44 protein-coding genes and 5 pseudogenes (1 of these 49 running past the window's edge) are annotated in these 57,671 nt (G+C 59.7%); 23 read left to right on the top strand and 26 right to left on the bottom strand.

Translation table 11 applies throughout. From position 1 onward, the window contains the following. The 5 genes in view from AACY31_RS19185 to AACY31_RS19165 are tightly spaced (at most 8 nt apart) and all read right to left on the bottom strand, a layout consistent with a single transcriptional unit that may run on beyond the window. Positions 1-720, bottom strand: the 5' portion of a protein-coding gene (locus AACY31_RS19185) for a DMT family transporter (RefSeq protein ID WP_339482099.1). It extends 186 nt beyond the left edge of the window; 720 of the gene's 906 nt are visible here — the first part of the coding sequence; the start codon lies at positions 718-720; its stop codon lies off the left edge, out of view. Between the two features lie 5 nt (positions 721-725). After that, positions 726-1,337, bottom strand: coding sequence for a flavodoxin family protein (locus tag AACY31_RS19180; protein ID WP_003200650.1), 612 nt, complete (start codon positions 1,335-1,337; stop codon positions 726-728). A gap of 3 nt (positions 1,338-1,340) precedes the next feature. Next, positions 1,341-2,024 (bottom strand): iron-containing redox enzyme family protein, encoded by a 684-nt coding sequence (locus AACY31_RS19175; RefSeq protein ID WP_339482107.1) that lies wholly within the window; start codon positions 2,022-2,024, stop codon positions 1,341-1,343. A gap of 1 nt (position 2,025) precedes the next feature. Next, on the bottom strand, positions 2,026-2,571 hold the full coding sequence (locus AACY31_RS19170) for an acetyltransferase (protein WP_339482108.1): 546 nt from the start codon (positions 2,569-2,571) through the stop codon (positions 2,026-2,028). 8 nt (positions 2,572-2,579) lie between these two features. Then, a complete protein-coding gene (locus tag AACY31_RS19165) occupies positions 2,580-3,932 on the bottom strand; it encodes a phenylacetate--CoA ligase family protein (protein ID WP_339482109.1) in 1,353 nt (450 codons plus the stop codon). A gap of 657 nt (positions 3,933-4,589) precedes the next feature. On the opposite strand from AACY31_RS19165, the gene AACY31_RS19160 reads away from it, so the two are divergent. The 3 genes from AACY31_RS19160 to AACY31_RS19150 all read left to right on the top strand — a co-directional run bounded on the left by AACY31_RS19160 (position 4,590) and on the right by AACY31_RS19150 (position 7,520). Continuing rightward, entirely contained in the window at positions 4,590-6,059 is a 1,470-nt protein-coding gene (locus tag AACY31_RS19160; RefSeq protein ID WP_339492113.1) for an anthranilate synthase component I family protein, read from the top strand. Continuing rightward, positions 6,056-6,640 (top strand): anthranilate synthase component II, encoded by a 585-nt coding sequence (locus AACY31_RS19155; RefSeq protein ID WP_339482110.1) that lies wholly within the window; start codon positions 6,056-6,058, stop codon positions 6,638-6,640. Before AACY31_RS19160 ends, AACY31_RS19155 begins: the two co-directional genes overlap by 4 nt. A 79-nt stretch (positions 6,641-6,719) precedes the next feature. Beyond that, positions 6,720-7,520, top strand: a complete 801-nt coding sequence (locus tag AACY31_RS19150; protein WP_339482111.1) for a helix-turn-helix transcriptional regulator — start codon at positions 6,720-6,722, stop codon at positions 7,518-7,520. Positions 7,521-7,907: 387 nt separating this feature from the next. Here the strand turns inward: AACY31_RS19150 and AACY31_RS19145 are convergent, their stop codons facing one another. Further along, positions 7,908-10,928, bottom strand: a complete 3,021-nt coding sequence (locus AACY31_RS19145) for an EAL domain-containing protein (protein ID WP_339504974.1) — start codon at positions 10,926-10,928, stop codon at positions 7,908-7,910. After that, positions 10,916-11,935 (bottom strand): substrate-binding domain-containing protein, encoded by a 1,020-nt coding sequence (locus AACY31_RS19140; protein WP_339492136.1) that lies wholly within the window; start codon positions 11,933-11,935, stop codon positions 10,916-10,918. Before AACY31_RS19140 ends, AACY31_RS19145 begins: the two co-directional genes overlap by 13 nt. 461 nt (positions 11,936-12,396) lie before the next feature. On the opposite strand from AACY31_RS19140, the gene AACY31_RS19135 reads away from it, so the two are divergent. Next, positions 12,397-13,371 carry a quinone oxidoreductase family protein gene (locus AACY31_RS19135; protein WP_339482114.1) on the top strand — a complete coding sequence of 325 codons (975 nt, stop codon included), beginning with the start codon at positions 12,397-12,399 and terminating at the stop codon, positions 13,369-13,371. Positions 13,372-13,444: 73 nt separating this feature from the next. Then, entirely contained in the window at positions 13,445-13,897 is a 453-nt protein-coding gene (locus AACY31_RS19130; protein ID WP_339504982.1) for a substrate binding domain-containing protein, read from the top strand. Here the strand turns inward: AACY31_RS19130 and AACY31_RS19125 are convergent. The 4 genes from AACY31_RS19125 to AACY31_RS19110 all read right to left on the bottom strand — a co-directional run bounded on the left by AACY31_RS19125 (position 13,792) and on the right by AACY31_RS19110 (position 17,424). Then, positions 13,792-14,154: a hypothetical protein gene (locus AACY31_RS19125; protein WP_339482115.1), complete on the bottom strand. Its 363-nt coding sequence runs from the start codon at positions 14,152-14,154 to the stop codon at positions 13,792-13,794. The genes AACY31_RS19130 and AACY31_RS19125 overlap by 106 nt on opposite strands. Positions 14,155-14,625: 471 nt before the next feature. Next, positions 14,626-16,368: an OPT family oligopeptide transporter gene (locus AACY31_RS19120; protein WP_339482117.1), complete on the bottom strand. Its 1,743-nt coding sequence runs from the start codon at positions 16,366-16,368 to the stop codon at positions 14,626-14,628. 199 nt (positions 16,369-16,567) lie between these two features. Next, positions 16,568-16,975: a VOC family protein gene (locus AACY31_RS19115; protein ID WP_339482119.1), complete on the bottom strand. Its 408-nt coding sequence runs from the start codon at positions 16,973-16,975 to the stop codon at positions 16,568-16,570. 23 nt (positions 16,976-16,998) lie between these two features. Further along, positions 16,999-17,424, bottom strand: coding sequence for a YciI family protein (locus tag AACY31_RS19110; protein WP_339482121.1), 426 nt, complete (start codon positions 17,422-17,424; stop codon positions 16,999-17,001). Positions 17,425-17,493: 69 nt separating this feature from the next. On the opposite strand from AACY31_RS19110, the gene AACY31_RS19105 reads away from it, so the two are divergent. From AACY31_RS19105 to AACY31_RS19095, 3 genes are read left to right on the top strand one after another with little or no spacing between them, the layout of a single operon-like run. Continuing rightward, a complete protein-coding gene (locus tag AACY31_RS19105; RefSeq protein WP_339482123.1) occupies positions 17,494-17,688 on the top strand; it encodes a hypothetical protein in 195 nt (64 codons plus the stop codon). Next, entirely contained in the window at positions 17,628-17,939 is a 312-nt protein-coding gene (locus tag AACY31_RS19100; RefSeq protein WP_339482125.1) for an ester cyclase, read from the top strand. The genes AACY31_RS19105 and AACY31_RS19100 overlap by 61 nt, the downstream gene beginning before the upstream one ends. Positions 17,940-17,987: 48 nt before the next feature. Then, positions 17,988-19,232: an MFS transporter gene (locus tag AACY31_RS19095; protein ID WP_339492107.1), complete on the top strand. Its 1,245-nt coding sequence runs from the start codon at positions 17,988-17,990 to the stop codon at positions 19,230-19,232. A gap of 26 nt (positions 19,233-19,258) precedes the next feature. Here AACY31_RS19095 and AACY31_RS19090 read toward each other — a convergent pair whose 3' ends face one another. Then, positions 19,259-21,250 (bottom strand): sigma-54 interaction domain-containing protein, encoded by a 1,992-nt coding sequence (locus AACY31_RS19090; RefSeq protein ID WP_339482128.1) that lies wholly within the window; start codon positions 21,248-21,250, stop codon positions 19,259-19,261. A gap of 191 nt (positions 21,251-21,441) precedes the next feature. Here AACY31_RS19090 and AACY31_RS19085 point away from each other — a divergent pair, with 191 nt between their 5' ends. The 4 genes from AACY31_RS19085 (at position 21,442) to AACY31_RS19070 (ending at position 25,838) form a co-directional block, all read left to right on the top strand. Next, on the top strand, positions 21,442-22,464 hold the full coding sequence (locus AACY31_RS19085; RefSeq protein WP_339482129.1) for a Gfo/Idh/MocA family oxidoreductase: 1,023 nt from the start codon (positions 21,442-21,444) through the stop codon (positions 22,462-22,464). Continuing rightward, the gene (locus tag AACY31_RS19080) at positions 22,461-23,252 is read left to right on the top strand and encodes a TIM barrel protein (protein WP_339482130.1); all 792 of its coding nucleotides are present in this window, start codon (positions 22,461-22,463) and stop codon (positions 23,250-23,252) included. Before AACY31_RS19085 ends, AACY31_RS19080 begins: the two co-directional genes overlap by 4 nt. An 81-nt stretch (positions 23,253-23,333) precedes the next feature. Then, the gene (locus tag AACY31_RS19075; RefSeq protein WP_339482132.1) at positions 23,334-24,260 is read left to right on the top strand and encodes a sugar ABC transporter substrate-binding protein; all 927 of its coding nucleotides are present in this window, start codon (positions 23,334-23,336) and stop codon (positions 24,258-24,260) included. A gap of 645 nt (positions 24,261-24,905) precedes the next feature. Next, positions 24,906-25,838, top strand: coding sequence for a bifunctional 5,10-methylenetetrahydrofolate dehydrogenase/5,10-methenyltetrahydrofolate cyclohydrolase (locus AACY31_RS19070; RefSeq protein WP_339492105.1), 933 nt, complete (start codon positions 24,906-24,908; stop codon positions 25,836-25,838). 247 nt (positions 25,839-26,085) lie between these two features. On the opposite strand, the gene arsQ is transcribed toward AACY31_RS19070, so the two are convergent. Then, positions 26,086-27,309: an arsinothricin export permease ArsQ gene (gene arsQ / locus AACY31_RS19065; RefSeq protein ID WP_339482135.1), complete on the bottom strand. Its 1,224-nt coding sequence runs from the start codon at positions 27,307-27,309 to the stop codon at positions 26,086-26,088. 388 nt (positions 27,310-27,697) lie between these two features. Here arsQ and AACY31_RS19060 point away from each other — a divergent pair, with 388 nt between their 5' ends. Then, a complete protein-coding gene (locus AACY31_RS19060) occupies positions 27,698-28,201 on the top strand; it encodes a MarR family winged helix-turn-helix transcriptional regulator (protein WP_339482137.1) in 504 nt (167 codons plus the stop codon). 141 nt (positions 28,202-28,342) lie between these two features. Here AACY31_RS19060 and AACY31_RS19055 read toward each other — a convergent pair whose 3' ends face one another. Then, on the bottom strand, positions 28,343-28,708 hold the full coding sequence (locus AACY31_RS19055) for a histone-like nucleoid-structuring protein, MvaT/MvaU family (RefSeq protein WP_339482139.1): 366 nt from the start codon (positions 28,706-28,708) through the stop codon (positions 28,343-28,345). Positions 28,709-29,137: 429 nt separating this feature from the next. Here AACY31_RS19055 and AACY31_RS19050 point away from each other — a divergent pair, with 429 nt between their 5' ends. Genes AACY31_RS19050 through AACY31_RS19035 form a run of 4 tightly spaced genes read left to right on the top strand, consistent with a single transcriptional unit; the run spans position 29,138 to position 39,295 of the window. Next, positions 29,138-30,970 (top strand): AAA family ATPase, encoded by a 1,833-nt coding sequence (locus AACY31_RS19050; RefSeq protein WP_339504972.1) that lies wholly within the window; start codon positions 29,138-29,140, stop codon positions 30,968-30,970. A 2-nt stretch (positions 30,971-30,972) separates the two neighbouring features. Next, a complete protein-coding gene (locus AACY31_RS19045; protein ID WP_339482142.1) occupies positions 30,973-31,617 on the top strand; it encodes a 4Fe-4S single cluster domain-containing protein in 645 nt (214 codons plus the stop codon). A 14-nt stretch (positions 31,618-31,631) separates the two neighbouring features. Next, positions 31,632-37,940 carry an AAA domain-containing protein gene (locus tag AACY31_RS19040; RefSeq protein WP_339504971.1) on the top strand — a complete coding sequence of 2,103 codons (6,309 nt, stop codon included), beginning with the start codon at positions 31,632-31,634 and terminating at the stop codon, positions 37,938-37,940. Then, positions 37,937-39,295, top strand: a complete 1,359-nt coding sequence (locus AACY31_RS19035) for a hypothetical protein (RefSeq protein WP_339482144.1) — start codon at positions 37,937-37,939, stop codon at positions 39,293-39,295. The genes AACY31_RS19040 and AACY31_RS19035 overlap by 4 nt, the downstream gene beginning before the upstream one ends. 361 nt (positions 39,296-39,656) lie before the next feature. On the opposite strand, the gene AACY31_RS19030 is transcribed toward AACY31_RS19035, so the two are convergent. From AACY31_RS19030 to AACY31_RS19020, 3 genes are all read right to left on the bottom strand, one after another. Next, positions 39,657-42,767, bottom strand: a complete 3,111-nt coding sequence (locus AACY31_RS19030) for an efflux RND transporter permease subunit (RefSeq protein ID WP_339482146.1) — start codon at positions 42,765-42,767, stop codon at positions 39,657-39,659. Continuing rightward, the gene (locus AACY31_RS19025) at positions 42,764-43,951 is read right to left on the bottom strand and encodes an efflux RND transporter periplasmic adaptor subunit (RefSeq protein ID WP_339504969.1); all 1,188 of its coding nucleotides are present in this window, start codon (positions 43,949-43,951) and stop codon (positions 42,764-42,766) included. The genes AACY31_RS19030 and AACY31_RS19025 overlap by 4 nt, the downstream gene beginning before the upstream one ends. Before the next feature lie 129 nt (positions 43,952-44,080). Further along, complete coding sequence (locus AACY31_RS19020) at positions 44,081-44,671, bottom strand: TetR/AcrR family transcriptional regulator (protein ID WP_339482149.1); 591 nt, start codon at positions 44,669-44,671, stop codon at positions 44,081-44,083. A 129-nt stretch (positions 44,672-44,800) separates the two neighbouring features. Here AACY31_RS19020 and AACY31_RS19015 point away from each other — a divergent pair. From AACY31_RS19015 to AACY31_RS19000, 4 genes and pseudogenes are all read left to right on the top strand, one after another. Continuing rightward, positions 44,801-44,926, top strand: a pseudogene (locus AACY31_RS19015) (Lrp/AsnC family transcriptional regulator); the annotation flags it as partial. 139 nt (positions 44,927-45,065) lie between these two features. After that, positions 45,066-45,584 (top strand): transporter suffix domain-containing protein, encoded by a 519-nt coding sequence (locus AACY31_RS19010; RefSeq protein WP_339482150.1) that lies wholly within the window; start codon positions 45,066-45,068, stop codon positions 45,582-45,584. A gap of 73 nt (positions 45,585-45,657) precedes the next feature. Then, entirely contained in the window at positions 45,658-46,788 is a 1,131-nt protein-coding gene (locus AACY31_RS19005; protein ID WP_339482151.1) for an HlyD family secretion protein, read from the top strand. Beyond that, positions 46,778-47,851 carry a DUF2955 domain-containing protein gene (locus tag AACY31_RS19000; protein WP_339492100.1) on the top strand — a complete coding sequence of 358 codons (1,074 nt, stop codon included), beginning with the start codon at positions 46,778-46,780 and terminating at the stop codon, positions 47,849-47,851. The genes AACY31_RS19005 and AACY31_RS19000 overlap by 11 nt, the downstream gene beginning before the upstream one ends. 20 nt (positions 47,852-47,871) lie before the next feature. Here the strand turns inward: AACY31_RS19000 and AACY31_RS28995 are convergent. The 5 genes and pseudogenes from AACY31_RS28995 to AACY31_RS18985 all read right to left on the bottom strand — a co-directional run. Continuing rightward, positions 47,872-48,210, bottom strand: a pseudogene (locus AACY31_RS28995) (ATP-binding protein); the annotation flags it as partial. 518 nt (positions 48,211-48,728) lie between these two features. After that, positions 48,729-49,017, bottom strand: a pseudogene (locus AACY31_RS28990) (response regulator transcription factor); the annotation flags it as partial. A 258-nt stretch (positions 49,018-49,275) separates the two neighbouring features. Next, positions 49,276-50,325: pseudogene (locus AACY31_RS28985) on the bottom strand (sensor histidine kinase); the annotation flags it as partial. Positions 50,326-51,619: 1,294 nt separating this feature from the next. Beyond that, positions 51,620-52,792: an ABC transporter substrate-binding protein gene (locus AACY31_RS18990; RefSeq protein ID WP_339504967.1), complete on the bottom strand. Its 1,173-nt coding sequence runs from the start codon at positions 52,790-52,792 to the stop codon at positions 51,620-51,622. Positions 52,793-53,002: 210 nt separating this feature from the next. Further along, complete coding sequence (locus AACY31_RS18985; RefSeq protein ID WP_339482157.1) at positions 53,003-53,614, bottom strand: LysE family translocator; 612 nt, start codon at positions 53,612-53,614, stop codon at positions 53,003-53,005. Positions 53,615-53,712: 98 nt separating this feature from the next. On the opposite strand from AACY31_RS18985, the gene AACY31_RS18980 reads away from it, so the two are divergent. After that, positions 53,713-54,165, top strand: coding sequence for an Lrp/AsnC family transcriptional regulator (locus AACY31_RS18980; RefSeq protein WP_339482158.1), 453 nt, complete (start codon positions 53,713-53,715; stop codon positions 54,163-54,165). A 38-nt stretch (positions 54,166-54,203) separates the two neighbouring features. Here AACY31_RS18980 and AACY31_RS28980 read toward each other — a convergent pair. The 4 genes and pseudogenes from AACY31_RS28980 to AACY31_RS18960 form a co-directional block, all read right to left on the bottom strand. Continuing rightward, a pseudogene (locus AACY31_RS28980) lies at positions 54,204-54,610 on the bottom strand (LysE family transporter). 565 nt (positions 54,611-55,175) lie between these two features. Beyond that, on the bottom strand, positions 55,176-55,661 hold the full coding sequence (locus tag AACY31_RS18970; RefSeq protein WP_339482160.1) for an AAA family ATPase: 486 nt from the start codon (positions 55,659-55,661) through the stop codon (positions 55,176-55,178). Between the two features lie 84 nt (positions 55,662-55,745). Continuing rightward, positions 55,746-56,570, bottom strand: coding sequence for an EAL domain-containing protein (locus AACY31_RS18965; RefSeq protein ID WP_339482168.1), 825 nt, complete (start codon positions 56,568-56,570; stop codon positions 55,746-55,748). Between the two features lie 344 nt (positions 56,571-56,914). Further along, on the bottom strand, positions 56,915-57,298 hold the full coding sequence (locus AACY31_RS18960; RefSeq protein ID WP_339504965.1) for a hypothetical protein: 384 nt from the start codon (positions 57,296-57,298) through the stop codon (positions 56,915-56,917). Between the two features lie 173 nt (positions 57,299-57,471). On the opposite strand from AACY31_RS18960, the gene AACY31_RS18955 reads away from it, so the two are divergent. Continuing rightward, positions 57,472-57,671, top strand: a 200-nt coding sequence (locus tag AACY31_RS18955) for a DotU family type IV/VI secretion system protein (protein WP_339504963.1), incomplete at its 3' end; no start/stop codon positions are given.

Here is a 57,671-nt window from a genome sequence, read left to right as displayed (position 1 = left end):
CAGGTACGGGCTCAGTTGCTGCATCGAGTTGCGGCCAAGCAACCAGAACCACAGGCCGAACCCCAACAGACCACCACTGAGCGCGGTGTAAAGCACCGCCCACCACGCCTGGGCGCTGGCCGTGTAGACGCGTGCCCATTGCTCGCCTTCCTGGACGAAGGACCACAGCAACAGTTGCGGTGCGGCGATGATCGCCGTCCAGGCACTCAAGGCCAGCGGATCGAGGGGCCCGAGACGCTTGGTCAACACGGACCCGGCAGCGAATGCCAAGGCTGCCAGCGCCACCAGCAACATACCGATAAACGTCCCGCCCGCCGATGGCGTGGCCAGTAGCACCAGGACACCGGCGAACGCCAGCAGGATGCCCGCCAGGAGCCGCAGTTTCAGGACTTCCCCCAATAACGCGAATGCCAGGACGAGGGTAAACGGTGCCGCCAGTTGATAGATGATCGCCGAGGTAGAGGCGTCTACCCGAGCGATACCGCAATACAGCAAACCGAAATGCACGGTCCCGGTAATCGTGGCGATCAGGGCCACGGACGCCAACTGTTCACGCTTGACGCGTTTGAGCAGCGGCAGGAGAAACAACGCCATGATTGCGTAGCGCATGGCGACCATAAGGATAGGCGGCAACTCGGCGCCGCCGATTTTCACCGCGGTGACTTGCGCACCCCAGAGAAACGCGACCAGTAACGCGAGCAATGAATCTTTCAATGGCATGACAGTTATCCCTTCTGAAATTGAATGGGCCGCAGGATTCTTTCCGGCTTGCCTGTCGCAAGTGCTGGGGGGTTAAGCCGACAGTGATGCTCACAGAGCCGGTCCAATGTCTCGCGCAGAGCCTGTTCCGCTTCGGGATCGTGGGCCAATTGGGTCTGGAAGCACGGCGGAAATCCCGAGCCGACCAGAATCATTTTGTTGAGCAGGACGTTCAACGCGACCTGGGAGAAAACCGCCGTGTGTCCATAGCGTCGGCCGACGACCGCAATCGCCGCGAGCTTGTCGCGTAGCGGGCGCTCCCGTGGCCGCAGAAAACCATAGCCGACTCGTTCCAGAAACGCCTGGAAGCGACTGTTGGTGCCGTAGGCATGCATGACGGGGAGATAGAGCACCGCATCGGCGCGGTCCAGCCGCGCCACCAACTGCCCGACGTCGTCCTGCACCTGGCAGTCCTGGTCGGAGCAAGCGTTGTCGGCGTCGCAGTAGTCGATCCGGTAATCCTTGAGCCAGATGTCATCGACCGCGACCTCCTCGCCCAGGTGGCGGCGCACCAGCGCCACCACCCGTGCACTGACACCACAAGGTCGGCTTGACCCGACAATGATGGTCAGATTCATGATTCAGGACGCCTCCCGCAACCCTTCTTCGCCAGCCAGGTAGGCGCGCAAAGCCTCTTCCATCAACTGCCCGGTCAGCCACAACGTGACGCGCGCCACCTCCTTGATCTGACGACGATCTTCTTCGGTCTTCACCGCACGCTGCATCGCCATACGCACTTCCTCGGCGTGCTTCTCGTCGATGGTCGAGTGGGCGACGAAGAAGGTCATCTGCTCATCCTTCAAGCCCAGGTCGACGCGGAAGCGTTCCAGGATCGGTTGGATGTGCTCGTAGACGTCCTCGGCCCAGTAGCTGTAGCCCAGGCGGGCGATCGGCCCCTTGCGGATAGCCACATCGTTGAGAAAGGCGATCAGTGCCTGGGTCGGCGCCAGGGGCGCCGGCATGGCTTGCGGCAGCAGCCCGACCGACTCCAGGTCACGCAGCACCATGCGCTCGTGGCCCAACTCTTCCAAAGCGTGCTTGTAGACGAAGCGCAACAGCGTCGTCTCCTCTGGATCGGCACTGAAAGCGCAAGCGGCCTGGTTCACCGAGTTATAGCGGGTGTAGTGGTAGACCTGGAGCATGAGCTGTTGGTAGAGGGCTGGTGGCGTTGGGTTGTCCAGGCTGAATTTCCAGTAGGCGCCCTGCTTGATCTGGGTCCAACCCGCTTCGACGATAGCGTCGAGTTCCTTGAAGAATGCTTGCATTTCAATTGGCTCCTTTAACATTGAGGTAAACACTTTCGAGTTCCAGGTAGACGAGGCTGTAGCGCCGCTCGACCTGTTCCCCGGTCCAGGTAACGTCATCCACCAGCACGCGCCCGCCCAGCCCGACATAGAGCGCAGCCAACTGGTCGCGGCACAGTGCCGAGATGAATCGCAGGTGGGTGTTGGCTTTCAGCCAGATGGCCGCTTGCAGGAGAAACAGGCGCAGGTGCCGCCCGCCGCGGTATCGCTCGTCCAGTACCAGACGGTTGGCATCGAAGGTGTCCGTCGATTGTTCGAAATAGGCCTGCACGTCGACCGCCCGCTCGACGAAGCTCAGGCCATGACCCAGCGGAGTGACACGCAACGTCCCGACCACTTCGTCCTTGTCCAGGTAGACCAGGTGATAGGACAAGGCGTCGCGCACCTGCTCCCTACGATCGAAGTCATCCTCCCGTGCCGGGTTGGTCCCCAGGTAGCGGCTCCTGAGCTGCCGGACGGACTCGAACAGTTCATTGGCGTGATCGATCACGCGAACAGACAGGCTCATCGGTGACCTCACTGGCCTTGGCGCTGATCGACGATGCGCGCTTCTTTCCAGCTGAACCAACTGCCAAGGTTCACATGCTCGGCCAGATCGCCCACCACCATGACCGTGGCATCGACCCCCAGCCGTTCGCGCAGGCGCTCCTTGATCAACAGCACCAGACGTCCACGATCGCCCTCGAAGAAGCGCGACATTTCCAGCTTGGCGATGACGGTGTCGCGATCATTGGCGCGACTGAGGATGATCTGGTAACCAAGGCATTGTTCGACACCTTCAAGCAGCGCCTGCTCGATCTGTGCGGCCGAGAAGGCGCGATCGTTCAGTTGCACGGCATCCTTCACCCGACCAACGACCTTGACGGTGTGGCGCATCGATTGCGCATAGCCGGGACGCGACTGGATCGAGACCAGGTCACCGGTGCGGTAGCGGATCAACGGCTTGCTGCCAGGGATCAGCATGGTCACGCACAACTCGCCGTCGCCGGTGCAGCCCAGGCTTTCCCCGGACTTGGGATCGAGCACCTCGATGATGTAGTTGAGGCGATGAGGCACCAACTGATCGTTGGCGTTGCAGGCCGCGATGATCATCGCTTCCTGGGAACCATAGAGGCTGTTGTAGGCCTGCGCGCCCCACAGACTGTAGAGGTTGTTCTTCAACGCAGGCGTGCACAGCTCGCCGCTCATCATGAACGCGCGCAGAGCGAAGTCCTCGCGTGGGTTCAAGCCTTGGCGTTCAGCTTCCTTGGCCATGGCCAGCAATAGCCCCGGCGCCGAGGCGAGCACGCCGATCCGCAGGTCCTTGAGCAGTTGCAGTGCCTTGGGCCAACCGATCACCGGTGAGTGCGGCCAGATCTTGGCATTGCACAGGTCAAGCTGGGTGCAGACATCGCCCAACGTGTCACCGAAGGAATGGACCTCGGTGGGCCCCATGATGCCGACCACAGTCTTTTCGCCCGGGAAATGCTTTTCGATCACGGCCTGGTAGGCCATGGCCAGTTGTCGATTGCTCGCGTAGCTTTCCTTGCGGTCCCGTGGGCATGGCGTAGCGGGCCCGGTGGTCCCCGTGGTCTCGTAATAGAAGATGCTGTCTTCCAGCGGGCCGGACAAGATGTCGAAGCCTGCCTCGCGCAAGTCATCCTTGGTCGTGAATGGCAAGGTGGCGAGGTCATCCAAGGTCAGCGAGCGCTCGTCGACCTGGGCAAGGTGCCTGGAATAGAACGGCGAAGACCGCTTCACGTGGCCGATCACTTCTCGCAACTGTTCCTGGTGCCAGGCCGCCAGCGCGGTGTCGCTGAGGACGTCGGTCCAATAGGCATGATGAATCGGATCGTACCGCTTCTTGAATGTATCTAAATGCTCTTTCATTTCAGCCGCTCAGGATTGATGGGTTACTGGAACTCAACGGCCGCTACGTTAGTAACAGAACTTACAAATACCCAGCTGTGCTATCTCACAGTTGTGCGCGCACGAGTTTCTTGTTAAAGGCACACGCGGTTACATACGCGTAGGGATAGCTCTTCGTCCCATCGACATTCAGAAACGAATGAAAGATTAATATTCCCTCAGCAGTTGACAGCCCCAGGGCACGCTGGTAATTTCGCCGCACTGCCAATTATTCCCGCAGTGCTTAGCCAAGACTGGGATGTCTAAAAATGTACTATCACCTTTCTGCTATCAGTTCCTCCCACAGCTATCCCGACAGCTGTTCCCGGGCCATTCTGGCCATCTTCAAAAGCAATATCTGGCGTCGCTAATCTAGCGAAGACCGGAGCCTGTCTGCTGCCTGCCAGCAACGTCCTGATCTTTCCCCTCTGAAATCGAAGGCGCTCACGCCTTGTGCCCTGCGCAACAATTGGCTGCAATCCATTGCAAGCCTTTTAGTGCGCGCGACATGAACAGCGTCCGCCCCGTCTATTCAGAATATCCGTCAACACGTATTTAAAGTGCCTGCGCGCTTTATATTCCCGTGGCGCTCTCTTAATCGAGCGCCTGAATCGTTACACCTTGAATATGGTATTAACCGTGAATACAAATTTAATTGGCGTGAATGTTCTTCGCCGCGAAGAACGTCGACCTACGGATGCACTTGGCATATATGCAAATGCACTGGAACAACTGGGTCGAGAATCTGTTTTCATTCTTGAATCACTGTCCGGCCCAAGCCGTGATCGTCGGGCGACGATCATCGGGCTCGAACCGCTTTTCGAAGTGTGTATCAACGAGGGCAAGGCCCAGCTGCGCGGCTGCGCCGCCCTGTGCGAACATCTGTCCGCGAGCCTGCGGCAAGTGGGCATGCAGGTCGATCAGGAACACAAGATCCATCTACCTGACCGCGAGGCCGCGTGGAACCTGCTCCGGGCTATCCAGGCAACGTTCCAGCCTGCGTCCAATGCCCCGGCCAGCCTGGCCTTCTTCGGCTATTTCTCCTACGACTGCGTTCGCCTGATCGAGCGACTTCCCGATCTGGCCACACAGACCTACGACTACCCGCTCATTGCCCTGTCGGTCTACCAGACGCTGGTTTATTTCCACAGCAATGGCATTGTCGAAACCCTGATCAACAACCACGATCTCTGGGCGCCCCGTACATTGGAGGACTACCCCTTCCTGAGCACAACCCCGGCACCCGAGGCGCTGGCGCCGCGCCCGTACCCCGAGGGTTTCGAGGAGGAACGCACGGTGACCCCGGAGCAATTCGTCGAGCGTGTCGAAGTGGCGATGGAGCACATCCGCGCCGGCGACGTCTACCAGATCCAGCTCGGCCATGAGATTCGCATCCGCTCGCAGGTTTCGCCGTTCGATGTGTACCAGAACCTGCGCCTGCGCAACCCTTCCCCCTACATGTACCTGGCCCACGTAGGCGGCATCGACCTGATCGGCGCCAGTCCCGAGCTGTTCGTCAGGATCAAGGACGACTTGATCGAGATGCGCCCGATCGCCGGCACCGTGGGCAAGAAGCCTGGCGTCGATCCAACTGAGTTGGTCCTGGAGCTGACCCGCTCCGAGAAGGAACGCGCCGAACACCTGATGCTCATCGACCTGTGTCGCAACGATATCGGTCGCGTGTGCCAGGCCGGCTCGCTGGAGGTCGATGAGTTCATGCTAGTGGAAGAGTACTCACACCTCTACCACATGGTGTCGAACGTTCGCGGCTTGCTGCGCCCGGGCCTGGATGCCTACGACGTGATCAAGGCATCGTTCCCCGCGGGCACCATGTCCGGCGCGCCCAAGGTCAGGGCGATGGAGCTGATCGAGGGAATGGAGAGCAACCGCCGAGGTATTTATGCCGGGGCCCTTGGCCTGGTCGGCTTCGATGGCAGCGTCAACACCGCGTTGTGCATTCGCTCGACGGTGTTCGACGAGGGTACGTACCACTTGCGTGCATCCGCCGGCGTGGTGGCCGATTCGGTGCCCGCGCTCGAGTGGAAAGAGACGCTGTACAAGATGGGGTCCGTCTACCGGGCAGTCACCGGCCAGGAGATCGCACTGTGAAAGTATTCTTGATCGACGCCTATGACAGCTTCGTCTTCATCATCAGCCAGTACCTGGAACAACTGGGGCTGGAAACCCACGTCGAGCGTCACGACGCACCGGACCTCATCCAGCGCATTGAAGCGTTCTCGCCGGATTTCTGCGTGTTGGGCCCTGGGCCTGGGCATCCGGCCGATGTGGGCTACATCGAAGTGATCAAGCACTTTCAGGGGCGCCTGCCGCTGTTGGGTGTGTGCCTGGGTCACCAGGCCATCGGCCTGGCCTTCGGTGCCCAGGTTTGTCGAGCCCCACACGTGATGCACGGCAAGGTGAGCACGATTGAGAACGATGGCAAGGGCGTCTATGACCACACGCAGGCACGTGCGATACGGGCGACCCGCTACCACTCGTTGATGATCAGCGACCAACCGTTACCCGACTGCCTGGAGATCACGTCCAGATCCGCGGACGACGGCTATGTCATGGGTGTGCGCCATCGCCACCTGCCGGTGGAGGGCGTGCAGTTCCACCCTGAAAGCATCCTCACCGAAAACGGCCTGGACCTGTTCCGCAGTTTCATCCGGTGTTACGTGCACAAGTGATCCACCCGGAAGGGGCACACGCCCCTTCTTTTCCGTGCTCCGACTGTTTCATTCCTGCTACAACTAGAGCGATCCGTTTATGGACAAACACCACTCCCCCGCCTGCGCCCGAACCCAGGCCGAGCGTGCCGTTACGCTGACCGCCTTCACGAACCTCGCCAAGGATGCCAACCGTTGCGATTGGGAGCGCCTGCTGAACAAAGTGCTGCGCCAACTCGGCTTCGGCAGCTACCTCATCAGCCTGGGGCCGACAGCAACGAGGGATACCGACCCTCTCGCCGGCCTCATCACCACCTTTCCCAAACACTGGCTGGAGCACTATCGCTGTGACGGGCTGATCGAGATCGACCCGATACTCAGGCACTGTCGACGCGAACTGGTGCCGCTTTTCTGGGACAGCGAGCGACGGCGCGCCCGGGGACGCTCCCGGCACTTCTGGGAGCAACGCGAGCAACACGGTCTGCGCAGCGGCGTAAGTATCCCGCTGCGCTACGAAATGCTCAGGGGAACACTGAGTGTGGCCTTCGACGACACACAGATCACCGAACAGAAGGGTTTTTCCAACCCCGCTGTTTATCAATTGTTCATGCTCATCCCCTACCTGCTCGCCGGAATGCGGCATCAGTTACAACGACCTGCCCAACCGCGCCAGGACCTGACGCCCAAGGAAATGGACTGCCTGTACTGGGCCAGCGAAGGCAAGACCACCTGGGAGATCAGCCACATCCTGACCTGTTCCGAACGCACCATCGACTTCCACCTGCTCAATGCCCGACGCAAGCTGGGCTCGGTAAGCCGCCAGCAGGCCGTCAGTGCCGCGGTGGCCTGTGGGCTGGTCATGCCAACCCTTATCTCGCCGACTTACCGGTGCCAAAAATGAGCACAGACGTGGTCTCCAGGACAGTCCATCCTTAGGAATAACCTGACAGCATATTCAAATCAGCCATGGCAAGCTTGCGACCTGCAGCGCAGGCCCATGTACAGCCGGGCAACCATACCCCGTGCCTGATGCAGAGAAGCTCGCCAGCACCCTGAAACTGCAAAAGCCCCTGGATACCGACGGCTACGTTGACTACCAGCGCCGCCTCGGCAACGGCGCGCCCTGCGAGTGCTCTCCACGGAAAACAAGGACAACGATCTCTATGTGGGTTGCAGCTATGAACGGGATACTTGCTGAGGCCTGGCAGTGAATGACGACGCGCCGGCTCGCTCATGGTTGAATTTGCCCGCCCCGGCCCGAGCCCGGAAATACCGGAAGGCCGAGTCATCAATGCCCAGGCATTGGACGATTTTGGCGTTTTACATCGCGCTTTTGCCTTACCGAATCCGGGCTCGCCATGCGGCTCGCTTGAGGCACCCGGGGCGTACGCAATAACAGACCGATCTCCTGCGCGCTGACCGCTTTGCTGAAAAAGTGTCCCTGGATTTCATCGCAGCCGTTGTCACGCAGGAAGGTTTGCTGCTCCTGGGTTTCGACACCTTCGGCAATGACCTTGAGGTTCAGCTTGTGCCCCAACGAAATCACGGCGGTGGCGATGGCCTTGTCGTTCTCGTTGTCGGGCAGATCGCGCACGAAAGACTGGTCGATCTTGAGCCTCGCGATCGGGAAGCTTTTCAATGCGGCGAGGCTGGAATAGCCGGTGCCGAAGTCGTCGATCGAGAGGCTGATCCCCATGGCTTGCAGGGCCTTCATTTTGCTGATGGCTTGCTGAAGGTCTTGCATGATCAGGCTTTCGGTCAGCTCCAGCTCAAGGTACATCGGGTCCAGTCCGGTTTCCTGCAAAGCATGCAGCACCCGGTCGATCAGGTCCCTTTCGATGAACTGGCGGGCTGAAATGTTCACCGACACGGTGATCGGTGGCCAGCCGGCATCCTGCCATGCTTTGTTCTGCTTGCAGGCGGTATGGATCACCCAGTCGCCGATGGGCACGATCAACCCGGTCTCTTCGGCCTGGGGTATGAATTTGATGGGAGAGACCATGCCGAGCTCGGGATGCTGCCAGCGGATCAATGCCTCAACGCCGATGATCTGGCCTGACTGCAAATCCACCTGTGGCTGGTACAACAGCAGGAACTCGTCGTTGTTGAGTGCGCTTCGCAGCCCGTCTTGCATGGCGAGCTTGCCCTGGACCTTGTTATTCATCTCGCTGGTATAGAACTGGAAACTGTTGCGCCCCAGCTCCTTGGCCCGGTACATGGCGGCGTCCGCATTGCTGAGCAACGTGTCGGTGTCGCTGCCGTCGGCCGGGTAAGTGGCCAACCCCATGCTGCAGGTGACGTGGAGCGTATGGCCGCTGAGTTGAATCGGCCGCAGGATGGCTTCCTGGATTTTGTGCAGGACGGGCGTCACGCCGTCCAGGTCCGAGGGCTGGTCGAACAGGATGATCACAAACTCGTCGCCGCCCAGTCGCACGACGGTGTCGGTACGCCGTACACACCCCAGCATGCGCTGGGCAACGGTTTTCAGCAGCTCGTCCCCGGCACTGTGCCCAAGGCTGTCATTCACCAATTTGAATTTGTCCAGGTCGAGAAACACCACCGTCACCAGCCGGTCGTAGCGCTGGGCATAAAGAATCGCCTGCTTGAGACGGTCTTCGAGCAGTGTGCGATTCGGTAGCCCGGTCAGTGCGTCATGGTCGCCCATATAGCGAATGCGCTTTTCGGTCAGTTGGCGTTCTATTGCAATGCCGGCGAGGGGTGTCGCCATGTCGATCAGTTGCGTCTCGGCCGGGCTGGGGCTGCGCACGGTGTTGGCGTACAAGGCAAACGTACCCAGGACCTTTCGCTCATGGGACAGAATCGGCGTCGACCAGCAAGCGCGAAACCCATAGGGCGCCACGAGTGAACAGTACGCTTCCCACAGTGGATCCTGCTCGATGTCCGTGACGATGACTGGCTCTCGTCGATACGCCGAGGTACCACATGAACCGACGTTCGGACCGATTTCAATTCCGTCGATGAGCTGGCTATAGGCTTTCGGCAAACTGGGTGCAGCCCCGTGCAGCAGGTGCTTGCCCTCCTCGTCCAGCAGCAGGATGGAGACCTTCATGCCCTCCAGTTGGGATTCGACCAGGTGCGCCAGGCTGTCGAGGACCTCTGCAAGCTCGGTGCTCCTGGCGATCAGTTCCAAGACATGACCTTGCCCGGCACGAACGATCGCTTCTTGCTCCAATCGATCGTTTTGCACGGCGAGCCGTTCGGTGGCGATACTCAGTTGGGCCGTTCTTTTCTCCAACTGAAGCCGGTCTTCGAGGAATTGATTCACCGCCCGCGCCATGTTGCCAATCTCGTCATTCCCATGGTCAGCCATCATCACATGCGTTTTGTCCGTGTGTTCCTGGCGCAATTGCCGGCTTATTTCATTCAGGCGCACGAGTACATGGCGGCCCATGAAGACCCGGGTCACAAACCAGGCGAATACCAGGCTGGTGCCCAACATGATCAGCACCCATTGCTGGCTGCGATTCGAGGCCTCGACCAGACGCTGCACCGCTTCGCGATAGTCTTCGGTGTAGGCACTCGATTGCGCGCGGGCCACCGCGACCAGCACCCCGGCCTCATGATTGAGTTGTTCATTGAAGCGCTGCAGGGCGTTGTGCTGGTTGATGAGCGTCTGGCGCAGGGAGAAGAGATCCGGCGTCTGCACATCAGCGTCGGACAACGTGTCTGCGGTGCGTGACAGGCGCTCATATCGGGCCCGCAGCCGTTGCACGGCCTCACCGTCAACCGCCTGCGGCAGATCGAAAAGAAGCACCGCCATTTCCAGGCTGACCCGGGTCTGAGTCGCCGTTAATCGGGCGGTGTGATCCTCCAGCGCTTGCTCGAAGGTGACCTCGGTTTGCAGCAGGCTTTCTCGCAGCTGCGCAACGATGTTGGCGGTATTGCGGAACATCTGACTCGACTGATGCATGTCGAGTATCGCCACGCCACTGTTCGCGGCAGTCAGTTGCTGCACCCGTTGATCGAGGGCTTCAAGCTGTTCGACGGTCGCCGCGTAGCTTGAACGCAGAATGTCGGGGGAGCGGGTTGTCAGAAGCTGGTCGGTCTGGCGTTCGATCAGCAAGGTGTGCTGCACCATGTCTTGCCCATTTTGCATGCGCACCAGTCGTTCATCCGTCAGTAGGCGAGTGGCGCTGTTAGAGGTGCGCAACGCGTAGACCGCTGTGGCGGCGCCTGCCAGGATCAGCAGCGCCAGCGTCAGAAACGCCAGAGTGAATTGTGCGCGCAGCGATTGTGGCAATAGCTGGCGTCCAAACCGCGAAGTCATGTCCAACGTCAGGGGTTCCATTGGTGGCGATAGATGTCTCGATAGCCATTGTCTGGATCGTACTGGAATTTTTTCCCGCCATCGAAGGCGATATTGTCGGCATTGACCAAGTGAATCGGCGCGACGAAGCCGCTCACTGGCTGGCCTGCAAGCAGCCGGTTCAACTCATCCATCACTTGCCAGCCATGCTGGTTGAGCGGCTCGGCCACGGTAACGGTCTGGTAGGTATTTGCCTGTATGCGCAAAAACGCCGAGGCACTGCCGTCACCGGCAGACAACAGACTGATGCCGTCACTGGGTATACCGGCGTTGGTCAGCGAGGCAATCGAGTAGTCGAAATAAATATCGTTGATGGCCAGCGTATGGGTCCAGCGTTTGCCATAGCGCTGAAGCAATTCTTTGGTGATCGCCGGCATCTTCTCGCCACTTTCGGAGATCGCCACATCGCGCACCTCTAGCAACGTACATTCACGACAGGCCCGAATGACGTCTTCCATGGCCTTGGCTTTCGCCATGGCAATGCTGTACTTGGAGTCGGTCAGGATGACCACACCGGCCCGTCCGTTTGACTGCGCCACTGCCGCCATGGCCGTGAGGCGCGCCACTTCAAGCGGGTCGGTCGTGACGTTCATGGCCACCGGTGTGCCGTCAATCGGCCCCGGGCTAGCCCCGGCGTGCCAGCCAACCACCGGTACCTCCTTGCGAGCGAAGCGCAGCAGTGCCGCCTTGTTCTCAAGGGCATCGGAGCCGCACAGGATCAGACCATCGGGGTTCGCTGCCAAGGCATCGGAAAAGGCCTTTGCGCGCCCGGCCGATGAGCCGGCACCATCGAATATCTTCAGCGTCCAGCCCAACGCGTTGGCGGCCTCCCGGGCGCCCTGCGCCACACCGACAATGCCTCCGTTACGCAAATCTTCTGCAACAAGGGCGATGCTCTTGCCCCGCTGGGCTTGCGGGCCGGATTCAGGGCCGCTCCAACGAACGGCGCCGAGGGAGGCCTTGGAAACGATTTCCTGCGCTTGAATCACCGTGACCGTGGGGTTTTCAACACCCGCTGCGGTTGGCAGGTCCTGACCGTATCCGAAGTTCACGGTGAAAAGACAGAAAACCGTTACTGAAGCCATTCGCAATCGCCAGGACCTTAGTAACCTGGGCTCAACCGAACAGGTTCGATCGCCGTATGTGATGGTGTGTCTGGAGCCGGTGGCGCGATCAAAGTCTGGCATGACGTCCCTTTTTGCCAAGAATGCAGTGTTCCGAAAGAATAGTCGGTTCTGCTGCCATCAGGTCCTTTGTGGTTAAAAGTGCGACGCAGGTGATAAAAATCACAGGGATCCGATCAGCCACAGGGGCAACCCACCCACTGATTCAATCAACCGAATGGCTGCACAAGGTGCAGCTATGCCCTGCATATCCAAGGTATTGCCCATGCACTGATCTGCAATCACTCTCCAGTGACACCTGTTTCACATCCTGAGGAGTCGCTGAAATGGTCACTGTCGTTGGTTTTTCTTCCACGGGTGGGCCGGACGTTCTAGAGGTCCGACAAGACGATCCTGCTGCGCCCGGCCTCGATGAGGTGTGGATCGAGCAACATGCCATTGGCGTCAACTACCTCGACGTCACCCAGCGCAACGGCGCGGTTCCCGTCGCCCTGCCTTCGGGGTTGGGCCTGGAGGGGACCGGGTTGGTCGCTGCCGTGGGGGCCGGTGTCACCCACCTCAAAGTAGGCGATCGGGTGGCCTATGCCACCGGCTCGGTGGGTGCCTACGCAAGTGGCCGATTGGTTCCGGCCGGGGAACTGGTGCCACTTCCCGATTCGATCCGTTTCCAGGATGCCGCCGCCGTCCTGTTCAAGGGCATCACGGCCCAATACCTGCTCAAGAGCACTTATGCAGTGGGGTCGGGAATGGTCATGGTGTTGTATGGCGTCGCCGGCGGTGTGGGCGCCATCATGGCCAAGTGGGCCAAGCACCTGGGCGCTTTCGTGATCAGTGTCGTCTCTCGTGCGCAAAGCGTCGAGAAGGCACGTGCACCGGGCTGTGATGAGGTCCTGGTTTTCAATGCACAGACACTGGCGCAGGAGGTGGCTCGAATCACCGATGGCAAGAAGGCCGATGTGGTTTACGACCCGATCGGGCGTGCCTCGTTCGCTGCATCGCTCGATTGCCTGCGCCCGCGTGGGCTGATGGTCTCTTTCGGCGCATCGTCAGGTGCGCCACAAGCGGTCGAAGTGGGCCTGCTGAACGCCAAGGGTTCGCTGTTCCTCACCCGCCCTTCGATTGCCGCGCATACCTGCAGCGTCGAGGAATATCAGGCGCGCGCCAATGACGTCCTGGCGGCACTCCAGGCCGGGATCATCGAACCCGCCGTCTGGAAAACCTACACGCTGGAGAACGCCGCACAAGCCCACGCGGATCTGGAAAGCGGCCGCGCTTCAGGTACTCTCCTGCTCGTTCCCTGAGATGTCCTTGACAAGCCTGGAGACTGTGGGCACGTGATGTGGCGATACGCCTGGGGAACTCAACGATAGCCGCCTGATTGCCAAGCGCCTCGGCGATCATCGGCGCTTTCTTTGCGCGTCTGCTGGCTATATCGAACGATATGGTTGGCCAGCATCACCCACGGAGCTGACCAAGCATAACTGCCTGAGGTTCACGGGGCTGGCGTCTTATCCTGAATGGACGCTTATCAGTGCCAGTGAGCAAGTGACCGTACGCCCCCAAGGTTCCCTCGTCTCCAACGACAGTGAAGCGCTTTTGAGCGCAGCCATTGCGGGTACCGGCATTCTCGGTGCGGGAGAGTGGCTGTTCAGTCGTGCGCCGGCAAACAATGAACTGGTCAGGGTATTACCGGACTGGGAGTTGGGGGCAAAAGGAGGGATCTACCTTATCCGGCCCTCGGCGAAATTCGCCTCCTCCGCCACGTTAGCGCTGAAGGAATGGCTCGAGGGCAAGCTTGTCCAAACGGGCACTGCCAGGTCCTCGTAAAACAGGCCAGCGCCACAATACCAGCCAGTTAAGAAAAACCCTGTGGGAGCAAGCTTGCTCGCGAAGGCGGTGACGAGTGGCATGGTGAAGACAGTTGCTCCCACAGGTTTCATTTCTCTGCGCCATTTCACCGCCCGGTGACGGCCCACCTCATGCACGTCCACATTCACCCCGGATGACGCCAACTTATTGGCACAAAAACCGATGAAATAAAAATAAATTAATGCAGCGACGTTTTCCCGACGCACGGTACCCATGTGCCATTGCTGGGGGTTTAAATCGGAGCCCATCATCCGTAGGCAACCCCGCAAAACGTTTAGTCCGCCGACCTGGACGACAGGAAATATTCAATCGCATCACTCAATGGAGCAACACCGAGATGATGACTGTTTATTTTGTTGTGATGACGATCTGCAGTGGCCCCGAAGGCTGTATCGAGGAACGAAGACCTGGGCCAACCTTTGCTTCCAAGGCAATATGCATGGAGACAGCCAGAGGCATGGCGCCGCACAAAGGCGTGAAGTTCAAGTGTCGCAGCGAACGTACGTGGGTGGTCGAGACAGCGCCAGTAGACGGTTACGACGAAATTGTCTCTACCGAGGCTGCAGGCCAGCCTTAGCAATTTGCGAAACAGGGCAATCGAAGCAATTGCTAAACAGCCCTGGTCGCGAAAATCGTTCCCTGAACGTGAGGGCGCGTGCAGCATTCGAACTTCGATCGTTGCGCCCTCACCCAGTCCCAAGCATCTGCCACAACGACGCCCCCACTCCGGTAATGCTCTCCCCGGCGATCAACCCCGCCGCTGCGGTGATGGCGAAGCGTTCCGTGAGGCTCGGCCAGCGACAGCTCACCAGCCACGTCAGCACCGCACCGAGGGCCATCATCAAGGACACCGAGGCCGGCAAGACGAAGGCCAGACCCAAGGCCGCCGCGCTTGGCAGGTACCGGGCCCGATACCCCGGCAGCAGGCTGTCGAGGATCCCCAGCAACAAACCGACCACGCCGCCGATGAAAATCGCCCAGCGAATGCTCGCTGACAATGAATCCAGGCCCAGGGTCAGGGTTTGCGCGACGGCCTTCCAGGTGGCGACCGCCGGGGCCGGCCACTCTTCGGTGAGCAGCATGGTTTGCGGGTCCGGGATCAGGGTCAGGTAAGCCAACACCCCGACGATGCTACCGACGAAAACCCCCAGGGCCTGGGCGAACAACTGCTTGCGCGGCGTGGCGCCAATCGCCCGGCCTACCTTGAAGTCGTTCATCAAGTCGGTGCACTGCCCGGCCGAACCGCCGGCGGTGTTGGCGCTCATCAGGTTGATCGGCACCTGCCCCGGCGCGACGATGCCAAAGCTCAACTGGGACAATTGTCCGATGGCCCCGATCGGCGGAATGCCCGTGGCACCAACCACCCGGGCGGCCACCGCCGCCAGGCAGACCGCCAAGGGAATGGTCAACAAGGCCATCCACGGGTTGATACCGAACAACAGCACTTGCAGGCTCACCACCAGGATAATCGACACTACGAAACCGGCGGCAGGCCCAGGCTTGGGTATCGTCCAGATCGCCCCGCTGCCCACCTGGGTGGACTGGTGCAATGCCCACAAGCGAATCGCCAACGAGGCCAGGGTCGAGCAGACCATCAGGCTCACCCCCGGCCAAAGCAACCACTCCACCAGCGCCGCGAACTGCGGGCCGCTGCTGCCGTGCGGCAACTGCACCAGGCCTTGCGCCAGCAGCCACGGCGCCAAGCCACCCCACGCCAGCAAGGCACCGAGCAGCAGGGTCAGGCCCACGCGAATGCCAATGATTCCGCCGAACCCCACTAACAACAGCGAAGGATCGGCGGTAAAGGTCAGGCGCTCCAGTTGGGCGCTCGGAGACCAGCGCGGGACGGCCCACATGAAAGTGTCGAGCGCCTTGACCAGCCCGGACAACAACGCGGCGCTGAGCAGCACCTTCAAGCGCTTCGCGGCCTCGTGGCCGTGGTTATAGATATGCAGCAGGGTTTCCAGGGTCGCCATGCCTTCGGGAAATTTCAGCGCCTTGTCATTGAGCAGTGAGGGGCGCAGGTACCAGGCAATCCAAATCCCCAGGAAACTCACCGAAAAGACCCAGGCCACCATGGGAATGGCGTCCAACTGCTGGCCGGTCAGCAACGTGTAGGCCGGAATGGGCGCGACCAGCCCTCCGGAAATGATCGACGCAGCGGCAGAGGCCACGGTCTGGTTGATGTTGCTTTCGTGCAGCGTCCAGGGCAATCGACCCACCGACCGACTCGCCAGGCCTTGCCAGATGCCATACCCCACCAGCAAGGCAATGATCGACATATTGAACGACCAACCGATCTTCAACCCGGCATAGACATTGGAAGGTGTCAGCAGGATACCGAGGACGATGCCCGTACTGACCGCACGCGGACTGAGCTCGCGTTCGACGGTGGCGTTCAAGGGGAATGTGGACGAGATGGGGTGCATGCGAATTCCTTATCGGCACTGAGGCAGCGGCCAAATTCAGACTGATCCCCTGTGGGAGCGAGCTTGCTCGCCACCTCCCACAGGACCACTTAAAACGGCAACTCAATAAGTGAACGCAGTATTGGCGCAAGGTTCACCTGACAGCGACAAACCCTGGAGCGTGTTCACCCGAGGCGTCCACCCATGGGCTGCGCTCGACTTATTTTCCCCCCTCGCAATTAACCATCCAGGCAATCCCGAAGCGGTCTTCAAACATGGCAAAGCGTTCCGCCCAAAAGGTCTGCTCCAAGGGCATGTACACGCTGCCACCTGCACTCAAGCCTTTAAATAACCGCTCGGCCTCCTCCACGCTGTCGACATTGAGGGAGACCGACACGCCTTGCGGCTTGCGAAACGGCTCGCCGGGTGGGCAGTCGGAGGCCATCAGGCTGAAAGCGCCGACGGTCAGGCAAGTGTGCATGACCAGGTTGGGATCCTTGGGCATCCCGGTTTCCTCGGGGGCCTCGGCAAAAGACATGGAAAACAGCTCGCCGCCCAGTACCTCCTTGTACAAGGCGAAGGCTTGCTTGCAGTGACCGTTGAAGGTCAGGTAAGGAATGATTCTCATGGTGGGGTCTCCTGTAGTCGGCTTCACGATTGACCGGACATCTGCGCCCGCAGGCGTTCTTCCTGCTCGCGCAGTTCGGGGGTAAAGGACTCGCCGAACGCCTCGAGTTCGAAGATCTGGCGGATCTCGATTTCACTGTCACTGACCATCGGGTTCGGGCAGCGCTTGACCCAATCGATGGCCTCCTGCAATGACTGGACCTTGAAGATCCAGAAACCGGCGATCAACTCCTTGGTTTCAGCAAACGGCCCATCGATCACCGTCCGGTCCTTGCCGGAAAACTGCACGCGCACGCCCTCGGCACTGGGGTGCAGGCCTTCACCGGCGAGCATCACCCCGGCCTTGACCAGTTCTTCGTTGTAGGCACCCATGGCGGCCAGCAGTTGCGTGCTGGGCATTTCTCCGGCTTCCGATTCCGGGCTGGCTTTGACGATCACCATAAATCGCATGCGCTTATCTCCTGAGAGTGGATGGATTAGGCCGTTCGTGTGGCGGCTCTATGGGTTAATCGAATGGCAATGGCCGAAATCGACAGATCGATGCGATTATTTTTCGAAGGGTTGCATGGCTATCAAAACATGCTGGAAGCGAACTATCGGGACATTCCCGACTTGCGCTTTAAAGTCGAGTTTCTGGTGATCGATCCACCCAAGTGGCAGCTCGCCTGGCATTCAATTGCACGCCAGCTGGGGAGCTCCTGGGGCTTGCGGTGAATGGAGCACGGATCGCCTTCACGGAAAACGTCTTCTACGCCTTCGAGGACGGCAGGATCCGCGAGGTCTGGTCGATTATCGACAAGGAAGCGATCGAAGCTCAGCGCCATTCAACGTCGCGGATGCTCCAGGGCTGCAAGTTTCAACGATCTGTGCATCGTCCCCGCTGGCGCCGCGTCACGGAGCTACCCGAAAACCAAATCCAAGAAGCAATCGTGTCGACATCCATAGTTCGACACACCTCGAAGTGAGGAACCTGTCGATCCCATAGTCTAGGCGCCAACAGGGAGGAGATGGCGATGACACACACCCGTTTTTTTGGAAAAACCGTACTGGCCTGCACATTCATCCTGGCGATTATTGGTTGGGGGATCGGCTTCTATGGGCCGCCGATTTATATGCAAGCGGTGATGGAACGCACGGGTTGGCCGATCGCCCAGGTCTCGGCTGCCGTGACCTTGCACTTTCTCAGCGGCACACTTGTCATCGCCAACCTGCCACGCCTTTACGCACGCTTCGGGATACCCACCATCACCCTGCTGGGCAGCATCGTCCTGGGCATCGGCGTAAACATCTGGGCTCAAGCCAACCAGCTAGGGGGGCTGTATGCCGGCGCCGTCTGCTCGGGTATCGGCTGGGTGACATTGGGGGCGGCGGCCGTTAATACCCTGATCGCGCCGTGGTACATCAAGGAAAGACCCAAGGCCCTGGGCAAAGCCTACAACGGCGCCAGTCTGGGTGGCGTGATCTTTGCGCCGCTGTGGGTGTTGCTGATCGAGCGTTTCGGCTTTGCCACGGCGGCGCTGGTGATCAGCGTCGTCGCCGTGTTGCTCATAGGCGTTTTGGCTTTCCTGGTCTTCAACAAAACCCCACAAAGCCTGGGACAACATCCCGACAATGCAGGCCAGCCGGAACCCTTGCCGATCAGCGCCATGCAGTGGACCGCGATGCAGACACTCAGGTCGGCAAATTTCCGCACCCTGACAGCCGGCATGTCCTTGGGGCTCTTCGCCCAGATCGGCTTGATCGCGCACCTGTACTCGATCCTGGTGGGACGCATGGGGGCGCATGACGCCTCCTTCGCCATGGGGCTGGCCACTGCCAGTGCGATGGGCGGGCGATATGTCGCCGCACGCTTGATGATCCAAGGCATGAACCGCCGACAACTGGCCTGTCTCGGTTATGCCATCCAGATGCTGGGCACGCTGACGCTTCTGGGCCTGGACCTTCACCCGACGATGGCCTGGATGGCCGTGGTGCTGATCGGTTCGGGCATTGGCAATGCCACCTCCTTGCCGCCATTGATAGCCCAGAATGAGTTCAGCCGAGAACAAACCGCCAGGGTGATCGCCCTGATGGTCGCGATCAGTCAGGCCAGCTACGCCTTTGCCCCGGCCTTTTTCGGCCTGGTGCGCGCCCTCTTCACCGATCCGAATCACGCCATCGTCGCCGTCGTGACAGCAGCGGTCGTCGTGCAGGGGCTCGCCATGTTGTCGTTCTATCGGGGCGTGCCCACTCGCCTCTCCAACAAAGCCGCTGTCTGACCTCGCCCCTGACCCTGCGTCACCCGCTAAGAACGGAACGCATCAACCTTGAGTCCAAACCGGCTCATTTTGTTGTACAGCCCACCACGCGACACATTCAGCCGTTGAGCAGCCAGACGGATATTTCCGCGCGTGTCTTTGAGGGCGGCAATGATGGCATTCATTTCGTGGGTGCCAAGGTCCGGCGCCATCCGCGGCTCAGGGGTGCTGTCCCACGTCGATGGTCGCCCTCGCTGCCTGACCTCCAGGGCAAGATCGCTCGGCTCGATCAGTTCAGTCATCGCCAGGTTGGTGGCCCGCTCAATGACATTTTCCAGCTCACGGACATTGCCTGGCCAGTGATAGGCGCCGAGCATCTCTAGCGCCCCTGGCGAAAGGTCCTGCATCGACTTGCGTAGCGACCGGGCACAACGCGCGAGAAAATGCCGTGCCAGCAACGGCACATCTTCGCGGCGCATCCGCAGCGGCGGCACCGTCAGATTCAGCACGTTGAGACGGTAGTAAAGGTCCTCACGAAAGGCGCCCTCGGCCACCGCCTGGCTCAGGTTGCGGTGGGTGGCGGCGATGATGCGCACGTTGACCCGCAGCGATTTTTTCGCCCCCACTCGTGTCACCTCGCCTTCCTGCAGGACACGCAGCAGGCTGACCTGCGCATCAAAGGACATGTCACCGATTTCGTCGAGAAAGATCGTCCCACCATCGGCCAATTCGAACTTGCCTGCCGACCCACCGCGCACCGATCCGGTGAAAGCGCCTTCGACATGTCCAAACAGTTCGCTCTGCACCAAGTCACGGGGAATGGCGCCGCAATTAACCGCCACGAAAGGCCCGCCACATCGGTCGCTGCCATTATGGATGGCCTGGGCGAACAACTCCTTGCCAGTGCCGCTCTCACCGAGGATCAGCGTGGTCGAATCACTGCGACTGGCAATCCGCGCCAAGTGCATTACATCCTCAATCGCCTGCGAACGACCGAGGATGGTTTCGAAGGTGTAGCTGGCCTGGGTGCCAATGATTCGCCGGGTAATTTCCCGGATGCGTCGGTTCTCGCGCAACGACACAATCCGCCCGCCTTGTTCCAGCGGGCAGACCGACACCAGGCAGGCCAAATGGCTGCGGTCGTGCAGTTCAAAGGTGCAGTCCAGGTCACGCACGCCACCCCCACCCGCGAGCAGGACTGCATCGGTTAATTCGCTCTGGCCCAGGCTCTTGAACGGACTGCCGAGCAGGTCACGGCCGACGCGGAACAACTGCCGTGCGTAATGGTTGAGCGCTTTGATGCAGCCCTGCTGATCCAAGACCACCAAGCCCTCATTGAGCACCTCAAGCACTGTTTGTTGTTCTTCCAGCAAGGCTTGCAGCGCCATCTGCCTCGAGACCGCCTCGGCCGCGGCCTGGACAGTGCCCAGCGTATGGAAGTGAAACCAGCCCGGCTCCGCCGTCAAGGTCAACATGCCCAGCGTCCGGCCTTGAGCATCGCGGATGGGCGCGGCGGCGCAATGCATGCGGCGCTGGCGCAGGCCAAGCCCGAAGTTCTCTTCGGCCAGCACATACACCAAACGGTCTTCGACGATCGCCAGCCCAGTGCAATTGGTGCCCTGTACCGACTCCAGCAGTCGACTGCCTATGGGGGTGAGGTCCAGGCCACAGAAATACAACGTCGTGCCTTCGGCATCGGTCAGGTTGATATGGCCCCGGGGGTTATAGGCGAGCAAACCGCGCATGACTTGCGCCGCAGCGGCGATCAGCACCCGGTTGGCTGCCAGTCTCGCGGCCAGGTCAGTAGGCGCGACAAAACGGTACTCGCCATCTTTCGGATCGAGGCCGGCACTGACGCTGCGCAACCAGGACTCCCAAATCACTCGGCGGATCCCGACAGGCCGATCGATAGCCCCCTGCAAGCACGCTTGCCAGGCCTCATCCAGCGCAGTGCCTGGCCCTTCATTCAACGACGCGGGGCCAAGCGTGGTGAGGTAATCGCGGTCTTCGGCACTCAACGGTGCAGGTTGCTGATTCATTATCCGGCCATGTTCATATTTTCGACATGTCAGTATAGACATGTCGCCTAAATGAACATGACTTTAAATAGCAGCGAATAAAACCCTTTAATATCAATTGTTTAATTATTGGCACAGCGCTTGCTCCTGCCTGGACAGACGAGGACATTCTTACCGCCGAGTCGTAAAAACAATAAAGGGAGTTCAAGTTCATGAGCACATCCAAGACCCTTCGCCTTGGCCTCATCGGCGCCGGCCGCATGGGCAGTTTTCACGGTCTGACCGCCGCCCGACACATCCCCGGCGCCTGCCTAGCCGCCATCGCCGACCCGACCCCCGGCCAAGCCGCACGCTTGGCGGCAGAACTGGACGTGCAGAAGGTCTATACCGACCCACAGCAATTGCTCGATGACCCGGACATCGACGCCGTGCTGATTGCCGCCCCGGCACGCAGCCATGCCGAACTGGTGATCAGTGCGGCCCGGGCCGGCAAAGGGGTGTTCTGTGAAAAACCGATGGCCATCACCCTGGACGAAGCTGACCGCGCCATCGCCGCCGCTGCCGATGCACGGGTGACGCTACAAGTCGGCTTCAACCGTCGCTTTGCCAAAAGCTTGCGCACCGCTCATCTGGACGTGGTTGCTGGCCGGATCGGTACGCCACAACTGCTGCGCTCGCTGACCCGCGACCCGGCGCTGAACAACCCGGCCGCATCGCCACAATGGGTGATCTTCCTGGAAACGCTGATCCATGACTTCGATACCCTGCGCTACCTGAATCCGGGCGCCGAAGCGGTTGAGGTTTTTGTGATGGCCGATGCCCTGATCGCACCGGCCTACAAGGACAAAGGGTTTCTCGACACAGCGGTGGTCACCCTCCGTTTCGAGAACGGCGCCATCGCCACGGCCGAGGCCAATTTCCAAGCCGTGTATGGCTACGATGTCCGCGGCGAAGTGTTCGGCAGCGCTGGCATGCTGACCATGGGCAACGTCAACGACTCTGACTTGCTGCGCTACCTGGCCAATGGGGTCCAGGCCGACACCCAACGCATGGACACCGACTTGCTGCGTGATGCCTATGTGGCCGAGCTCAACCACTTCGTCAGTTGCGTGCGCAGCGGCGAAAAACCTCTGGCCAGCGGTGAAGATGCCCGGGCGGCACTGGCCATTGCCCGCGCCTGCATCGAGTCCTTCCAACAGGGCAAAGCGGTGCATGTGCAAGGAGCTCTTTCATGAGTGTTACACCGTTCAAACTGGCGATCAGTGCCGAGATGGTCTTTCTCGACCTGTCCTTCACCGAGCGGGTCAAACGCATCCATGCGCTGGGCTTCGGCGTCGAGATATGGAACTGGACGACCAAAGACATTCAGGCCCTCGTGGCGACTGGCGCGGACTTCACCTCCATGACAGGCTACATCTCGGGCAACCTGACCGATCCCGAGGGCATCCAGCAACTGCTCGACAGCGCCCAGGAATCCCTGGCGGTCGCCGCTCAATTGGGCTGCCCCAGCCTGAACCTGCATGGCACCGGCCTGAGTGACCTGGGATTGCCGGTCAAACCTGTTGCCCAGACCACCGGCCGCATGTGGTTGAGCGCCTGCAAGACGCTGGAAAAAATCGCCCGCCTGGGCGAGGACGCGGGTCGGGTTTTCCTGCTGGAAAACCTCAACACCGAAGTCGACCACCCGGGCACGCCGTTCGCCCGCTCTGACGACACCCTGGCGTTGATCGAGGCCGTGGGCAGCCCGCACCTGAAGATGAACCTGGACCTCTATCACGCACAGATCGGCGCAGGCAACCTGATCGAACTGATCCAGCGCGCTGGCAGCGCCATCGGCGAAATCCAGGTCGCCGACGTCCCGGGGCGCATGGAGCCCGGCACCGGTGAGATCCATTATCCCGCCATTGCCAGAGCCCTGTTCGGCATGGGATACAGCGGTGTCATCGGCCTAGAAGGCTGGGCCAGCGGTGACAGCGAGGTCGCGCTTGAGCGTTTCAGGCAGGCCTTCACGCTTGATGGATAAAGCTCGCGTCGAATTCACAACATGCGGCAGATTTTCATCTATTGGTGACGTACAACTCATAACAACAAAAGGAAAACCATCATGCGTCGTTGCACACTGCTTTTCGCCACCCTGCTATTGCTCTTCAGCCAATGGGCCGCCGCCGACTATCGCATCGGCGTCAGCATCGCCAGGGTCGACGACAACTTCATGACCTACGTACGTAACGGCCTGGACGAGGCCGCGAAAAAGGAAAACGTGCAGATTCAGTTCGAGGACGCCCAAGGCGATGTGGTGCGCCAACTCAACCAGGTCCAGGGCTTTATCAACCAGCAAGTGGACGCGGTCATTGTCCTGCCGGTGGACACCTCCGCCACGCCCAACATCACACGCGCCGCGGTCGAAGCGAAGACCCCGCTGGTCTACGTCAACCGCCACCCGGACCAGCGCAACTTGCCCAAAGGCGTCGTCACCGTGGCGTCCAATGACATTGAGGCCGGACAACTGCAAATGCGTTACCTGGCCGAAAAGCTCGGCGGCAAGGGCAACCTCGCGATCATCATGGGTGACCTGGCGCAAAACGCTACCCACGACCGCACCGAAGGCGTCAAACAGGTGCTCAAGGATTATCCCGGGATCAAGATTGTCGAGCAGCAAAGCGCCGAGTGGCAGCGCAACAAAGGGATGGACCTGACCAGTAACTGGCTACTGGCGGGCAGCCGTTTCGATGCCATCGTCGCCAACAACGATGAGATGGCCATCGGTGCGGCCATGGCCTTGCAGCAGGCCGGCAAAGCCAAGGGTGAGATCGCGATTGTTGGCATCGACGGCTTGCCTGATGGCCTGGCGGCGATCAAGCGTGGGATGCTGGTCGCCTCGGTGTTCCAGGACCCCAAGGCCCAGGCGACCAGCGCGGTACAGGCAGCGCTCAAGATGATCAAGGGAGAGCCCGTGGAAGCGGACGTCTGGGTGCCCTTTCAGTTGATCAAGCCTGAGCAATTGGCGGTGTTTGAACAACATTACAAGTAGCGACACGCTCGACACTTCGCCGCGATCCCGGCCTGGGGTCAGCGGCGACTCCGTTTTCCTGCCGTTATACCCCCCGGCCCATGATACGTCCGGAGAAGTGATCGCCGATCCCTGGGCTGTCCGGTTGGTCGCTGATGGCCGGCGGTCTGTTCATGGCGACGTGGTCCACCTAGGCTTCGAAACGGCGGTGTGCTATACCCGGGAATTCAAAGACCCAAGCGCGACACGTTCAAGGCGATTTTTTAGGCGGGCCTACTGTGCATCCTGGCATTCACCCTGGCGTTCCAAGGCAGCCTGGGGCCCGGTCAACGGGCGACACCGGCCGTACTGGACGTCAGCGGTGCAGGGGTTTCATCGGCGCTCTACAGTGGCCTGTTATCGCCAGCGAACTACAGCCCCAAGGGCGTCGGCCAAGTGATGGCGAACAGGATCGGCGGCGGCAAACGGGTCGCCAACACCCTGCTGCTCAGGTGTTGCTGATGTGCCGATATCTGGGGCACAGGAACCCTGATCGCCGGTGTTCTTGTGGTGTACGGCTGCCATCAATTGGTAGTCTGAGCCCCCTTGCCTGCAGAACGCGGATAAATCATCGAGGCGCAACGACGCCTCGGTGATTATTTCGGCCCTCTATCCATCAAGACAACGGTGACTCTTTTGATCAGCACCATCCCCGCACTTGCCCGCGACATCGACGGCAAGGCCATCTCCGCCCGGGTTCTCGACGAGGTTCGAGAAGAGGTTCTGACCCTGGCGCAGCAGCACATTTACCCTGCTCTGGCGGTCCTGTTGGTGGGTGAAGACCCGGCCAGCGAGGTTTACGTGCGCAATAAGCTGCTGCGAGCCAAGGACGTCGGCATCCGTTCACTGGAGTACCGTATGGCAGAAAACACCCGCCAGCACCAGGTGCTGGAACTGATTGCCCAACTGAACGCCGATGCCACGGTGAACGGCATTCTGGTGCAATTGCCATTGCCGGGGCATATCGACGAGGCGGCCGTCATTCATGCCATCGACCCGATCAAGGACGTAGACGGCTTCCATCGCGAAAACGTCGGCGGTCTGGTGCAAGGCATAGAAGTTCTTACCCCCTGCACGCCCAGTGGCTGCATGCGTCTGCTGCAGGAAACCTGTGGTGATGTGAGCGGCCTGCACGCCGTGGTCGTTGGGCGTTCGAACATCGTCGGCAAACCCATGGCGACTCTGCTGTTGCAAGCTCACTGCTCGGTCAGCGTGGTGCACTCACGCAGCATCGATGCCCCGGCCTTGTGTCGACTGGCCGATATCGTTGTCGCGGCGGTAGGCCGTCCAGGGCTGATCGATGCCAGTTGGCTCAAGCCTGGGGCGGTGGTGATCGATGTCGGGATCAATCGTATTACCGACGAATCTGGCAGCCATCTGGTGGGCGATGTCGACTATGCCAGCGCGCGTACCGTCGCCCGCGCAATCACGCCGGTACCCGGAGGTGTCGGACCGATGACCATTGCTTATCTGCTGAAGAACACCCTGATCGCCAGCCAGTTGCAGCACGCGGCCCAGGCCCGTAGGCAGGCATCTGCCAGCCATCTGTCTGTGAGTTGAGCACAACGCATACGGCTCGCTCGATCAACCAACGGCGCATCAAATCCTGCATCGATTAGTGCTGTGACCGCAGATATCTCGGTAAGTGGCTGACAACCACCTTCAAATGTTGTCGCCTCTGCTACTTTCATTTCCATGCCCCCGCTCAATAGAGGTGAATATCCATACAGCTCATGCATTGCAAGTAATTTTCGGCACAGGCGTACGTGCTTCCTAACAAGATCAGGAAGCAGTACTTATTCATTCACTAGAAAGACAGGGCAGTTATCACACACAAGGCACAGAGGCCTATAAAAGCCTGGAAGATCGATGCGCCTGTTATTGTTTTTACATAATTTATAGTACTGCCATTCGCAAATGCATCATTTCGCACTAACCAGTAAAAACTGTCATTCGGCAAAATGGCTACAAACGATCCCAGGCAGATCGCATACACAACAGGTATCAAATCTATTCCTGTGTTAGCCAACACAGGAGCGAGGATGGGAGGAAGGGCTGAAAATGTTGCCAAGGATGATCCATTGATCACCTTGAAAATAGCCGCAACTGAAAACAATCCGATCAACATTAGCGATGCTGACTTTGCACCTGTAACGATCTCGACGGCATATCCAGCAGGTACAACACGCGCAAGCATGTGCCCTAGCGCGGACGCGCAACCAATTATAAATAGAAGATTCGCTGTTCTCCTGATTGTGGAATCTAACATCGGCTTACGGTGTTCTTGCTTGGTCAGCAGATAAGCCACAATAGCCGAGGTCAGAAGCGCACCGGCTGGAGCGGTAAAAAAGCCTATGACCGGAACAGCGGAGAGTTTACCGAAGTACCCAATGAACAAAAGCGCAAATAGCAGTGCGAGAGGAAACAGCAGCCTAGACGAACTGGCCCACTGAAAGCCCCTACCCTCGCTCGGCGAGGCTTCTACGGCATCTGAATGGTCGCCTACCAAGCGGAGCCAAATCATGCCAGCCACAAAAGTCGTCACCATCAAAATTAGACCCAGCACAATCAATCGGTGATCTTCGACGTTTGCCCCCACACCGAGGCCGATTATCAGCGGCCCGGCAGGTATCAACAACTTGAAGCCACTGTAGCTGCCGACCGCAATCGCAGTTCTATAACGACCAGCCAGCGGAGATAGCGCCGCATATGCGGTGTCAGGGCATACCATCCCTGCCCCCATCAACGGAGACATTACGACCCCTGCCTTACCGAGGTAAATATCCTGTCCATGACTTAACCAGGCAGCAAGGTAGAACGCGCTGAGAAGTACAATGCAAAAGTAACCGAGGTTATTCCCATACCCTGTGATCAACACGGAGACTATTTCGCTGTTCCCCAGCCCGCCCACGAGCCCTAGAGCGACAGTCAACACGATCATAAAAACAGGGAACGGAAGGGAGAAAGCCTTGACTATCGAGCTACGCATTGAGGTGGGTGCTGACGGGGAACTGAGTTCCAATTCGGACATGGTCGCTTCCTTGCACGATTCGATGATTTACCCAGCGGTTTACGCCAGGGGCACGTTTTCTGCGTATTAAAAATACAACTCAGCATGAGGTCGAAAATCGGCAGACTGCAGGAAGTGACATGTTTTTTCGACGATTCCACCGGCCCGTACTCAATGGGTTTTCCAGCATTCGTTCTGTAATTTTTGAGGAGGATTCGGGTAGACATCTCCACACCTCATCGCCCCTAAGCCTGGATCAATTGGCGACCAGTCGAGCTGGCGAGCACATTTGTTGGTACCTGCAACCAATATAAGAATCCAATTTTAGGGATGTCAACCCCCTGTAGGGGGTGGTTGCAGCTGGAACCTTTGAAAGCTACTGTTGGTACTGACAACAGAAGAGGCATTTATGACCCAGTGCACCGATACCGACCTCATCAGTGATGCTGAAAATCTATTTGAAGCAGTGAATCAGCTCGTACGCGTCTATCAATTTAGAGACAGAGACCGAATCTGTTGCTATGACGTTTCCGTCACTCAGTGCTACGCGGTAGAGACGCTGATCAAGCAGGGGCCATTGCGAATGCAGGCACTGGCCGAGGAAATGTTTCTTGATAAAAGCACGGCGAGTCGGGTTATCGATACGCTTGAACGCAAAGGCTACGTCGAGCGATCTGTTGATCAGGAAGATAAACGGGCCATTCAGATACGGGCTACAGAGGCGGGTGAAGCGCTTTATCAGAAAATCCGAATCGACCTGGTAGCCGAAGAGAGCGCGATGATCGCGGCTCTTTCACCAGAGGTCAGAAAAGCCTCCGTAGCACTCATCAGACAGCTCACCAGGGCGGCGGAAATCCGTTGTGGTCTGGTAAAAAACTGTTGCCCCACTCCGTCGAAGGTTAGCTGCTCATAGTGCGATCAGCGCAGGGCTTAGCCTATTCAGACTTCGCTCTCGAGCGCATTGTGCAAGAATTGGCGTTGCTCCAAAGCACCATTGAGCATGCCTCAACAAAAAGGGCCCTCTGCGGGCCCTCCGTTTGCACTCAAAACAAAATCACTTGGCCAGCCAAGACTCGACAGTATCGGAGCCGTATTCGGCTTTCCATTCCTTAAGCGTTTTGTGATTTCCACCTTTGGTTTCGACAACCTCCCCGCTGTGAGGATTCTTGTAAATCTTCACTTGGCGCGGTTTACGGCTGCCGGCTTTGGACTCGGTAACGGGTGCTCGACGGTTGGCTTGTGGATCAAGCAGGTTGATCACGTCTTTGAGGCTGTAGCTGTACTCACCCAGCAGTGCACGCAGCTTGGTCTCGAATTCAATTTCTTTCTTGAGGCCAGCATCGTCTTTCAGGGCTTCAAGTGCTTGGAGCTGTTCGGCCAAGTGCTTTTCGAGCTGACGGAATTCTGCGAGTTTGGACATGAGAGATCTCTTTTCAGTAGTTGCCTAACAGTATATTGCAAATCGGTCAGCGCAATAGGGACTGCTGGCGAAAACTGAGCACATTAATTGAGAGCGCGTGGCTGATACCGTTTAGGTCGTCACGCCCCGCTCGAAGCAGAGAATTAGCATCGTCTGATCGCTGATCATCTTGGAAAACACTCAACCCAGAGGCACTGTGCGGTCATTTGACTCAGCTTTTTCCTGCAAAAATAGCGACCCCAATCCGGTCTGCCATAGCTAGTACCGTGTCAAATGCACTCGAATCCTCGATCAAGTTGCATAACCCCTCCTGTGAAACGAGCGCCCTCAGAAGCACTCTCTCAACACAACTTTTCGTAGCCGCGCACTGGCAAATGGACGCATTGAGCAATACCCTGCCCGTCCCGACCCAACGTTACGAGCTGAAACATGTCAGGGATTGCCCTATTTGAAAGCCCACGTTGGCTACGAGATCTTCTGCGCTTCTTGCCGCTGAAGAGCCAATTCGTCCTGTCAGGCAACATCCGCGACCTGCAGGCCAGTGAAGTGGCACCCGGCACGGTGACGGCGCAGAGCTTCAACCAAACCCTCTGCAATGCCCTGCTCGATGCCGGCTACACCCAGGTCATCGCCTGGGATCCCGTGTCCGGTTTCCGGGTAGTCGACAAACCCGGCTCCGCCCCTGAAGCCGGCCAGACGTTACTTCAGGAGCTTGGCCTGACTCCGGTAAATGGCGTAGCACCCGCAGGTATCGACCTGTTGGGCGCCACCCTGCCACGGCTGGTGGGTCGTGCTGGCGAACCTATCGCGCTGATCATCGATTTCGCCTCACGCCTGGTGGTTCGCAACGACTCCCTCAGCGCGGCTGAACACCAGCTCTTCACCCAGGCCCTGGTGCAATCCCATCAGGCTCGCAGCCGTCCGGCCACAGAGCTGCGCAAACCGTTCTTCAATACCCTGCTATGGCTGGTGGAAAAAGAAGGCGATTTACCCGACTGGTTGCTGGTCGACAATCCGCGCCTGCGCCACATTCCCGTGTCCAAACCCGATCAATTGTCCCGCCGAGCATTAGCACCGGCGCTGCTCAAAGGGCTCAGTGGCAACCAGGGCGCCAGCGAAGTGGCGATGCATCAGGCTGTGGAAGCTTTTGTCCAGAACACCGAGGGATTGCTGCTGCTCGATCTCAGTGCCATTGCGCAACTGGCGCGGGTCGAGGGTGTAGCCATGGAGCAGATTGCCGATGCGGTGCGCCGCTACAAGATCGGTGTCACCGAGGACCCGTGGCTGAAGATCGACCGTCAGCGTATCCGGCATGCCGACGCGCTCGTCCACCAGCGGGTCAAAGGCCAGGAGCATGCGGTGACGCACATGCTCGACATCGTCAAGCGTGCGATGACAGGCGTCGGCGCCAGTCGCAAGGGCAACCGTCCACGGGGCGTAGCCTTTCTCGCGGGGCCGACCGGGGTGGGCAAGACCGAACTTGCCAAAACCATTACCAGCCTGTTGTTCGGCGACGAAAGTGCATACATCCGCTTCGACATGTCGGAGTTCAGCGCCGAGCATGCCGATCAACGCCTTATCGGCGCACCGCCCGGCTACGTCGGCTACGACGTCGGCGGTGAGCTGACCAATGCTATCCGCGAGAAACCGTTCAGCGTGGTGTTATTCGATGAAATCGAAAAAGCCCACCCACGGATTCTCGACAAGTTCCTGCAGATCCTCGACGACGGAGTGCTGACTTCAGGCCGCGGTGATCGGGTGTACTTTTCGGAAGCCCTGATCGTGTTCACGTCCAACCTGGGGATCTATCGCCAGGGCGACAATGGCGAACGCGTTGCCAACGTCCTGCCAGGCGAAGCCTTCGAGCAAGTCCAAAACAAGGTGCACAGCGAGATTGACCGGTATTTCAAGCTCGTGCTCAATCGGCCGGAAATCCTCAATCGAATCGGCGAGAACATCATCGTCTTCGACTTCATTCGCGAAGGCGTTGCAGTGCAGATCTTCGAGCAGATGGTCAACGCCACCTTCGACGACCTGCTGGGACAGAACCTGTTTATCGAATTGGCCCCTCAGGCACGCCAGACACTGCACAACCTCTGCCTGCAGGATCTGTCCAACGGTGGCCGGGGCATTCGTAACCAGTTGGAGGCACGCCTGCTCAATCCCCTGTCGCGGGCACTGTTCGATCAGGACGCGCAACCGGGCGAGCACTTCACGATCACCGAGTTGGACATCACCGGACTGAAGATGGAACGTCGCTGAACATGGACCTTAGCCTGTCGCGCATGCATTTTCCGGTCACCACACTCGGCCCGGGGCGGCGTATTGGTATCTGGTTCCAGGGCTGCAGCATCCGCTGTCCAGGCTGCATCTCTGCCGATACCTGGGGGCCGGGGCACCGGCGCTTGTCACTGGAGCAACTGCTTGAACAGATAACCCCCTGGCTGCACGAGGCCGACGGAATCACCATTTCCGGAGGGGAACCGTTCGACCAGTTCGACGCCCTGCGATCGCTGCTCGAAGGCCTGCGTGGTCTCAGCGAGCTCGACATCCTGGTCTACAGCGGCTACTCCCTGGAGCAACTCGACGAGCCGCTGCTCCAGACCAAGGGCTTGATAGATGCCTTGATCAGCGACCCCTATGTCGAAGCACTCAGCCAGACCAAGGCCTTGCGCGGCAGTGACAATCAACGCCTGAGCCTGCTCACGCCACTGGGCCGGGCACGCCTGGGTCGTTACGAACGCTTGCTCGAACCCGCCGACAAGGCGCTCGACCTGATGTTTGACGAAAGTGGCAGCGTCTGGATGGCCGGCATCCCACGACGTGACGACCTATTGCGCTTACGCGATCTGCTGCATGAACAAGGCCATCATTTACAGATCAGCGCACACGCGTCGCGACGCCGCTGAGTGGAGCACACCCCATGATACGTTTCTGCCCCAACTGCAAAACCGAGCGCACCCTCCAGGAAATGTTCTGCGAAGGGCTCGTTCAGGAACAACCCTGCGGCTGGGACCTCGCTGGCGAACCCATTCATGCCGACGGCTGGCGGCCGCAAGCCGTCGTCACTGAGCAAACCCTCCCGCCGGTCAGTACGACTCAGGGGAATGCCCCCGAGCTGCTCTGCGAAAATGGGCACCCGATGGTCGATGGCGACCTGATGTGCCTTGAATGTGGCAGCTCACCTGCGCGAGCAACGTCCGGCGACGCCCGGCCAGACAGCAGCGAACCAGAGGGTATCCCCCAGACCCTGATCGATGGTTGGCGCCTGATCCGTCAGATCAGCAGCACCGACGGTGTGCGAGAACGCTACCTCGCCGAGCACGAGGAAACCGCGCAACAGGCGGTCCTGACCCTGTATCGACCCGGCGCCGAACCGGACCCGGCGATCTATGATGTGATCCGCCGACTGCCACGCGAGCACGTACCCGAAATCATTGCCACCGGCCGCTGGGATGACCGTGCCTATGAGGTCATTGAAGAACTCACCGGCGGGACCCTGGCAGAACTGGGCAGCGTGATCCGCGACAGTGACAGCGTGCACTATGTGGTCAACGAACTGGGCCTGGCGCTGCATGCTTTCAACGAGGCCGGCCTGCGCCATCGTGACCTGCGCCCAGCCAGCCTGCTGGTACGCTCCCGCGAGCCACTGGACCTGGTCATCAGCGGCTTCGGCTCGGCACGCCTGTCCGAGTTCGACCTGGACATCGTGTCGCCACTGGAAACCAGCCGCTACATGGCACCCGAAGCCATCGCCGGCGGCGTTGCGGCGGCCTCGGACTGGTGGAGCCTGGGCATGATCCTGCTCGAGCAACTGACCCAAGGCGCCTGCTTCGACGGCATCAATGCCAATGCATTTCTTATTCACGTGCTGGCCAACGGGGTACCGATTCCCGACGACCTCGACCCGCGTCTGAACCTGCTGCTGCGAGGTCTGCTGGCACGCGACCGTCATCAGCGCTGGCAATGGTCGCAGGTCGAAGACTGGCTCAACGGTATTACGGTCGAGGCTCCAGCCTCTTCCGTCCAGCAAACGGACGAAGGTGAAGGCGCCACCCTACTGCTGGGCGAGCGCCGCTTCCACAAGCCCGGGGTATTTGCCCTGGCGGCAGCCCAGGCGGATAACTGGCAACAGGCCCTGGACCATTTGCTGCGCGGTGTGATCGTGACGTGGGCCGAGCAGGTCGGCCTCGCCCCTGCTCTGGTCGCCGGCCTGCGTCAGGTCGTTCAGCACGAAGGGATTGAGGACGACTTCCGTCTCATGCTGGCACTGAGAATCCTCAATCCGGAAATCCCGTTGATTCACCGTGGCGACATCGTCACACCAGGATGGCTACTGGAGCACCCACTGGAAGGCTATCGCCTGATCAGCGGGTCGGTCCCGGACCTGCTTGAGCAATTGCAGACCGACAACTGGCTGTCGCGTCTCAAATCCCGCGCCGAAAACGTACGTCAGCGTGCCCTGCACCAACACATCGAGTTGGTCGAAGAGCAACTGCGGATCTTCCTGCTATCGACCTCGCGAGCCAAGCTGTCCACGCAATGGCAAGAGCGCCAACGCCTGTTTCCAGACACCGACCATCCGGGACTGACCTCACTGTCGGAGCGCCGGGTGATCGCCGAAGAAGATCTGATCGTGCTGCTCAGCGCGGCATTCAGTCAGTTCCGTTCGGCGGCCTCGATTGTAGAGACCGCCGCCGAGCTGGCCAGGGCTGCCGATGTCGGTTGGTTCGACGCCGAAGAAGCGACTCAACTGCTGTTGCATTCACGACTTGAGCTGTACCGCAGTGTCGATGAGCGCATCCAAGGCTTTGCCCGTTGTGGCGTGCCGGTAGTGGACGAGTGGGCCGAGCAGTTCCGTCTGGAGCGACGAATGCCGCTGGCCCAGGCACTGGTGTTGCTGGCCATCCCGTCCAGTCACTGGCTGGAACCACAAAAACAACAGTACGTCTCACAGATCCTCGACTTCTTCGAGAAGAAGGTGGTGACCGCAGTGATGCGCGGGCCACTGGTGCGTATGAGCATCGGCAAGACCACCGCACGCGTCGACATCAGTGAACTGAACAGCGAGCGCAGTCCGGCCGCGGCTTTGCTCGATCACCTGCTGCAACGTAATGCCCGGGCAGTGAGCCTCGACCCAGAGTGTTTTCAGCTCAACGGCCAGCTGGAATCGCGCCTGCATGCCCTGTACCGGCAAAGCGCGCTGTACAAACGCGACACCGGCATCGACGGCCTGTACCTGGGCTTCCCTTTCCTGCTCAATCGCGACCCTCGCGGCACCACGCGTACACGGATCATCCCGCTCCTACTGTGGCCAGTGAAGCTACTGCTGGAGCTGGGTTCTCGTGGTCACGCCGCCTTGGCGTTTGACAGTGAGCGTGAGGAAGTGCGGCTCAACCCCGCGCTGGAAAGCGTGCTCGGCGCCGAAACCTGCAAACGCTGGCGCAAGACCGCCGATGAACTGCTGGGCCGCTCGTCAATTCGTGCGGCGGATGTGATGGACGCCTTCGGCATGCTCGCCACCATTCGCTCACGCGCCCTTGGCAACCTGCCCGCCAGCACCGTGGAGATCGCGCCCTACCAAGACGAGCTGGACTGCGCGGCGGTGCTGTTTCACGTGACCTTCATGGGGCAAGCCATCGGCGAAGACCTGCGCCAACTGAAAACCCTGTCGCCCGCCGGTACCGGCCTGGAAACGGCGTTGCGCCTCAAGACTGCCGACGAAACCAAGCACGAGGCCCCGCCAGGCGAACTGCAACGCTACTTCACTGTAGCCAGCGACCCCTCCCAGGAAGCGGCCGTGATCCAGGCCCGACAAAGTCCGGGATTACTGGTCGAGGGACCGCCCGGAACCGGCAAGAGCCAGACCATCGTCAATATGGTCGCCGACGCCATCGGCCGCCAGCGCAGCTTGCTTATCGTCTGCCAGAAACATGCGGCGCTGGAGGTGGTGTACAAACGCCTGGTCGCCGAAGGCCTTGGCCAGCGCATCGTCATGCTCAACGACGTCAACCGCGACCGGGAGCCCGTCATCCGCGGCATTCGCGAACAACTGGAAAGCCTGTTCACGAACGGCAGCCAGGCGCAGGGCTGGCAGCGCCAGCGCGAACAGGTCGCGGCCCGCATCGAAACCTTGGAGGGCGAACTCGACCGCTTTCACCAGAGCCTGCATCGCCTGGATGAAAATACCGGCCTCAGTTATCGCAGGCTGCTCGGCGAGTTGATTGAATTGGAATCCGGCCCGGCCCCGCTTGAGTTTCCGGCCCTGCGCCAACGCCTGGCCTCCCTGGACCTCGCTAGCCTGACCCGTTTGGAGGAAAGCTGCGCCCCTCTGATTCGCCTGTGGTTGCCCGCACGCTACGAAGGCAGTCCATTGGCCCAGTTGCAGTCGTTCGCCGCCGACCGGGCGACTTTGCAGGTTTTCACCGACAATCTGCACAGTTTCACCCAAGCCGAACACAACCGTCAGGCCACGCTGCAAGCACACCCTGCCAGCTTCGAAATCGAAGACCCGGTGCCGTACCGTAACTGGATAGCGGCCCATGTCGCTGCCCTGCTCGACCTGAAGCAAGAGCAACGTCTGCGCCTTGCGCGGTGGCTACCGCTTTTCCGCAGCCGCGAAGCGGGCCAATCCCCACGGGGAGAGTCGATTCTCGGCGAACTACAGCAACTGGATCAGCAGTTCGACCAACTGGATCAGGACCACTACGCCCCCGCCTTGTCACCGGCCCTCTGCCTGCTCGAAAACAAGGCCCTCAGGCATCTGGATCAAGACTGCACCAAGGTCATGGCCGCCCGGTCCTGGTTGGCGAACATCAACCCGCTGCATCTGTTGCGGCGCAAGCGACTGCGCAACTTCCTTCAAGGTCAGGGGGAAAGCCGTGTTATTGAAGCGCTGCCGACCCTGCAGGCAGCCATCCGCCTTGAAAGCCAGTGGCGACCATTGCGCGCCGAGCTGAGTACCCAGCATCAGGCGTTGGAGCTGGAAACGGTGGGTAGACAAGCCTGCCTGGAGTTGATCAGCTTCGTGAAGAGCGACATCCGCCACCTCCTGGAGATCCAGGCACTGGCCCTGGCCTTGGCGCAATCACCCCGCGCCCGGCAGGCAGACGAGGCCGCTCTCGCCGGCGATAAACAGCATCTCGAGGCGCTGCTCGGCGATCTCGATGCTTCGCTGATGCGCCATGGCGTTCGCCAATCCAGCCTCGAGCAACTCAAGGTACTTGGCGACTGGCTGGGCGAAGAACTGGTGCAGCAACTGCAGCACGCCATCGAGCACAATCTGAGCAATCAACTGCCTCTTGATCGGCTGCATGAAGCGCTGCCCTTCCTGGCCGCCTACCAGACATTCCGCGGGCGCGCCGGTCAGTTGACGACAGCCGACCTGGAGTTGCTCGCACTGCTGCGCCAACGCCAGGAGCAGCTGGACAGCATTGCGCCCGAACACCTTGAAGCCGCGGTGCGGCGCCTGCTCAACCGCGAAGCTCGACTGGGTTGGAAACACCGCGTCGAGCAAACCAATCCTGAACTGCTGTTCAGCCAGGACGAAGCCCGCGCCAAAGTCGCCAGCCTCGCGCAAGCCGATGCGCAGATGCGGCTGCTCAATCGCGAGCTACTGGCCAACGACATCAACCTTGCTCAGCTGGGTAGTCGCAAGCAATGGGAAGATGTCACCCGCCTGACTGGCAAACGCTCTCGACGTCTGCGCGAATTCATCGATCTGGGCAATAACCTCGGACTGATGAACCTACGCCCGGTATGGCTGATGAACCCGGACGTGGCCAGCCGCGTGCTGCCGCTCAAGGCCGGCCTATTCGATACCGTCATCTACGACGAAGCCTCACAGATGCCGGTTGAGTTCGCCCTGCCGACCCTGTTCCGCGGCCAGGTCACGGTTGTCAGCGGCGATGAGAAGCAAATGCCGCCGACGGCATTCTTTTCCAGTCGTATCGAAAGCGACGAAGCCGAAGTGTTCGACGGCGACGAACCGGATGAAGACGCGGATGAGGAACAGCGCGAAGCGTTCGAAGACACTTGGAACCGTCGTGAGATCAAGGACTGCCCCGACCTGCTGCAACTGGCGCGCAACGCCCTGCCCAGCACCACATTGCAGATCCACTACCGTTCGGCCTACCGTGAACTGATCGGTTTTTCCAACGCCTCGTTCTATGGCAATCGCCTGAACGTTCCGGTCCGTCACCCGCAGGCGAGCATCCAGCGCATTAAGCCGCTGGAGCTGATCCAGGTCGGCGGGCTGTATCAGAACCAGAGTAACGCCCAGGAAGCCGAGCGGGTCGTCGAGTACCTCAGCGAATTGTGGCAGAAGCCCTACGAGCAGCGCCCCTCGGTGGGTGTCGTCACCTTCAACCGCAAGCAGGCCGACCTCATCGAGGAGCATTTGGAGCAGCGTGCAGAGCAGGATGAGCTGTTCCGCGCCGCCTACGTCCAAGAGCGCGAGCGCAGCGAAGACGGCGAGGACATGTCGGTGTTCGTCAAGAACGTGGAGAACGTGCAGGGGGATGAACGCGACATCATCGTCTTCTCCTCCACCTTCGGCCGCAACAGCCAAGGCACATTCCGCCGTAGCTTCGGCGTGCTGGGACAGACGGGGGGCGAACGACGCCTGAACGTGGCGGTGACCCGCGCGCGGCGCAAGGTGGTGATGATCACGTCGATGCCGATCGCCGATATTTCCGACATGCTCAACACACACCGTGCCCCCAATAGCCCGCGAGACTATCTGCAAGGCTATCTGGAATATGCTCGCGCGCTGTCCTCGGGCGAGTTCAGCAACAGCACCAAGTTGCTGGAACGCCTGCAGACCGACCGCAGCAGCCAGCATCGTGAGCAAGGTCAGCAACGTGATGGCTTTGTCAGGCTGGTCGGTGAATTCATTCATTCCCTGGGATGGCAGGCCGCTCCCGCCAGTGAAGGCGACGCTTTCGGTCTCGACTTCGCCATCGAGAATCCAGGCACGGGCCTCTACGCAATCGGCATCGAGTGCGATGCGCCTTGCCACAATCTGCTGGAACGTGCCCGCGCCCGGGAAATTTGGCGCCCGTCCGTGCTGCACCGCGCCATCCCGCACATCCACCGTGTGTCGTCACAAGCCTGGTATCACAACCGCGACAGCGAGCGCACGCGGCTGCGTGAAGCAATCGAACAGGCCATGCAAGTCCAGCAGCCGCTGCCACCCACCCCTACTTCAGTTGATACGGAAATCTGCCAATGAGTGGTCCCAAGGTCGTTCGCATTGTTACCCGCGAAGAAATCATCGCCCTGTGTGAAGGCCACCTGCAACGCCTGGAGCGTGCCGCGCAGCGCTGGCAAACACAGGCCACAAGGCTTGGTGAGCTCAGTGAACAAGAGCGCTCTGCCTCCCTGGAGCGACACGCTCGCCTTCGCACTCTGCTGGCAGAAGACCGATTGGCGGAACTGCAGAAGGCCGTGCCCGTGGAGATCGAGCACTTGCGCCGTGACTTGGAAGACCGCGAAGAACGCGCGATCATCCGTGCCGCCGAGCGGCGCCAACGCGACCGACGCATCCAGGACAACGCACAAACCCTGCTTGACGCTTTGCAAGCCACCCCAGCAAGCGTCGATCAAGCTTTGCTGAAGTCGCTCTCACGATTGGCCTGCGGTGCCCGTCGGGAAGATGCCGAACGTCTGCTGGCCAAGGGTTTCGCCCACTTGAGCGAGGCAAACGAGAAGCCAACCCTGAGCGATACCCAGCGCGCCCTGGCGCAGCAACTCAAGGTCGACGAACCCGAGGTTTCCCTGCGCGAATGGATAGCGGCCCGGGAGCCCGATTCGATGCGGGACGTACGTCTGCTACGCATCGATCGCCACATCGTGGAGCTGCAGTTGCTGCAAGGCGAAGAGCACGCCGCACCGTTCCTCCTCGCACTGCAAAGAGCGGAAACGGAAACCGATGCCAAGCGACGCAACTTGCTGCTCGACAGCCTTGTACTCGACCTCGCCACGTCCACCCGAAACTTCCAGAGACAGCGCGAATGTCTCGAACAATTGCAGGACCTGGCCAGCGAAGTCAAAACCTACACAGGCATCGAACACGCGACCTTGCTCGATCATATTGGCGCTTGTACAACCGACACCGAGCTCTCGGTAACCACCGGACTGATCGAACAGTGTAAAACGCTTATCACTGCCCACTTGCAAGAGCAGGCCGCCCTCGCCCGCCGCGAAGCCGTGCTCGGCGGCTTGGCCAGCCTCGGCTACGAAGTGCGCGAAGGCATGGTGACCGCCTGGGCAGAAACCGGCAAGGTCGTGCTACGCAAAACCGCCACCCCCGGCTATGGCGTGGAGGTGGGTGGCAAAGCCGACAATGGCCGTCTGCAGGTTCGCGCCATAGCCCTCAGCAGCGATCGCGACAAGGCGCGCGATCGCGACATTGAGACCATCTGGTGCGGCGAATTCCAGCGGCTGCAGGCCTTATTGAAAGATAAGGGCAGCGAGTTACTCATCGAACGAGCACTTTCGGTAGGTGAGGTTCCACTTAAAGAAACGAATATTGCCGAGCCGGGCGTAGAAACAATCGCTGGTCAGCAAAAGACACTTCATAAATGAACCGCTAACTCCATCCCACCGCAAGCTATTGCCAACATGCTCTGCCGCCTGGGGTTCAGGACTGCGACGAGCGTGTATCGGGTCTTATGCCATCACCTCAAGGCGCTGTTGCGGCAAATGACGCTCAGTGCCTGCCTGCTGCCATTGATGCAGCAATCCCAAGGAGTTAAAGCCACGATCGAGCAGCGTCAAAGAATGATCGAGCGTGGTGCCGATCAGTTGTTCAGTGAATCAAGGGGCGTTGTCCTGGCAGCATGATGTTCATGCGGCTGACCACATCCCAGGCTGACATGCGCCGCAAGAACGCTATGGAAGTTTCCTCTAGTGGCATGGTGCCGATCATTGTGGAAATGCTCTGACATCACACCAGGGAATCGCTTTCCTTCCTATCCATCTCGGTGACCGAGGTCAATCGCATTAATCTTTGGGCGAGATACCTTCGCAAGTCGTCCATATAAGTGAATACGACCGGCACGAAAACCAGACTCAGGACGGTCGACGTTAGCAATCCCCCGATCACAGCGATCGCCATGGGCGCCCGAAAACCACTGTCGGCACCGCTGCTGAGAACCGCGGGCACCATGCCGGCGACCATGGCGATGGTAGTCATGATGATCGGGCGGGCACGCTCTGCTCCCGACCGCAGCAATGCGTCCCGACGCGAAACCCCTTCCCGGCGCTTTTCATTGGCGAACTCGACCAGAAGAATAGAGTTCTTCGTGACGATGCCCATCAGCATCAAGATGCCGATCATCGCGGGAAGATCGAGTGCTGCGCCATAGAGCAGCAGGCCTGCAATGGCGCCGCCGATGGACAGAGGGAGCGCGACGAGGATCGTGATGGGCTGCAGAAAATCTTTGAACAACAGCACCAGGACGGCGTACACCATCAGGATGCCAAACCCCATAGCCACACCGAACTTGTCGAACATCTCGTTCATGTACTCGGCGTCACCATATTCAACGCGACGCACGCCTTCAGGCAACGTCTGCAGTACAGACAAGGTATTGATGTTGTCGAGGGCATCGCCGAGGGTGGAGCCAGAACGCAGGTCCGCGTCCACCGACACCCGTCGAAGACGGTCGAAGCGTTCGATGCGAGCAGGCCCATCCGCGAATCCGAGAGTGGCGACGGCATGGAGCGGAACGCTATTGCCGTCATCGGTTGGAATGCTCAGATTTCGAAGCGTCTCCAGGTCACTGCGTGAGCGCTCATCCAGCATGACGCGAATAGGTACCTGTCGATCCGTCAGGTCGAATCGAGCAGAACTCGCATCGACTTCGCCGAGTGTGGCGATGCGCATGACGTTGCCGATGCTGGACGCAGAGACTCCCGCCAGTGCTGCTTCGTGGAGACGCGGCTGGATCAACAATTCCGGGCGAGCAAGCGGCTCGTTGACCTGAACGTTGGCAATGCCTGCGACTCCACGCATTTGTCGCTGAAGTTCGTTCGCTGTCTCTGATAGTTTTGCGGGATCCGCGCCGAGAAGGATGATGGAAACATCACGTACATCGTTTTCCCCCTGGAATGTGAATCGTATGTCATCTAACTGATTCAGATCTTGCTGCAACAATTGCTCGAACCCTTTTTGATCCAGTTCCCGTTCGCCCGGGGGCTTGAGGCGGACCAGAAGCATGCCTTTGGTGACATCGTTCGCGCCCGCAGCATCTTGTCCTCCGGCCAGCGTGAATACCGCATTCACTTCCTGGCGCAGGGCGATCTGGTTGCCGGCTTCTCGCAGCTTCTGGTCGGTCTGAGCCAGTGGTGTACCCGGGGTCAGCTCGACGTTGACTTGCGTAAGGCTCAGATCGCTAACGGGCAGGAACCCCGTGGGGAGCAAAGGAATCAAAAGAAACGAGCTGATAAGGAACGCCACCCCACTCCCTAATGCTATGTGGCGATGCCGAAGTGACCAGTCCAACCATCTTAGATAGCGCGCCATCAACTTGCCTGGTTGGGCGTGCGGGCCATGACCGACTGAACCCACACCTGCCTTCGGCTGCATCAGATAGGCGGCGAGAAGCGGTGTTGCCAGCCTTGCAACCAACATAGAGGCCAGCACGGCCACGGAAACCGTGATGCCGAACTGTGTGAAGTAACGTCCAATGTAGCCACCAATAAAACTGACCGGAAGAAACACGGCCACTATGGTCGCGGTGATGGCAACGACTGCGAAGCCGATCGCATCGCAGGCATCGATCGCGGCACGGAACGGGCGTTTGCCCATGTCCAGATGACGCTCAATGTTCTCGATTTCGACAATCGCATCATCGACCAGAATACCGATAACCAAGGTCAAGGCCAGTAAGGTGATGCTGTTCAGGGTGTAGCCCAGCAATACCATGGCGGCGAATGTCGGGAGAATCGACAACGGGAGCGCAATGGCCGCGACCAGGGTGGCGCGCCAGTTGCGCAAGAAGAAGAACACGACGATGACGGTCAAGCCTGCGCCTTCCAACAACGTCATCATCGACATTTTGTAGCTGGAACGGGTGTAGTCCACCGTGGAGGCGAATTGTTGGATCTTGAGATCGCCATAGCTCCGTTGGAGACCGGCGATGGTGTCTTCAACACCCTGAGCTACCACAGTGTCACTGGAGCCCCTGGCGCGATAAACGGCAAAACCAACAACGTCCCGATCATTCAACCGGGCAAGCTCCCGACTCTCGCTACTGGCATCGCGCACGGTCGCCAAGTCGGCCAACGTGGCCCACCGCCCCCCCGGAAGGGCAATCGGACGAGCCGCGAGCGCTTCTACGCTTGCGGCGCTCCCCAGGGTTCGGATGGCTTGTTCGCGGCCATAGAGGACAATACGCCCGCCAGGCACATCCACATTGCTCTGCACCAATTGTGTGTTGACCTGTTCGGCACTGATGCCCAATGCAGCAAGCCGATCAGGTTTGAGTTCAATCCGGATTTCACGATTCACTCCCCCCATGCGCTGAACGTGCTGTACGCCAGGTGTCGCGAGTAAGGCTCGGTTGACGGCATCGTCCACGAACCACGAAAGTTCCACGGTACTGCGTTCAGCGGAGTCGACTGCGTAATAGACGATCGCGCCCCCTTCTACATCTACCCGTGAAATGCGCGGTTCCAGCACGGCTGGCGGCAATTCGACGCGCACCTCGGTGACGGCCTCCCGTACGTCATTGGTTGCGCGGTCGGGATCGACGCCGAGCTGAAATTCAACTGTGGTCAGAGACGTGCCGTCGCTCAGTGTTGAACTCATGTGCCGGATACCGGCAAGCCCGGCAATGGCGTTTTCCACGCGACGGGTGACGGAGCTTTCCAACTCGCTCGACGCGGCTCCCGGTAGGGTGACGGCAACCGTGACGACCGGAAAGTCCACGCGCGGGTTCGCGTTGATGGGCAGGCGCACGAATGCACTGATACCGACAACAGCCAACAGGAAGAACAGAACCAGCGTAGGAATGGGCCGTCGAATCGCCCACGATGATATCTGGAAACTCATGGCGCCTCCTCAATCAGCGGCGCAGGAGCGGCGGAGACGGCCACCACGTCGCCTTCGCGCACAAACGCAGATGCATTAGCGACTACACGCTCGCCGGCCTGCAAGCCCGAGGTAATCTCCAATAAATCGCCACTACGCCGACCGGTTGCCACTGTTTGACGAGCGATGACTCCCTGATCATTGATACGCATCACCCAGGCCCGATGGGCATCAATGATAGAAAACGCCCGAGCTGGCAGCGTCACGTCGAGCTTGCGCGACGCAAGGACTAACGTCCCGTGGGCATAGGTGCCAACGCGAAGCAGAGGCGAATAGTCCAACTCAATGCGCACACGACCGAGTCGGGATCGTGCATCAACCTTGGGGCCCACCCGTCGAATCGTGCCCTTCATGGGAGAAGAGATCCCGGCAATCCGGACCCTGAGCGTTTGCCCGGGTGTGATGTCGACCAAGTCGGTTTCCGCCACCTCCCCTTCAAACTCGATGGCCCCCTCTCGAATCAGCCGGAACATGGGCTCGCCACCGCTCAACGCGCCGGTACGTGCCACACGCTCCACGATGACACCTGCAAAAGGTGCCCGGATATCAGCTTTGCTGCGCTGGTGGCGAGCGTCGGCAAGTTGCGCGAGCGCTTGCTCAACTTCTGCACGCGCAGCACGCAGGTTGGCGGCTGCTGAGTCCGCCTGGGCACGACGTTCATCGACCTGCTGCTCACTGACCGCCCCACTTCCCCCCAGCCACTCGATGCGTTTGAAGGTGGCTTGGGCTTCAACAGTGACAGCTTCCTGTTGGCCGACTGCAGCACGCGCACGTGCCAATGCCGCTTGCGCCTGGCGAATCTGCGCGTCCAGCCCTTGAGTTTCCAGTCGCGCCAGCAACTGTCCAGACTCGACGCTGTCGCCCTCCTCCACTTTTACCTCTGCCACACGCTGTTCCGGCACAGATGAACTGATCGCGATTTCCTCGCGGGCAACCAGTGTTCCATTCACCTGTACAGAACGATTGAGCATCGCTGGACCTGCCGTGGCTGTGCTGACACGCAGCGGGGGTACAACGGAGGCTGCGGGCTCGTCGGAAGGCCAAAGCAGCAATGCTCCCAAGCTGACCAGCAGCAGGCATACACCCGCCCCAAGCCACAGGCGGTGAGATCGTTGCGCCCCCGCAAAGGCGAGGTTCGGGTTCATCGGAGTGTTCATTGAGGTCGTCCGAAAAAGCGTGTCGGAACACAGGAGAACCGTGAGCCTGCCCCCCCCACGGCCCCAGCTTTTACTGGAGAAGGGACGACCCATAGGCAATGGGCTGAGTGAAGCGATCTATTCAAGAAATCGCCGGATCATGCGCATCAGCGTCGGCGTATAAGCTTTGAGCTTGAAATCCCGGTCCAGCACAGAACGAGAGACCGCGCCGTCGATCAGCGCGATTAGCCAGGTTGCCGCGACTTTCGGATCCAAGGTCGCATCGATCTGACCTTGGGTGACCCCACGCTGGAGAAGCGCGACCAGATCACCCTTGATCGAAGCCTCGCTGACAGCAAACAAGGCTGCCATTTCAGGGTTGCGCATGGACTCGGCAACCACTTCAACGCCGATCTTGGCGTAGATAGGATCGGCGCACTGCTTCAAGAGGTCTTTTACCAACCGCTCAACCGCCACAATGGCATCGGGTTCATCGGCCAGTTGAGCAAAGCGCTCACTCATTTCGCGCCGGTCCTCCTCCGCAATGGCCTCAATCACCGCCTGCTTATTGGGGAAATAGTGAAACAGGTTGCCAGGGCTCATGCCCGCTGCCGCACAGATTTCGTTGGTCGATGTGCCGCGAAAGCCTTTTTCGGCAAAGCACATGATCGCTGCTTCGAGGATTTGGTGCAGCTTGGCCTGGTGCTTCTCAGGATCAACTTTTCTCATTTTTTCTCCGTAGAGGCAGGTGTTGATGTTCGCCCATTCATTAGACCGACTACTTAGTCTAGTATTTAAAAAACCCCAGGCACAGTCAAGCGACAATACGAAAGGTCAGTTTTCAATCAGCGCCAACACACCAAGGACAGCAACAGTTTCAACCGGCTCCACGCCGAGCAATTGCTTGACCTGCCCGGGGTTCGTCAGATTCGCTCGTTCATGGGTTTGCGCCAGGTCTTGTCGACACCCCACATCCCCCTTTGAGGCTCCACTCAGAGCGAGCAGGCATCGGGGGGCATGCGCAGAAAGCCTGACAGGACTGAGTGCGTTGGCAATCCAGCTGCTAAGCTCAATTTCGCTCCAGCCTCTAACCAATACCAACGTAAAAGAAAGGTAAGACAGCATGGCCACGACACAGTCTCCGGCAACGTCCGCGCAATGGCGCTTCAAATTAGGCATCGCCATTCTTTGTCTAATGCTCACGTTGTGGTTGTTGGTGCCGCTGGCAGCGGCCGCGGATGTGCCCCGCTCCACCATCGCCGCTATCACCGGCGCCCTGTTCATCGTCAACAAGGTGTTGTTGCTGCTGGTGATCGCCGTGATGGGCAAGGCGGGTTTCCAAGAGCTCAAGCAGCATGTGTTCAGCTATGTGTCGGGCCTTGTGCCCAGCGCTGAGCAAGAGGTAAGCGTCACCCGCCACCGTATTGGCCTGGTGATGTTCTGCTTACCGTTGGTGTGTTCCTTTCTCGAACCCTATGTCGACACCCTTGCGCCCGGTCTGCGCCCCAATAGCTGGGCATTGCAACTGCTGGGCGATGCACTGTTGGTTGGTAGCTTCTTTGTACTGGGTGGCAATTTCTGGGAGAAATTGCGCGCGCTTTTTATCCGAACCGCACGGGTCACTGCCTCCGACCCGGTCTGAGCCAACGCCCGGATCGCCTCCCCCCGGCGCGCTGTCAGTTGTTCTTGAAGCGCCATGACTTACAGGTGCCGATATGCCCGAAACACAGAACTCTCCCGTTTCCGTCGAGCCTGAGCGCCAAACTGAACCGCCTCTTGAGAAGCCTGCGCCAGCCAATCCGCTGCGGCGCATTGCACTAGGTGTGGCGGTTTTGATCGCCGTGCTGTTCACCCTCTCCATTTTTATGGAACGACGCACGCCCTCGACGTCGCAAGCCGTGGTGCAAGCCTATGTCGTGCAAATGGCTGCCGAGGTGGGTGGTCGTGTGACAGAAGTTGCGGTGCTCGACAATGCCCGGGTGAAGACTGGCCAGGTGCTGTTTCGTATCGACCCGCAACCCTACAAGCTTGTCGTCAGCGAGGCCGAAGCGCGGCTGGAAGAAACCGGACAGGCATTAGGTGCCAGCACCGCCTCGGTGGATGCCGCCCAGGCACAGTTGGTGTCGGCGCGCGCGCAGCGTGACAACATACGCGAGCAAGCCCGGCGGGTGAACCAATTGGTCGAGCGCGGTGTATTCGCCCCGGCGCGCCAGGATGAAGCCAAGGCCTCGCTGAGCTCCGCCGAGGCGGCCGTGAGCAAAGCCCAAGCCGACCTGGAACGGGCGCGTCAGCAGTTAGGGCCCAAAGGCAACGACAACCCGCAATTCAAGCAAGCCCTGGCCGCACTGGAAAAAGCCCGGCTCGACCTGGTGCGTACCGAAGTCATTGCCCCCGCCGATGGCGTGATCACCCATCTCCAGCTCGCCGTGGGTCAGGTCGTCAGCGCTGGCCAACCGGCACTGACCTTCATCGACAGTGGCACCGTATGGGTGTCTGCCGCCTTCAAGGAAAACAGCCTGGAGCATGTGCAGGCTGACGACCCGGCGGAACTGGTGTTCGATGTATTGCCAGGTCGCGTGTTCAAGGGCCGCGTTGAAAGCGTCGGCTGGGGTGTCGCGCAACAGGATAGCAGCAACGCCGCCCTGCCCTCGGTGCGCAACGAGAGTGGTTGGGTGCGCGATCCGCAGCGCTTTCCGGTGCGCCTGCTCGTGGAGGAACCGCACCCGATCGGCCCGCGCTACGGCTCGCAAGTGACCGTGGTGATCTACACCGATGACAACCGCATGACGAACGCGCTGGGGGCATTTATGACACGCCTGGGCGCCTGGCTGAATTATGTCAATTGATGGGCAAGCTGCGCTGGAGCTGCTGCGAATAAAACGCCAGGGATTGCGCGTCGCCCTGGCAGCGACCGTGGGCTTGTGCACGGGTCTGGCCCTGGGCAACATCCTGCCTTTTCTCGCGCCCTTGTTCGCCATCCAGTTCCTCTTGGCCAGCCGCCGCGCACCAGCGTTGTCTCAGGGATTGATAACGTTGCTGGTGAGTATGCTGACCGGCGCACTGCTGGTGTGTATGACCGGCATGCTCGGTGAGCGGCCGTGGGTGCTCCTGACAGTGCTGTGGCTGTTTTATTTCGCCTGTTTTACCGCGCAAGGCCAACAGCTGGGCGGCGCGGGGCCGGCGCTGATGCTGGTCATTGCCATTGTGGTACCGATGCTCGATATCGTGCAGCGCGATCTGGGCGAGTCCATCGTGCTAGTGCTGGTCAAGGCGCTCAGCCTGGGTTTGCTGCTGACTTGGGGCGCCCATGCGCTGCTGCCCGACCCTGCTGGTGAATACACCGACCAGCAAATCGCACAGCCGCGCGAGCTGACTCTGGTGATTCACCAGGCCATGTCCAGCGCGGCGATTCTGCTGGCCATGGTTGCCCTGTGCCTGAGCGACCCGCGGCTGGCCACGGCGATGGTCGTCCCCATCACGGTGGCCTCGTTGCTTAGCCAGTTTTCGCTAGGCATGAGCAGCCGCACCGCCCTTGGCCTGGTGATGATCAACCTACTGGGCGGGGTGGTGGCTTCCCTGGCCTTTACCCTGTTCGAACTGCGGCCGACCTTGTGGCTGGTGGCGCTGATCCTGCTGCTGGTAAGCCTGCTGTTTGCCGGCAAAGCCGCCATCGGCAACACCGCTGGCAAAGTATTCGGCGGGGGGCTCATGACCTTCCTTATTCTGTTCGGGCTTGGTGTATCACCGTTGCCCACAGAAACGCCCCAGCTGTTTTCCACCCGTATCGCCTACGTGCTGTTTGCGGTTGTCTATGCTATTGGCCTGGCCGCGCTGCTGTGGCCAAGGGCGGGCGTTATGCCGGCCGAGGCGGCCAACGCCCATCGCAACCTATCGTCCGTCGACCAGTAGCATCCGAGGTCCACTGTTCATCATTTACTCAGCGGAGCATCAAGGGGAATATCGAGGATAAAGGTTGCGCCCTGTCCTGCCCCGTCGCTGCGCACGCTCAAGCTGCCCTCCATTTCCTGTGCGGCCAGCGCGCAACTGTGCAGGCCGAAACCGTGACCGTCTTTGCGCGTCGTGAAGCCATGGGAAAAGACGCGCCCCATGTGCTCAGGCGCAATCCCATTGCCGTTGTCGGCCACCGTGATACGCAATATTGACCCGTCAGCGAGAGACGCGCCGAACGTCACGCATCGGCTGCGATCGATCACGCCGTCCAACGCCTGCTTGGCATTGTTGATCAGGTTCACCAGAATCAGCAGCATCCGGTGCCGGTCCAGCGGCAGCAGGGGCAAATCGGCAATGTCCTTGACCACCGTCACCTCCTCGCGCGCCAGTAATCCAGCACTCATGCGCAAGGCATCGTCGATCAACTCTGCGACCGGCACTGTCTCAACAATACTGACGGCGACGGCATAGGACTGCTGGGCAGCGACAATGGTTTTGATGTGGTCAATGCCCTTGGTGAGCTGTTCGAGTTCTTCGATGATGCCCTGCTGCTCTTGCGCCACCACTTTCGCCAGCTTAAGCAGGTAGTCGGGCAGCATCTTTCCCTTGTAGTCTTTGGTGAGAAAATCGCTCAGGTCATGGACGTGATCGTTCATCATTTGCGCCACCTTGCCCAGCCCCTGGGCTTTGGAGGTGCGCATCTGGCTGCTGACCAGTTCTGCCGATACGTTCACGCTGTTGAGGACGTTGCCGACGTTATGCAACACAGTCGTGGCGATTTCGGCCATACCCGCTTGACGGGATTTTACATTCAGTTCAGTTTGCACCCGGCTCATGCGCAGCGCCGCGCGTACGCGTGCCTTGAGTTCCAGCGGCGAGAAGGGTTTGGCGATATAGTCGTCGGCGCCACTCTCCAGCCCGGAGACGCAGGCCTCGCTACCGCCGCGGGCGGTCACCAGGATCACGGGCAAATGGGCAAAACCGGCGCTGGCTTTGATTCTGGCGGTCAGGCCGAAGCCGTCGAGCTTCGGCATCATCACATCCGAGACGACAACATCGATGGGCCGACGCTGCAGGAGTGCCCAGGCCTGCTCTCCATCAGTTGCGGTGGCGACGCTGTAGTCGTCGCGCAACAGCTCGCGGAGATAGCCAAGCATTTCCGGGCTGTCATCTACCACGAGCACTTTGGATCGCAAAGCGTGTTCCGAGTGCTGCTCGTCCGCGTCGTCCATCGGCGCCCGGTCATTGCGACTGCCAAGGCGACCGTCGTCGAAACGCAGGTGGCGCTGCTCGGTTGTGCTTGCTGTGCTCGGTGACGATCGCTCGTGCATATTGCTGACTTCGGTCGGTACAGTGTTTTGCTCAGTCCCCAGCGCAAGTCGAACAAAGAAGCACGAACCCCGTCCGGGCTCGCTGTTGACGCCGACTTCGCCCTCCATCAGTTCGACCAGATCCTTGACCAGGGCAAGGCCGATGCCGGTGCCGCTGTAATGGCGCGTGGCGGAATTATCGATCTGGGAAAATCGCTGGAACAGCAGCGGCAGTTTGTCAGGCGCAATGCCAATTCCCGAGTCTTGCACCGCGAGCTCGAATCGCTCGCCATCAATCGCGGTCACTGCCAGGTGCACGGTGCCGCCAGCGGGCGTGAACTTGATGGCATTGCTCACTAGGTTGAGGAGAATCTTCTCGAAATGTCGGGGGTCCAGGAACACCGTACCAAGCGTGGGATCGATGCTGCAGGTCAAGGTGCAGCCTTTGCCCTCGGCGACCATGGCGGCATCCTCGGCCAACACACCCACCGTCTTGTTCAAGTCAACTGGCATCGGACACAACTCGAACTTGCCCGCTTCGGCCTTGGAGAAATCGAGGATGTCGTTCACCCGGTTCATCAGGCGCAGCGCGTTGCGTTGAGCCCGATCGACTTGCACATGCCAGTCCGCAGGCGGGATGGTCGCCGCCGAGAGTTGCTCCAGGGGAGCGAGAATCAGGGTCAGGGGGGTGCGCAGTTCGTGGCTGACCGTGGCCACGAAATCGCTCTTTGCCTGGTTAGCAGTCTCGGCCTGGTTGCGCGCCTGAATGAGTTCGACGGCCTGCGCCTCCAGCACTTCGGTCTGGTGATGCAGCGTGTCGGTCCGCTCGGCGACCATTCTCTCCAAAGAGGCCTGGACTTGCTGTCGTTCGGCTTCGGCCTCGGCCTCCAGCACCCGGAGGCGCTGGGCATTCTCCTGGAACACCCGTACGGCGCGGGTCATGATGCCAATCTCGTCGCCGCGTTCGGCGCTGGCGATCTCGGCGTTCAGGTCGCCGGCCGCAAGCCGGCGCATGGCCGAGGCCAGCGCCACGATGGGCTGGGCGATGAATCGCGACGTGCTCCAGGCGATGGCGCCGGCCAACAGGATTGCGACGCTACCCGCAAGTATCGTCGCAAGCATGCCGCGATCATTGTGGACCAAGGCGTCGGCGCGCGCCTGGCCAGCGAAACGCGCCACCAACAGACCGGCGCTCCGTGCCTCGTTGCGAACCTGGTCGCGCGCGCCGATCAAGGCGCTGCTCGCCTGATGGAACCTGGCGAATGCCGCCCGGTAGCCGGCAACCTGATCGGTGACAGTCAGGGGTGTGACCTTGGCTTGCAACCCCACGGACGACGGGAGAACACGAGAGAGACGGGTAAGCTCGTCCAGGATGCCGCCGACCGAGCCGGCGACCTCGGCCGAGGGTGACAGGCGAAACAACAGGGTCTGCGCCTCCAGGGTGGCAACACGCTCGGCAAAACGCTTGGACAACGCGGCGGCATTGTGCAGCAAACCGGTTGCAGCCTGAATGTCGCTTGCGTCATGGACAACCTGCCCGTCCACTTCAGCCAGCATTGCCTCGAGGCGCTCGACCACATCCCCGACGGTGACGAGCTGCCGCAAAGCCTCGTCTCCCCGGAGCTTGGGCGCCTCGCCAAGGTGCTCGACCGCCAGGCTGACCGCCGCGACCGCCGTCGCCAACTGGCCCACGTTCTCTCGCTCCTGCGGCGCCGTCATCAACTCGCGCAATTGCTCGACCACGGGCGGGAGTGCCGCGCTGGCGTTCCGCGCCGCGATGGCGGCCGCCCCATTACCGGTCACCAGCATCTTGGCCACATTGGCGATGATGATCCGTTCGCCGTTGCGCAGGATATCCAGAATGCGATGAGCACTTTCGATGTTGCTCTCCCGCGCCTCGTGCTCAGCGGCGCGGACATCAACCCCCTTCAGCCCATCGGCGATGCCCTGTTCGACGAGGATCGTCGCCTCTCGCATCCGGCTGTAATGGGATGTCATGTTCTCCGTTTCACCATCCATGGTCAGGGTCGCCACCCGCAAGGCAGCGATCGCCGCGGCGAGCCTTTCCAGGCTGCCCTTGAGCGATTGCGCTTCTGCCACCGCAATGGTGGTGAGGCCGGCGATAGCCGTCGCCACCATGCCTTCGGCCTGGGACAGACTTTCCTGGTCGCGGGTGGCGATGAAGTTTTCCACCCGCCCCGTGGCGCCGTTGACCGAGGCCAGAATTTCCGCGGAATGGCTGGCGGAATCCACCGCACGCACCATGCCTCGCAGGCCATAGAGGTTCACCAGCGATACCACCAGCATCAGGAACACGAGTGCGGCGACCGCCAGGCCAATCCTGACGGCAATGGGCCTGTCCGTGGAGGGTTTGAATGTCAACATGGTGCCTCGCCTCCTCGCTCCACGCCTGCCATTACGGCTTCGTCACCTCCGGCAAAGGCGTCGGCGACGCCGTATTGCTGGCGGCCGCGTCGATCATCGCCGCAACGGAAGCCTGGCTGTAGAGAGGATTGGCAGCGCCGCCCACCGGCATCGTGGCGAGCCAGGTGTCCAGGTCTTTCGAATCGATACGCACCAGCGGCACTTCGACGAACGTCGGCACCTGCTTGCCCGCCAGAATCTGCTGGGCCACCCAGAAACCCACCTGGGAGACGCTCGGGGAAGCGGAGACAGAGACCGTCTCGTAGCCATTGGCATCGCGCTCCTGTTTCCACAGGGCGAGTTCGTCCTGACGGTTCCCCATCACGATGATTGGCAAAGGGCGTCCCGCCGCCTTGAAGGCCATGGCCGCGCCATAACCGTCGCCGCCCTGAGTCGCGACGGCATCAATGCTGGGCAGCGACGGCAGCGCCAGGGCCACCTCCTTGCGTGCGACAGAAGCCGTCCAGCTCCCGTATACCGTCTTGGCGAACTTCAGGTCCGGATAGTCGCTGGCGGCCTTGCGAATGCCGTCGCTGATGTTCTTATCGGTGGCATCACCGGCAATGCCGCGGATCTCCAGCAGCATCCCGTTCCCCTTGAGGCGTTCGGCGATATAGTCCATTTCCACGCGGCCCATAGCGGACCAGTTGTAGTCGACGGTATAGACGCAGGGTTCGGTGACCAGGCTGGCCATGACGACCACCACGATGCCGGCGTTGCAAGCATCGCGGATCACCCCGTTGAGGGCCGTGTCGGACGCGGCCAGGATGACGAGGGCGTTGACGCCCTGAACGATCATCTGCTGGATATGGGCCGCTTGTTCCGACGCCGAGTTATTGGCGCTGACCACCGGCGCCTCGCGGATCAAGCCATCCCTTTGCGCCTGGACCGCAATCTCCTGCCAGTTGCGCACCATTACCTTGCGAAAATCGCTGCCCGCGTAGGAGTTGCTGAAGGCAATGCTATAGCTTGCGGTAGGGCCGCTGGCGATGCCGCCGTCGACAGCGTGGGCTGGATTGACAGCAACCAGCGCCAGCCCGGTCGCGCAGCCGGCCAAGCGCCAGAAGATTTTTTGGGTGATCGAAATACGCCGATGGACACGCGCTACCAGACTGCGTATTCGACCATTCAAATAATGGAACGGGACATTAAGAACCAGACACATACAGACTCCTTTCCTTGGTGGGCGACAAGTGAAACCAGTACATTGCCTGCAGTGGCAATGAGCATAGTCTCAACGTGCCCGCTTCGCGCGGCCATGGAAGGATTTCACCAGCTGAGCGATACACAAGGTCACATCGGCTACGACACCTGGGTGGGAGGCGTGGTATCTGAACGCATGCCTACACATTGCGCACAAGCCCATCCGCTACGGTTATGAAAGGGCCAACCGCAGAATCGCAGGCATCGTAGTCAGTATCAAAATGATGGACATAGAGACGTTGAAGGCTAACGAATAGCTGGGGCGCGTTAGCACCTGGCGTAATGCAGCCCCACCCACTGCCCAGATTCCCACGCATAGCATCGACAGAGCCGCCAATAGAGCACCTGCTATGCATAGGTTCAGGACATGGTTTTCGACGGGTATATACGTTGCAGATGCGCTAATTGAAAGCGCCCACGCTTTCGGATTTATCCACTGAAATGCCGCACCCGCTAATAGCCCCATTGGAGGCCGGCTGTCTTGACCGATTTCCAGCGGGCCGCTGGTTGCAATTTTCCAGGCCAGCCAAAGAATATAGCCTGCGCCGACAACGCCAAGCGCTGTATGAAAACCTGGCGCCGCGTCAAATAGGGTACCTAGCCCCAGTCCAAGCAGCACGAACTGCAAGCTGACTCCAAGGGCGATACCACTGACCAAGGGCATCGTTCGCATCACGCCAACCTTCGCACCTGAAACCAGCACCATGGCGTTATTAGGGCCCGGTGTACCGGTCATTACTATGGCAAAAATCATGAATGGAATGAGGAGCGTGAGATCGGTCATGAAAAGGGTAAGCCTGGTTGGGAAGTGCGGAAATTTTATAGCGCCGCGCACGCACAATGGTTGCATAATGACGAACAAATTCAGGACAAACACAACTAATGACCGAACTCGATCAAATTGACAGGAGGATATTGCGCGAGCTTTCGCGAGACGCTCGCCAGACCAATTTGAAGCTGGCCGAACGAGTCGGGCTGTCTCCCTCCGCCTGCCTGAGAAGGGTTCAAGAACTAGAGCGATCTGGGGTCATCACAGGCTATAGAGCAGTCATCGATAGATCTCGCCTGGGAGCAGGGTTTGTGGCCTACGTGACCGTAGGCCTCTCCAACCACACGAAGGACACCCTTCGGGCTTTTGAAAAAGCGATCTGCGCCTGTCCGGATGTGGTTGAGTTTCACACTGTCACCGGGACGTTTGAGTATCTGCTGCGTGTCGAGCTGGCGGATATGAAGGCTTACAAGACATTCCACAGTGAGGTCTTGGGTACGCAGCCGCATGTTTCGTCGATTACGAGCTACATCGTAATGGACACACCAAAGAACGACCGTGCCTAAGCTTGGAGACCGCGGGCGGCCATACATAGAGCGTCGGCTCAAGCCGGATTGGAAACAGCCAACTTGAGCCCAAACGCGACAAAAACACCGCCCGTGAGCCGGTCAAGGGCCTTCAGGGCCGCCGGGCGCTTCAGGAAATTGCTCAGCGGCACCGTCGCCGCTATCAGAATGCCGAACCAGGCCAGCGTCAACAGCACGTGTAACACCGCAAGGAAGAAGGAGTAACGGCCACGCTCGCGCCACTCGGGACAAACTGGGGGAGGAGCGTGATGTAGAAGACACCTAACACCAGACACCCAAGCCCAATACCGATAGAGGCCATCGCCGCCGAACGTCGTCCCACAGTCGCTGTAGCGCGAAGCACCATGGCTGTGTCCACGCCGGGGGTAACCGTGAGCACTGACGCAGCAGCGATGAAGGCAAGCAGCAGGGATAAGTCGCTCATTTGGATTTCCATGGCAGTCGGCAGCCGTACGGCTATTCACTCTCATTAGCGACTTCGGAATGTCTGGTTCTACTCAGCCTAGGCCAGACATCAGTTGCTCAGTACCGTGCATAGGGGAAAGCCTTAACCCGCCCTCCAAATCGATAGTCCCTGCTCTTTTCTTTAGGTCTCTCCATATCCCTTGCCTCCTCCCGGATCTTGGTCAGCGTGATGAGAACCTGACGCCGCCCCTCCCGCCTGCGTCATAACGTAGTCGACGGTTAACAGGATTGATCGCCTTCGACATGAGGAACTTGCATGCAAGGTGAACCCGACTTTCAGCGCCCTGTTTAAATTCAATGACCTACGGCGGGCGGTGATGCCAACCTGCCTGTACATTTTTTGAGCGCCCGTTAAAACGCTCTGCCTACCTGGCATCGGCGTGGTTATCCACAGACATACTCACGGATTTCTTGGATAACTGGATGGGATCAGAGGCGCTCCTGTCGTAGTGACCCCACGGATTCGATGCCCCGTATTTTTCGAGCTGCAAGCCCGCCTTTAATGCCCCGACATTTTCAACGGATCACGTTCGGTGTATGACAATATCTAGCCCTTCCGCTTGGTCTGGTGCACGAAAGTAGCTCGTGATCAGGTCGAATTCAGCATCAGTGGCTGCGAAATCATGCTCGGCACGCGCATTTCTGTGGTGCAGCCTTTGACGGCAGATGTCATCTTCCACTTCGATGTAGTGAACACGGTGAGGGACTTTCGCAGCGTCAGCCAGGCTGCGTAGCCAATGACGATCTGCTGGGGTGTTGGCAGGACAATCGAGAACCACCGAAGTCCCCGTCGAGAGCATATCGATGACCAGCGGCCCCAGGACATCCCGGATCCGGTGCGCATGCAGGATGTAGTCCGCTACCGATTTGATCTGATCAGGGTAAAGCTTTGAAAGCCAGTGATCTTCGCTCAACAAAATGGCTGAATGCTCAGCCTTTAACGATCGGGCCAGCGTGGATTTTCCCGAAGCAATCTTACCGCACAAGAGGTGGAGTACAGGCGTGGGCATGGGACGTGTCCTTAATGTCGAGGCCCGATAATGGCCCATCGAATATCATGGACACAATGCGGTGAATGGCAGATGGGCAACGGCCTAGCAGTGTTCACACCCATCAGGAGACATGATGAAGGGCTTGGACACATCCCCCCAGTCAAAGCATCCAGCCGGGAGATGACCGACCTCGGGCCTTGCATACAAATATCCCTGCATCAGCTCGATCCCCATGCCTAGAAGCGTCGAGCTTTCTTCACGGGTCTCGACACCTTCGGCGATGACCAGGATATTCAAGCGCCTGGCAACCAGGATGATGCCTTCGACGATTGCTTGTTTGACCGAGTCTCGATCGATACCTCGGGTCAGTGCCATGTCAATCTTCAGCACCTGCGGCTGGAACATGGCCAGCAGGTTGAGGCCCGAATAGCCCGCGCCAAAATCGTCGACGGCGGTAATGAAACCCTGGCGCTCATACTCCACGAAAATCGATTTGAGGTGCTCAGGGTCTACCACCTTCTCGCCTTCGGTCACTTCGAACATGAGCCTTTCTGGCGGGAAATGGGTCAGGCGCGCCGTTTCCAGGGTGGCCCGGATACACGTCTCTGGCCGGTATACGGCGTTAGGCAGGAAATTAATGCTCAGCAAGCAATCGGGAATGTCCAGCAGGCCCAGCCTTGCGGCTTCCTCGATAGCTTTCACCCGGCAAGCCTGGTCGAATCGATAGCGATTGCTGTCGTTCACGAGCCCTAGGATGTGGCCAGCCGACTCGCCATTGACGCCTCTGACCAACGCCTCATAAGCAAACGCAGCGCGTGTCCGGACGTTGAAAATAGGTTGGAAGGCCATGGTGAAATCAAACCCCAACGCCTCATGGTTGCGGCATTCGGCGCAGCCAAGCGATTGGAACGGAGGGCGTTTCGTCATGATCAATATTCCGTGGCGGTCGTGATACATTCCTGCGGTTACAAGGAACTGTAGCCGACACCATCTGAGTCGGCGCGGGCCGAAGTTTCTGAAGCGCTCTCGGCCCCCAACGCTCATCCTGGGCGGTACGGAATGCTTATCGAACTGTGTTGGGGGGGATGATCTCAACACTCGCGCTCATGCCTGCCGCCCGTTCAACGCCGGTGACACCCTATCGATAGGGATACGAACCGGGAGCCGCTGCGCAAGACGCGCCCAGGTAAATGTCGCCGCCACATTTGGCAGGCCGAGATGACCTGGCGAATCGTTAACGTTCTCTATACCGCGACCGATGCGCCCGTTTTTCAAGTCGTCTTCCTCGCCCATGAAGGAGGCGGCCTTGGGAGGGCGGCGGCGCGCAAACGTCGTGCAACCGGATCGGAGCGACTCAACCGCTGCAAGGCCACCGCATGCAACGACGCCGCGGGAGCTACCACACCATCCGTCTCCCACACCCAGCGCAAAATGTCGTAAACGCTCTGCTCGGCCCAATCCATAAGAGGCAGCACGAGATCGGACGAGATCGCCAAGAGAAGTTCCCGACGCGCCGGATCAATCGGCAGACTCAGGAGAAACGTATCGTCGCCGCGGTCGGTCTGCATGCCGGGCAAGGCAAAGTAATGAAAGTCCGGATCGGTGGCACGCACCAATTCGCCAAAAGCTGAAACCGAGAGGTCAAAAAGCGACAAGATTGTTGGCGCCGACTCCGAATTGACCCAGTTACCGAGATGTCACTGACCCAGCCTGATTCCTCGCGAACCAATACTGTGTTGGATTTGTGCGGATTTGAAGATGGGTCAGTCTTGCATCGGCACGTGGAGCTATTCGGCATCGGCGTCAACACCCGGAGCAATACCGCGACGTGCTGCTGCTCATGTACCTGTGCTTGTGCCTGGGTTTCAAGGGCCAGTACAGCGTGCAAACCCAGGGCGACAAGGCCTTGCAGCAGTTGATCAGCAGATTGCAGGGCGTGATCAGCACGCTGCACGACCCGGTGCCTGCGCAGTTGACCCGCCCGCTGGACAATGTTGCGCCGCGCCACTACCAGATGAACCGGCAATG

The organism is Pseudomonas sp. RL_105y_Pfl2_101, assembly GCF_963970585.1.
Taxonomy (GTDB): Bacteria; Pseudomonadota; Gammaproteobacteria; order Pseudomonadales; family Pseudomonadaceae; genus Aquipseudomonas.
Note: the sequence above shows the minus strand (reverse complement) of the source record. Positions and strands in the feature narration are given on the sequence as shown.

Excerpts from the sequence above, each read along its gene's own strand:
- AACY31_RS19180 (WP_003200650.1), bottom strand. The coding sequence starts at position 1,337 with ATGAATCTGACCATCATTGTCGGGTCAAGCCGACCTTGTGGTGTCAGT.
- AACY31_RS19175 (WP_339482107.1), bottom strand. The coding sequence starts at position 2,024 with ATGCAAGCATTCTTCAAGGAACTCGACGCTATCGTCGAAGCGGGTTGG.
- AACY31_RS19170 (WP_339482108.1), bottom strand. The coding sequence starts at position 2,571 with ATGAGCCTGTCTGTTCGCGTGATCGATCACGCCAATGAACTGTTCGAG.
- AACY31_RS19165 (WP_339482109.1), bottom strand. The coding sequence starts at position 3,932 with ATGAAAGAGCATTTAGATACATTCAAGAAGCGGTACGATCCGATTCAT.
- AACY31_RS19150 (WP_339482111.1), top strand. The coding sequence starts at position 6,720 with ATGGACAAACACCACTCCCCCGCCTGCGCCCGAACCCAGGCCGAGCGT.
- AACY31_RS19145 (WP_339504974.1), bottom strand. The coding sequence starts at position 10,928 with ATGGAACCCCTGACGTTGGACATGACTTCGCGGTTTGGACGCCAGCTA.
- AACY31_RS19135 (WP_339482114.1), top strand. The coding sequence starts at position 12,397 with ATGGTCACTGTCGTTGGTTTTTCTTCCACGGGTGGGCCGGACGTTCTA.
- AACY31_RS19125 (WP_339482115.1), bottom strand. The coding sequence starts at position 14,154 with ATGGGTACCGTGCGTCGGGAAAACGTCGCTGCATTAATTTATTTTTAT.
- AACY31_RS19120 (WP_339482117.1), bottom strand. The coding sequence starts at position 16,368 with ATGCACCCCATCTCGTCCACATTCCCCTTGAACGCCACCGTCGAACGC.
- AACY31_RS19115 (WP_339482119.1), bottom strand. The coding sequence starts at position 16,975 with ATGAGAATCATTCCTTACCTGACCTTCAACGGTCACTGCAAGCAAGCC.
- AACY31_RS19110 (WP_339482121.1), bottom strand. The coding sequence starts at position 17,424 with ATGCGATTTATGGTGATCGTCAAAGCCAGCCCGGAATCGGAAGCCGGA.
- AACY31_RS19105 (WP_339482123.1), top strand. The coding sequence starts at position 17,494 with ATGGCCGAAATCGACAGATCGATGCGATTATTTTTCGAAGGGTTGCAT.
- AACY31_RS19095 (WP_339492107.1), top strand. The coding sequence starts at position 17,988 with ATGACACACACCCGTTTTTTTGGAAAAACCGTACTGGCCTGCACATTC.
- AACY31_RS19090 (WP_339482128.1), bottom strand. The coding sequence starts at position 21,250 with ATGAATCAGCAACCTGCACCGTTGAGTGCCGAAGACCGCGATTACCTC.
- AACY31_RS19085 (WP_339482129.1), top strand. The coding sequence starts at position 21,442 with ATGAGCACATCCAAGACCCTTCGCCTTGGCCTCATCGGCGCCGGCCGC.
- AACY31_RS19080 (WP_339482130.1), top strand. The coding sequence starts at position 22,461 with ATGAGTGTTACACCGTTCAAACTGGCGATCAGTGCCGAGATGGTCTTT.
- AACY31_RS19075 (WP_339482132.1), top strand. The coding sequence starts at position 23,334 with ATGCGTCGTTGCACACTGCTTTTCGCCACCCTGCTATTGCTCTTCAGC.
- arsQ (WP_339482135.1), bottom strand. The coding sequence starts at position 27,309 with ATGTCCGAATTGGAACTCAGTTCCCCGTCAGCACCCACCTCAATGCGT.
- AACY31_RS19060 (WP_339482137.1), top strand. The coding sequence starts at position 27,698 with ATGACCCAGTGCACCGATACCGACCTCATCAGTGATGCTGAAAATCTA.
- AACY31_RS19055 (WP_339482139.1), bottom strand. The coding sequence starts at position 28,708 with ATGTCCAAACTCGCAGAATTCCGTCAGCTCGAAAAGCACTTGGCCGAA.
- AACY31_RS19050 (WP_339504972.1), top strand. The coding sequence starts at position 29,138 with ATGTCAGGGATTGCCCTATTTGAAAGCCCACGTTGGCTACGAGATCTT.
- AACY31_RS19045 (WP_339482142.1), top strand. The coding sequence starts at position 30,973 with ATGGACCTTAGCCTGTCGCGCATGCATTTTCCGGTCACCACACTCGGC.
- AACY31_RS19040 (WP_339504971.1), top strand. The coding sequence starts at position 31,632 with ATGATACGTTTCTGCCCCAACTGCAAAACCGAGCGCACCCTCCAGGAA.
- AACY31_RS19035 (WP_339482144.1), top strand. The coding sequence starts at position 37,937 with ATGAGTGGTCCCAAGGTCGTTCGCATTGTTACCCGCGAAGAAATCATC.
- AACY31_RS19030 (WP_339482146.1), bottom strand. The coding sequence starts at position 42,767 with ATGAGTTTCCAGATATCATCGTGGGCGATTCGACGGCCCATTCCTACG.
- AACY31_RS19025 (WP_339504969.1), bottom strand. The coding sequence starts at position 43,951 with ATGAACCCGAACCTCGCCTTTGCGGGGGCGCAACGATCTCACCGCCTG.
- AACY31_RS19020 (WP_339482149.1), bottom strand. The coding sequence starts at position 44,671 with ATGAGAAAAGTTGATCCTGAGAAGCACCAGGCCAAGCTGCACCAAATC.
- AACY31_RS19010 (WP_339482150.1), top strand. The coding sequence starts at position 45,066 with ATGGCCACGACACAGTCTCCGGCAACGTCCGCGCAATGGCGCTTCAAA.
- AACY31_RS19005 (WP_339482151.1), top strand. The coding sequence starts at position 45,658 with ATGCCCGAAACACAGAACTCTCCCGTTTCCGTCGAGCCTGAGCGCCAA.
- AACY31_RS19000 (WP_339492100.1), top strand. The coding sequence starts at position 46,778 with ATGTCAATTGATGGGCAAGCTGCGCTGGAGCTGCTGCGAATAAAACGC.
- AACY31_RS18990 (WP_339504967.1), bottom strand. The coding sequence starts at position 52,792 with ATGTGTCTGGTTCTTAATGTCCCGTTCCATTATTTGAATGGTCGAATA.
- AACY31_RS18985 (WP_339482157.1), bottom strand. The coding sequence starts at position 53,614 with ATGACCGATCTCACGCTCCTCATTCCATTCATGATTTTTGCCATAGTA.
- AACY31_RS18980 (WP_339482158.1), top strand. The coding sequence starts at position 53,713 with ATGACCGAACTCGATCAAATTGACAGGAGGATATTGCGCGAGCTTTCG.
- AACY31_RS18970 (WP_339482160.1), bottom strand. The coding sequence starts at position 55,661 with ATGCCCACGCCTGTACTCCACCTCTTGTGCGGTAAGATTGCTTCGGGA.
- AACY31_RS18965 (WP_339482168.1), bottom strand. The coding sequence starts at position 56,570 with ATGACGAAACGCCCTCCGTTCCAATCGCTTGGCTGCGCCGAATGCCGC.